Consider the following 57671-nt stretch of genomic DNA (forward strand, 5'->3'; position numbering starts at 1 on the left):
CCGGGTCCGCGCGTGCGCGGTCCCGGCCCGGTGGATCACTGCCCGCCGGTGAGCTTCTCGCGCAGGGCGGCCAGAGCCTCGTCGGACGCGAGCGTGCCCGCGGCCTCGGGGGCCTCCGAGGTGTAGGAGGACGAGACCGAGCCGGCGCCGCTGGAGGACGACGGCGCGGAGGACGCAGCGGCCGCGGGGACACCCTCGGCCTCGGCGCGGGCCTCGGCCTCGGCGGCCTCGGCGACCAGGCGGCGGTGCGCCTCCCAGCGCTCGTGGGCGAGGGCGTACTGCGCCTCCCACTCCTCGCGCTGCGCCTCGTACCCCTCGAGCCACTCGTTGGTCTCGGGGTCGAAGCCCTCGGGGTACTTGTAGTTGCCCTGCTCGTCGTAGTCGGCGGCCATCCCGTACAGCGACGGGTCGAACTCCTCGCCGGCGGCGGCGAGGGACTCGGTGGCCTGCTTCAGCGACAGGGAGATCCGGCGACGCTCCAGGTCGATGTCGATGACCTTGACGAAGATGTCGCTGTTGACCTGGACGACCTGCTCGGGCACCTCGACGTGGCGCTCGGCCAGCTCGGAGATGTGCACCAGGCCCTCGATGCCGTCGTCGACGCGCACGAACGCGCCGAACGGGACCAGCTTGGTGACCTTGCCCGGCACGACCTGGCCGATGGCGTGGGTGCGGGCGAACTGCTGCCACGGGTCTTCCTGGGTGGCCTTCAGCGACAGGGACACGCGCTCGCGGTCCATGTCCACGTCGAGCACCTCGACCGTGACCTCCTGGCCGACCTCGACGACCTCGGAGGGGTGGTCGATGTGCTTCCAGGACAGCTCGGAGACGTGCACGAGGCCGTCCACGCCGCCCAGGTCGACGAACGCACCGAAGTTGACGATGGAGGAGACCACGCCGGAGCGGACCTGGCCCTTCTGCAGGGTCTGCAGGAAGGTCTGGCGCACCTCGGACTGGGTCTGCTCGAGCCAGGCGCGGCGGGACAGGACCACGTTGTTGCGGTTCTTGTCCAGTTCGATGATCTTGGCTTCGATCGTCTTGCCCACGTAGGGCTGCAGGTCGCGCACGCGGCGCATCTCGACCAGGGACGCCGGCAGGAACCCGCGGAGGCCGATGTCGAGGATGAGACCACCCTTGACGACCTCGATGACGGTGCCCTCGACGACCTCGTCGGCCTCCTTCTTGGCCTCGATCGTGCCCCAGGCGCGCTCGTACTGGGCGCGCTTCTTGGACAGGATCAGGCGGCCTTCCTTGTCCTCCTTCTGGAGGACCAGGGCCTCGACCTCGTCGCCGACGCCGACGACCTCGTTGGGGTCGACGTCGTGCTTGATCGAGAGCTCGCGCGAGGGGATGACACCCTCGGTCTTGTAACCGATGTCGAGGAGGACCTCGTCACGGTCGACCTTCACGATGGTGCCGGAGACGATGTCACCGTCGTTGAAGTACTTGATGGTCGCATCGACCGCGGCCAGGAACTCCTCAGCCGACCCGATGTCGTTGATCGCGATCTGAGGGGTACCGCTCACCGGAGCGGTCGTCGTGGTCGTCATGGAGGTAGGGGCTCCGTCAGGGACAGTCGTAGGGTCACGCCCGGGGGCTCCCGGCCGTCACGGGCGCGCACCTCGGGACGTGTCGTGGAACCGGGGGCGGACGCTCGCCGTTCAAGCCTACCGGCGCCGCTGCGCACAGGCAAAGCACGCCGTCGCGCCCGCGAGCGCCCCTGCCAGGATGGGCGGGTGAGCGGTGCGGTGGGCGCGGTGGGCGAAGGGTTCGGCGAGGGCGCCGGCGTGGAGGCCGAGGGCGGTCCCGCGGTGCAGCGGCGGGCCGTGGGGGCGTTGGAGACGGTGGCGGCGCAGCGGCGCTGGTGGGACGCGGAGGCGGTGGGCTACCGGGCCGAGCACGGGGCGTTCCTGGGGGACGCCCGTCCCGGTTCCGACCTCGTCTGGGGGCCGGAGGGCCTGCGCGAGGAGGAGGCCGGCCTGCTGGGGGACGTGCGGGGGCTGCGCGTGCTGGAGGTGGGTGCGGGCGCGGCGCAGTGCGCGCGGTGGCTGGCCGGGCGGGGTGCGCTGGTGGTGGCGAGCGACCTGTCCGCGGGGATGCTGGCCGAGGGGGTGGTGGCTGACGCCGAGGTGGGCGCGTGCACGCCGCTGGTGCAGTGCGACGCGCGGGTGCTTCCGTTCGCGGACGCGGCCTTCGACGTGGTCTTCACCTCGTACGGGGCGCTGCCGTTCGTGGCGGACGCCGACCGCGTGTTGACGGAGGTTGCGCGGGTGCTGCGGCCGGGTGGGCGGTTCGTGGCGAGCGTGCCGCACCCGGTGCGGTGGGCGCTGCCGGACGTGCCGGGTCCGGAGGGTCTGCGGGTGCACCACTCCTACTTCGACCGGCGCCCGTACGTGGAGACGGGCACGGACGGCGCTGGGCGCACGCGGGTGACGTACGCGGAGCACCACCGCACGGTGGGTGACTGGGTGCGGTTGGTGCGGGGCGCGGGGCTGGTGCTGGAGGACCTGGTGGAGCCGGAGTGGTCCTCCGGGGACGCGGTGTGGGGCGGGTGGAGCCGGCTGCGCGGGGAGCTGGTGCCGGGGACGCTGGTGCTGGTGTGCTCGCGGTCGGGGCGGCCGCGGCGGGCGGGTCGCGCTGGGTCGGAGCACAGCGACTCCTAGGGTGGCTCACGCGAAGCACCCACCGCCCGCGCGCCGCGCGCACGGGCCTCGAGACGGGACTCCCCCATGTCGACGCTCTCCCGCTGGTCCGTCGCGGCCGGCACCGGCCTGGTCCTGGCGCTGGGGTGCGTGGCGCCCGCGGCGTCGGCGGCTGCCTCCCCCGTCCCTCGCGCGTCCTCCGCCGCTGCCCCCGCCGGCGCCGTGTCCGCCGCGGAACCGGTGCGCGCGGTGGCGGACGTGCGGCTGCCGGTGGGCTGGCAGGCTCGCCGGGAGTCGGCGGCGGCGCGCACGGGGGTGCAGTCCCCCGTTTCCGCGGTGGTCGGCCGGGCGATCGACCCGGGCGAGCACGACTGCTCGCCGACGGCGCTGAGCGTGTACGCGGAGGGCCTGCTGGCCGGGCTGGACCCGCAGGAGCTGCGGTTCGTCGCGGACAGCGGTGTGCTGGACTTCCCGACGTACGACGCGCTGCTGTTCGGCACCGACGGGGACCCGGCGTACGCGCTGACCTCGTCCAGCCGCTCGGAGCTGGAGCGGACCTTCCGCTCCGCGCAGCGCTTCTGGGACGTGCCGAGCGCGGACGTCCAGCTGATGGCGATGCACGGGTCGGTGCTGCGGGACCCGGCGCGCCTGGCGCGGTTGCTGACGGTCCTCTACGGGCTGCCCGCGGCGGAGGCGCGGGAGTACTCCGCGCAGGTCGTCGCGGCGGTGGAGTCCGTCCCGGAGCTCGCCGGTGGCGAGAACCCGGTCTTCACCCTCAACGCCTACGCGTTCAGCGCACAGGGCGCGACGGACCCGCTGGTGGCCTCGCTGCCGGACAAGATCGTCTTCGGTGACGGGATCCTGGCGTTCATGTCCTCGATCGGGTTGTCGGACGTGGGTCCGCGGGCGGTGCTGGCGCACGAGTTCGCGCACCACGTGCAGTACGAGGACGATCTGTTCGACTCACCGTTGACGGGGCCGGAGGCGACGCGGCGCACGGAGCTGATGGCGGACGCGTTCGCGACGTACTTCGCCACGCACAAGCGGGGCGCGGCGCTGAACGCGAAGCGGGTGGTGCAGGCGCAGCGCTCCTTCGCCGAGGTGGGTGACTGCTCGTTCACCAGCCCCGGCCACCACGGCACCCCGAACCAGCGTGAGCGTGCGGCGCAGTGGGGCGCGGACCTGGCGGCATCGCAGCGCGAGCAGGGGCACGTCCTGCCGTCGCTGCAGGTGGCGGAGCGGTTCGAGGCGGCACTGGCGGAACTGGTGGCGCCGGACGCGCGCTGAGCCGCTGGAGCCCTGAGACGCGGCCGGGGCCACTCGCGGGTGGCCCCGGCCGCGTCGCGTCAATGACCGGCGTCGTGCCAGGAGGTACCCACGCCGACGGAGACGTCGAGGGGCACGGCGAGGTCGGCGGCACCGGCCATGGTGGTGCGCACCAGTCGCTCCAGCGGCTCGCGTTCTCCGGGGGCGACCTCGAGGACGAGTTCGTCGTGCACCTGCAGCAGCAGGCGCGAGCGCAGGCCGGCCTCGCGCAGGCCGCGGTCCAGGTCGAGCATGGCGACCTTGATGATGTCGGCCGCCGAGCCCTGGATGGGGGCGTTGAGCGCCATGCGCTCGGCCATCTCACGGCGCTGGCGGTTGTCGCTGGTCAGGTCCGGCAGGTAGCGGCGCCGGCCCATGATGGTCTCGGTGTAGCCGACGCGGCGGGCTTCGTCGACGACGCCGTGCAGGTAGTCGCGCACTCCGCCGAAGCGCTCGAAGTAGTCCTCCATGAGGCCACGGGCCTCTTCGGTGGAGATCTTCAGCTGGTTGGACAGGCCGAACGCGGACAGCCCGTAGGCCAGCCCGTAGGACATGGCCTTGATCTTGGCGCGCATGTCGGGGGTGACGTCGGCGGGGTCGACGCCGAAGACGCGGCTGCCGACGAAGCGGTGCAGGTCCTCGCCGGAGGTGAAGGCGGCGATGAGGCCTTCGTCGGCGGACAGGTGGGCCATGATCCGCATCTCGATCTGGGAGTAGTCCGCGGTGAGCAGGCTCTCCCAGGGTGTGCCGTCCTGGTCGCGGCCGACGACGAAGGCCGCACGGATGCGGCGGCCCTCGTCGGTGCGGATGGGGATGTTCTGCAGGTTGGGGTCGGTGGAGCTGAGCCGGCCGGTGGCGGCGATCATCTGCTGGAAGGTGGTGTGCACGCGACCGTCCTCGGCGACGGACTTGCGCAGGCCCTCGACGGTCTGGCGCAGGCGGGAGGCGTCGCGGTGCTCCAGCAGGTGCTGCAGGAACGGGTGCTCGGTCTTGACGTAGAGGGCGGCGAGGGCGTCGGCGTCGGTGGTGTAGCCCGTCTTGGTGCGCTTGGTCTTGGGCATGGCGAGCTGCTCGAACAGCACGGTCTGCAGCTGCTTGGGTGAGCCGAGGTTGATCTCGGTCCCGATGACCTCGTGCGCCTGGGTCTGGGCGTGGGTGACGCGGTCGGCGAAGTGCTGCTCGAGGTCGCTGAGCAGGTGGTCGTCGACGGCGATGCCGACGCGTTCGGCACGGGCGAGGACGTCGACGAGGGGCAGTTCGACCTCCTGCAGCAGGCGGGTGCCGCCGCGGGCCTCGAGCTCGGCGGCGAGCACGTCGGCGAGCTCGGAGATCGCCAGGGCGCGCACCATGCCCTCCTGGGCGCGGGCGTGCTGGTCGCCGCCGACGGGGCCTTCGCCGGCGTCGAGGGTGAGCTGCTCGTCGGTGCCCTCGGCGACGGTGGCGTCGGTGGGGCCCTCGGCGCGCAGTTCGCGCTTGAGGTGGCGCACGGACAGGTCGGCGAGGTCGTAGCTGCGCTGGTCCGGGCGGCACAGGTAGGCGGCCAGGGCGGTGTCCATGACGATGCCGGCGAGGGTCCAGCCGCGGGCGGCCAGGGCGTGGCTGGGGCCCTTGACGTCGTGGGTGACCTTGGGGGCTTCGGGGTCGGCGAGCCAGTCGGCCAAGGCGCGCTCGTCGGCGTCGGCGAGGGCGGTGGGGTCGATCCAGGCGGCGACGCCGTCGGCGCCGGCGAGCGCCAGGGCGGTGACGTCTCCGGTGCCACGGCTCCAGGTGCCGGTGACGTGCAGGCCGGTGCGCCGCTGGGCGTGCTCGGCGAGCCAGTCGGCGACCTCGCCGTCGAGGAGGACGGCGCCGTCGAGGCCGAAGCCGGCTTCGGCTTCGGGTTCGGCGCTCTCGAGGGTGGCGAAGAGGCGGTCGCGCAGGACGCGGAACTCGAGGCCGTCGAAGACGGTGTGGACCTGTTCGCGGTCCCAGGTGCGGCGCACGAGGTCGTCGGGGCGCACGGGCAGGTCCAGGTCGCGCACGAGGGCGTTGAGGCGGCGGTTGCGGATGACGCCGTCGAGGTGGGCGCGCAGGTTCTCGCCCGCCTTGCCCTTGATGCGGTCGGCGTCGGCGATGACGCCGTCGAGGCCGTCGTGGGCGGTGATCCACTTGGCGGCGGTCTTGGGGCCGACGCCGGGCACGCCGGGCAGGTTGTCGCTGGTCTCCCCCACCAGGGCGGCCAGGTCGGGGTAGCGCTCGGGGGGGACGCCGTAGCGTTCCTGGACGACGTCGGGGGTCATGCGCAGCAGGTCGGAGACGCCCTTGCGGGGGTACAGGACGGTGACCTCGGGGCGCACCAGCTGCAGGGCGTCGCGGTCGCCGGTGGAGATGAGGACGTCGTAGCCGGCGCTGACGGCTTGTTCGGTGAGGGTGGCGATGACGTCGTCGGCCTCGTAGCCGTCCATCTCGACGACGGGGACGCGCAGGGCGGCGAGGACTTCCTTGACCAGTTCGACCTGACCGCGGAACTCGTCGGGGCTCTTGAGGCGGGTGGCCTTGTAGTCGGCGTAGGCCTGCGTGCGGAAGGTGGTGCGGGAGACGTCGAAGGCGACGGCGAGGTGGGTGGGTTCCTCGTCGCGCAGGACGTTGATGAGCATGGAGGTGAACCCGTAGACCGCGTTGGTGGGCTGGCCGGTGCTGGTGGCGAAGTTGTCCACGGGCAGGGCGTAGAAGGCGCGGTAGGCCAGGGAGTGGCCGTCGACCAGGAGCAGGCGGGGGCGGGTCTGCTCCGTTCCGGTGCCGCTGCTGGCGCCGCTGCTGGGGCGGGTGGGGCGGGTGGCCCGGCGGGTGGTCGGCGCGGGGGGTGGGGTCACGTCGGTCAGGGTAGTCAGGGGCTCGGACGCGCGGTGGGCGAGCGGGGTGGCTGGGGGGTCAGGCCACGGGGGCGGGGCCGGGGACCTCGCCCGGGATGGGCAGCGGGGTGCCGGTCGACGGGGTGCTGCGGGTGAGCGGGGTGCGGGGTGCGGGCGGGGGGGTGTCGCGGGCCAGGCGGGCGCGCAGGGACCGGCGGCGGGCCACGACGCCGGACCGGCGGTCCCCGCGCCCGTCGGTGCCGTCCACGGCCAGGCGGCGGCGCAGCAGGGTCAGGGGGGCGGCGCGGCGCACGACGACGGGGGCGAAGCCCAGGCGCGCCAGGTAGCGGGTGTAGTCGCGGTCACCCGGCAGCGCGGTGCAGGCCAGTTGCTCCGCGCCCTGGGCCTCGGCCAGCAGGAGGGCGCGGCGCAGCAGGGCGCGGCCCACGCCGCGGCGGCGCTGCTCGGGCACGACGTGCAGGTGTTCCACGCTGGGGCCGGCGCAGCCGCCCAGCGGCAGCAGCGGGGTGGAGGTCAGCAGCGCGTACCCGACCGGCTCACCGGCCACGCTGGCGATCAGGACCCGCACGGTGCCCTCGGCCAGGGCGCGCTGCAGGCGGGCGCGCACGCCGTCGGTGGAGGCGCGCAGCTGCCCGGAGTCGAAGCGGGCCGAGGCGTACAGGCGCATCAGGGTGTCCACGTCGCTGAGCGCGGCTTCGCGCACCAGCACGGCAGGTTTCGGCACGTCGTCCTCCTCGAACGGACCGGGCCCCCGCTTCCGGTCGCCGCGATCGCGGCTGAGGGGACATTAGGGCTTGCGGGGGTGCAGCGGAAGGTCGGGTGGCGCGCGGCGGGCCGGGGGTGGGTGCGCTCTCACCCGTGCGGGTCAGCGGGGTGCGTGGACGCCGACGCCCCGGCACGCAGGGTGCGCCGGGGCGTCAGCGGTGGGGCGCTGGGCGCCCGGGGGCCGGAGGCCGGATCAGGAACCGTCGCCGGCGTTGATGACGGTGGTGGCGACCTCGCGCATCGTCAGGCGCTTGTCCATGGAGGTCTTCTGGATCCAGCGGAACGCCTCGGGCTCGCTCATGCCGAACTGGGTCTGCAACTTGGACTTGGCGCGGTCGACCAGCTTGCGGGTCTCGAAGCGGTCGGCGAGGTCGGCGACCTCGTCCTCCAGGGCCATGATCTGCTGGTGGCGGCTGACGGCGATCTCGACCGCGGGCAGCAGGTCGGCGGAGGTGAACGGCTTGACCACGTACGCCATCGCGCCGGCGTCGCGGGCCCGCTCGACGAGCTCGGCCTGGGAGAAGGCGGTCAGCAGCACCACCGGGGCGATGCGGGCCTTGACGATGCGCTCGGCCGCGGAGATGCCGTCCAGGACGGGCATCTTGATGTCCATGACGACCAGGTCGGGCTTGTGCTCCTCGGCCAGGACGACCGCCTGCTCGCCGTCACCGGCCTCGCCCACGACGTCGTAGCCGGCCTCCCGCAGCATCTCCACGATGTCGAGACGGATGATCGCCTCGTCCTCCGCGACGACCACCCGGCGAGCGGTCGTGGGCGGGGTCGCGGCGGTGTCGGAAGTGTTGGTCACGCCCTCATCCTAGAGGGCGGCCGGCGGCGCGCCGGAGCCCCGTCACCCGCCGGGGCGGGCGCGGCGGCCGGTAGGGTGGCCCGGTCGCCTCTCGGGGTCCTGCGGGTCCTGCGGGGGTGGTGGCCGGCCCCGGTAGCCCAACCGGCAGAGGCAATCGACTCAAACTCGATCCAGTGTGGGTTCGAATCCCACCCGGGGCACTGCGCTCGACGCGTCCACGCGGTCCACCCGCACGGGCGGGGCGGGCACGCACGAGGGGGGACGGACCAGCTGGTCCGTCCCCCCTCGTGCGTGCGGTGGTGCGTCGGCCGCTCAGGCGTAGGCCGAGGAGACCCCCGCCGTGGCGTCGCCGATGCGGTGCACGCGCACGGCGTTGGTGGAACCGACGATGCCCGGGGGGGCACCGGCCACGATGACCACCAGGTCGCCTTCCGCGCAGCGGCCCATCTCCCGCAGGCGCTGGTCCAGGGCCTTGACCATCTCGTCGGTGGTGCTGATGAACGGCGAGTGGTGCGCCTCGATGCCCCAGCTGAGGGCCAGGCGGCGGCGGGTGGCGTGCTCGGGGGTGAAGGCGAGCAGCGGGATCGGCGAGCGCAGCCGCGACAGGCGCCGGGCGGAGTCGCCGGACTGGGTGAAGGTCACCAGCAGCGCGGCGTCGAGCTGCTTGCCGATTTCGGAGGCGGCCAGCGTGATCGCGCCGCCCTTGGTGTGCGGGGTGGTGCCCAGCGGCACGATGCGCTCGGCGCCGTGGGTCTCGGTGTTCTCGATGATGCGGGCCATGGTGCGCACGGCCTCGTAGGGGAAGGCGCCCACGCTGGTCTCGCCGGAGAGCATGAGGGCGTCGGCGCCGTCCAGGACGGCGTTGGCGCAGTCGGAGGCCTCCGCGCGGGTGGGGCGCGGGCTGGTGATCATCGACTCGAGCATCTGGGTGGCGACGATGACGGGCTTGGCCTGGCGGCGGGCCAGTTCGATGGCGCGCTTCTGGACCAGCGGGACCTCTTCCAGGGGCAGCTCGACGCCCAGGTCCCCCCGGGCGACCATGATGCCGTCGAAGGCCGCCACGACCTCGCGCAGGTTCTGCACGGCCTGGGGCTTCTCGACCTTGGCGATGACCGGGACGGTCACGCCCTCCTCGTCCATGATGCGGTGCACGTCGGCGGCGTCGGCGGCCGAGCGCACGAAGGACAGCGCCACCATGTCCACGCCCAGGCGCAGCGCGAAGCGCAGGTCGTCGATGTCCTTCTCGGACATGGCCGGGACGCTGACGGCCACACCGGGCAGGTTGATGCCCTTGTTGTTGCTGACCGGGCCGGGAACGGCCACGCGGGTGACCACGCGCGGGCCCTCGACGGCGGTGACGTCCAGTCCGACCTTGCCGTCGTCGATGAGGATGCGGTCGCCCACGGACACGTCGCCGGTCAGGCCCCCGTAGGTGGTGGAGCACACCTCCTTGGTGCCCACGACGTCCTCGGTGGTGATGGTGAAGACGTCACCCACCGCCAGTTCGTGGGGACCGTCGGCGAACCTCCCCAGCCGGATCTTGGGGCCCTGCAGGTCGGCGAGGACGCCGACCGAGCGGCCGGTGGCCTCGGCCGCGGCGCGCACCCCCTCGAAGTTGGCCCGGTGGTCGTCGTGGGAGCCGTGGCTCAGGTTCATCCGGGCGACGTCCATCCCGGCGTCCACCAGGGCCCGCAACCGCTCGGTGCCGGCCACGGCGGGCCCGAGGGTGCAGACGATCTTCGCTCTGCGCATGCTGCGAGCCTATGCCGCCTGCCCCGGTGCGTGCGCCGCGGGGCGTGCTGGGTGCCCGGCGGCGGCCGCGCCGCTGCCGGGGTTTCACGCCCCGGTCACGTGCCGGTCACCGCGCCCGCCGGTGCGCTCCCCCGCCGCTGCGCACCCCGGCGTGCGCGGCGGTGGCCGTGCGCCATGCTGGCTGCCATGACGACGGGAGCCGGAACGGGCCGTGACGACGTGGTGCTGGGCACCGCGGTGGACCTGGAGATCGACGAGCTGATCGAGGAGGGCGTGGCCGACCTAGAGCACGAGTACGCGGTGTACGTGCGTCTGCACGCCGACGCGGACTGGCCCGCGGGCGCGCTGCGTGAGCTGGTGGCCGCGCTGCGCACCGCGCACCCGCGCATCGAGTCCGTCGACGTGCCCGAGCACGACGTGGTCATCAGCGTCGACGGCGACGGCCTGGACGCCGAGAGCGCCGCGCAGCGGGCGCTGGAGAAGGTCGAGGAGGCCGCCGCCGCGCGGGGCTTGGCCGGGCACGCCGCGGACGTCACCGTGATCAGCGACTCGGCGGTGTGGGTGTACGACCGGGAGACCGTCGCCGGCTGGTGACGCACCGGGTGCGCCCCACCCCGGTGCGGGTCCGACCCGCGGGTCCGACCCGCGGGCTCGACTCGCGTGCCGGGGCCGTGCCGCGGCAGGATCGCCACCGGGTCGAGCCGGGGCCCGAGCGTCGGCAGCGGGAGGGACCAGGTGGCGCGAGCCGAGCACCCCGGGGTCGAGACGGTCGTGCCGCGGACCTGGGCGGAGCTTCAGGACCTGCTGTTCTCCGAACCGTGGCCGCAGCGGGCGGGCCGCTACCACTCCACCGTGGTGCACCGCGGCCTGGTCTGCGCCGGGTACGGGTTGCTGACGTCGCTGCAGCGGCTGGGACGCCTGGAGCGCGAGACGGACCTGCTGCGAAACTTCCGCAAGTACTCCCGGGTGCCGTTCGGTCGCCAGGAGAGCGACTGGGAGTGGTTGACGCTGGCGCAGCACCACGGGCTGCCCACCCGCATCCTGGACTGGACGTACTCACCGCTGGTCGCGCTGCACTTCGCCACCGCCGACGTGCAGCGCCACGACGAGGACGGCGCGGTGTGGAGCGTGGACTTCGTGGCCGCTCACGAACGGCTGCCCGAGCAGGTGCGCTCGGCGCTGCGGGAGTGGGGTGGTGCGGCGTTCACGGTGGAGCTGCTGGGTCAGGTGGCGCCCACGCTGACGGCGTTCGACGCGCTCGACCCCGAACCGTTCATGGTGTTCTTCGAACCCCCGTCGCTGGACGAGCGGATCGTCAACCAGTACGCCAGCTTCTCGGTGCTGTCCTCGCGGCGCGAGCGGCCAGACGCGTGGCTGACGCGGGCCGAGCCGCCGCTGGTGCGCAAGGTGGTGGTGCCGGCCGCGCTGAAGCCGCTGGTGCGTGAACGCCTGGACCAGGCGAACATCACCGAGCGGGTGCTCTTCCCCGGGTTGGACGGGCTGAGCCGGTGGCTGACGCGCTACTACTCCAGCCCGCCGCGCTGCTGAGCGCGGCGGGCCGGAGCAGGTGGGCGCACGTCCGCTGGGCGGGGCGGCGCCGAGAGCGTCCGTTCAGGCCGTCAGCGGGGCGGCGTCGGCGCGGATGGGCGCGGGCAGGGCCGTGTCACCCATGAGGTGCTCGTCGACGGCGGCGGCGCAGGCGCGCCCCTCGGCGATGGCCCACACGATCAGCGACTGCCCGCGTCCGGCGTCGCCGGCCACGAACACGCCAGGGGTGGCGGTGGCGTACCCGGGGGTGCGGGTGAAGCGGGTGCGCTGGTCCGGGGTGAGCCCGAGCTGCTCGACCAGCCCGCCGTGCTCGGGGCCGGTGAACCCGATGGCCAGCAGCACCAGCTGGGCGGGCAGGTCCTGCTCGGTGCCGGCCACCGGCGTCCAGGCGCCGTCGACCTTCTCGACCTCCACGATGCGCAGCGCCTTCACGTGGCCCTGCTCGTCGCCGATGAGGGCCTGCGTGCTGGCGGAGAACTTCCGCTGACCGCCCTCCTCGTGGGAGGAGGAGACGCTGAACACCTTGGGCACGGTGGGCCACGGTTCGCTCTCGGGCCGCTCCCCCGGCGCCTTGGGGTAGATGTCCAGCTGGGTCACCGAGCGCGCGCCCTGCCGCAGGGCGGTGCCGTAGCAGTCCGAGCCGGTGTCGCCGCCGCCGATGATGACCACGTCCAGGCCGGCGGCGTCGATGTAGTCCGCCGGGCGGGGCTCACCGACCGCGGTGCGGTTGGTGGGCGGCAGGTACTGCATGGCCTGGTGGACGCCCGCCAGCTCGCGGCCGGCGATGTCCACGTCGCGCCACTGCGTGGCGCCGGTGGCGACCACGACGGCGTCGTAACGCTCGCGCAGCTGCTCACCGGTGATGTCGGTGCCGATGTCCACCCCCGGGCGGAAGCGGGTGCCCTCGGCCTCCATCTGCGCCAGGCGCCGGTCCAGGACGGAGCGTTCCATCTTGAACTCGGGGATGCCGTAGCGCATGAGCCCGCCGATCTTGTCGTCGCGCTCGTAGACGGCGACGGTGTGCCCGGCGCGGGTCAGCTGCTGGGCAGCGGCCAGTCCCGCGGGCCCGGAGCCGACCACGGCGACCGTCTTGCCGGTCAGCCGCTCCGGCGGGCGCGGCTCCAGCCAGCCGTTGTCGGCGGCCGTCTCGGCGATCATCACCTCGACCTGCTTGATGGTCACCGGCGGCTGGTTGATGCCCAGCACGCAGGCGGACTCGCACGGCGCCGGGCACAGCTTCCCGGTGAACTCCGGGAAGTTGTTCGTGGCGTGCAGGCGCTCGATGGCCTCGTGCATGTCGCCGCGGCTGACCAGGTCGTTCCACTCGGGGATGAGGTTCCCCAGCGGGCAGGCGTTGTGGCAGAAGGGGATGCCGCAGTCCATGCAGCGACCGGCCTGGCGCTGCAGCTGCTCCTGGCTCTGCCTCTCGTAGACCTCGCGCCAGTCCATCAGGCGCAGCGGCACCGGGCGGCGCGGCGGCAGCTCGCGCTCGCGGACCTTCAGGAAACCCCGGGGATCAACCATGAGATGCCTCCATGATGCGGGTCAGCACGGCCTCCGAGTCCGGCTCCAGGCCGTCGCTGACGGCCTGGGCGCGCACCTGCAGGACGCGGCGGTAGTCCCGCGGGACGATCGTCGAGAAGCGCTGCCGCGCGGTTCCCCAGTCGCTGAGGAGCTTGGCGGCGACGGTGGAGTCGGTGTGCTCGCGGTGGGCCACCAGCAGGTCGTGCACGCGGGCGGCGGCTTCGTCGTCGAGGGGCTCCACGTCCACCATGTCGCGGTTGACGCGGCCCTCCTTGAGGTCCAGCACGTGCGCCAGGCCGCCGGACATGCCCGCGGCGACGTTGCGGCCGGTGCGGCCCACGATGACGACCTCACCGCCGGTCATGTACTCCAGCGCGTGATCACCCACGCCCTCCACCACGGCGGTGGCACCGGAGTTGCGCACGCAGAAGCGCTCGCCGACCTCCCCGCGCAGGAAGATCGAGCCGGAGGTCGCGCCGTAGCCGATGACGTTGCCCGCGACGATGTCGCGCTCGCGCGAACCGCTGGCGCGGTCCGGGCGCACCACGACGGTGCCGCCCGAGAGGCCCTTGCCGACGTAGTCGTTGGTGTCGCCGAACAGCCGCAGGGTGACACCGCGCGGCAGGAACGCGCCCAGCGACTGCCCCGCCGAACCGGTCAGGGTGATGTCGATGGTGCCCTCGGGCAGGCCGGCCGCGCCCCAGGCCTTGGTGACCTCGTGGCCCAGCAGGGTGCCGATGGTGCGGTTGACGTTGCGCACGGGCAGCTCGATCCGCACGGGGGTGCCGTCGCGCAGGGCGGCGCTGGCGCGCTCGATCAGCACGTGGTCCAGCGCCTTCTCCAGCGCGTGGTCCTGCGTCTGCGTCTGGTGCAGCGCGGTGCCCTCCGGCAGCGCCGGGGCGTGCAGGATCGGCGCCAGGTCCAGCCCGGCGGCCTTCCAGTGCGACACGGCGCGGCGGGTGTCCAGGACCTCCACGTGCCCCACGGCCTCGTCCAGGGAGCGGAAGCCGAGCTGGGCGAGGTACTCGCGCACCTCCTGGGCCAGGTACTCGAAGAACGTCACCAGGTACTCGGCCTTGCCGGTGAACCGCGAGCGCAGCTCGGGGTTCTGGGTGGCCACCCCGACCGGGCAGGTGTCCAGCTGGCACACGCGCATCATGATGCAGCCGGAGACGACCAGCGGGGCGGTGGCGAACCCGAACTCCTCGGCGCCCAGCAGGGCGGCGATGACGACGTCGCGGCCGGTCTTCAGCTGCCCGTCGACCTGCACGGAGATGCGGTCGCGCAGGCCGTTGACGACGAGCGTCTGCTGGGTCTCGGCCAGACCCAGCTCCCAGGGGCCGCCGGCGTGCTTGAGGCTGGTCAGCGGTGCCGCGCCGGTGCCGCCGTCGTGGCCGGAGATCAGCACGACGTCGGCCTTGGCCTTGGACACGCCGGTGGCGACCGTGCCGACGCCGACCTCGGAGACGAGCTTGACGTGCACGCGCGCCGAGGGGTTGGAGTTCTTCAGGTCGTGGATGAGCTGGGCGAGGTCCTCGATGGAGTAGATGTCGTGGTGCGGCGGCGGGGAGATGAGCCCGACGCCGGGCGTGGAGTGCCGGGTCTTGGCGATGTTCGGGTACACCTTGTGACCGGGCAACTGCCCGCCCTCGCCGGGCTTGGCGCCCTGGGCGACCTTGATCTGCAGGTCGGTGGCGTGGGTGAGGTACATGCTGGTCACGCCGAAGCGGCCCGAAGCGATCTGCTTGATGGCGGAGTTGCGCTCGGGGTCCAGCAGGCGCTCGTCGTCCTCGCCGCCCTCGCCGGTGTTGGACTTCGCGCCCAGGCGGTTCATCGCCACGGCCAGGACCTCGTGGGCCTCCTTGCTGATGGAGCCGTAGCTCATCGCGCCGGTGGAGAACCGCTTGACGATCTCGCTGACCGGCTCGACCTCGTCCACGGGGACGGGTTCGCGCACGCCCTTCTTCAGCTGCAGCAGCCCGCGCAGGGTCATCAGGCGCTCGGCCTGCTCGTCCACGCGGCGGGTGTAGCTGCGGAACAGCTCCTCGTTGCGCTGGCGGGTGGAGTGCTGCAGCTGGAAGACGGTCTCGGGGTCGAACAGGTGCGGTTCGCCCTCGCGGCGCCACTGGTACTCGCCGCCGGTCTCCAGGCGGCGGTGGGCGCGCTCCTGGCCCTCCACGGGGTAGGCGATGCGGTGGCGCTTGGCGACCTCCTCGGCGAGCACGTCGAGGCCGACCCCGCCCAGGCGGGAGGTGGTGGCGGTGAAGTACTCGTCGACGAGGGTCTGGGACAGGCCCAGTGCCTCGAAGACCTGCGCGCCGCGGTAGGAGGCGACGGTGGAGATGCCCATCTTGGACATGACCTTCAGCACGCCCTTGCCGAGGGCCTTGATGAGGTTCTTGACCGCGGTGGCCGGGTCCACGTCGGCGATGACGCCGTTGCGGGCGAGGTCCTCGACGGTCTCCATCGCCAGGTAGGGGTTGATGGCGGCGGCGCCGTAGCCCACGAGCAGGGCGACGTGGTGGACCTCGCGCACGTCGCCGGCCTCCACGACCAGGCCGACCTGGGTGCGCAGCTTCTGGCGCACCAGGTGGTGGTGCACGGCGCTGGTCAGCAGCAGCGAGGGGATGGGGGCCAGCTCCGCGGTGGAGTCACGGTCGGACAGGACCACGAAGACGGCACCGTCGGCGATGGCGCGCGAGACCTCCGCGCGGATCTCCTCGATGCGCCGGGCCAGCTCCGCGCCGCCGCCGGCGACCCGGTACAGGCCCTTGACGGTGTGGGTGGTGCGGCCCGGGTTGCGGCGGTCCTTGTCGATGTGGACGATCTTGGCGAGCTCGTCGTTGTCGATGACCGGGAAGGGCAGCACCAGCTGGTGGCAGTGCGCCGGTGACTCGGCCAGGAAGTTCTGGTGCGGGCCGGCGATGGTGATCAGCGAGGTGACGAGCTCCTCGCGGATGGCGTCCAGCGGCGGGTTGGTGACCTGCGCGAACAGCTGGGTGAAGTAGTCGAACAGCAGCCGCGGGCGCTCGGAGAGCACCGCCAGGGGCGTGTCGGAGCCCATGGAGCCGATCGGCTCGGCGCCGGCGCGGGCCATGGGCGCCAGGATGAGCCGCAGCTCCTCCTCGGTGTAGCCGAAGGTCTGCTGGCGGCGGGCCACCGAGGCGTGGGTGTGCACGACGTGCTCGCGCGGGGGCAGGTCGCCCAGGTGCACGACGTTCTTGAGCCACTCGGCGTACGGCTGGGCGCCGGCGAGCTCGGCCTTGATCTCCTCGTCGTCGACGATGCGACCGCGGGCGGTGTCGACCAGGAACATCTTCCCGGGCGCCACGCGGCCGCGGGCGACCACCGAGGCGGGGTCCAGGTCCAGGACGCCGACCTCGCTGGCGAGGACGACAAGGCCGTCGTCGGTGACCCAGTAGCGCGAGGGCCGCAGGCCGTTGCGGTCCAGGACGCAGCCGATGACGGTGCCGTCGGTGAAGGTGAGGTTGGCCGGGCCGTCCCACGGCTCGGAGAACATCGAGTGGAACTCGTAGAAGGCCCGGCGGGCCGGGTCCATCTCGGTGTTGTTCTCCCACGCCTCGGGGATCATCATCAGCACCGCGTGCGGCAGGGAGCGCCCGGCCAGGTGCAGCAGCTCCAGGACCTCGTCGAAGGAGGCGGAGTCCGAGCCCTCGGTGGCGCACACCGGGCCCAGGCGCTGCACGTCGCCGGGGATGAGCGGGGTGCTCATCTGCGACTCGCGCGCGGCCATCCAGTTGCGGTTGCCCTTGACGGTGTTGATCTCGCCGTTGTGGGCGATGGTGCGGAAGGGGTGCGCCAGCGGCCACGAGGGGAAGGTGTTGGTCGAGAAGCGGGAGTGGACCAGGCCCAGCTCGCTGGTGAAGCGGCGGTCGGACAGGTCGGGGAAGAACGGCTCCAGCTGACCGGTGGTCAGCATGCCCTTGTAGACCATGGTGCGCGCCGACAGGGAGGGGAAGTAGACGCCCAGCTCGCGCTCGGCGCGCTTGCGCAGCGGGTAGACGCGCCGGTCCAGGTCGATGCCTGCCTCGCCGGAGGGGCCGGCCACGAACAGCTGCGCGAAGTGGGGCATGCAGGCGCGGGCCTGGGCGCCGACGAGGTCGGCGGTGACGGGCACGTCGCGCCAGCCGAGGACCCGCAGGCCCTCCTCGGCGGCGAGCTGCTCGATGCGCGCGACGGCCTCGGCCCGCTCGGCGGTGTCCACGGGCAGGAACGCGTTGCCGGCGGCGTAGGTGCCCTTCGCCGGCAGCTCGATGCCCAGCTCCGCGGTGACGGCGCGCAGGAATTCGTCGGGGACCTGGGTGAGGATCCCGGCGCCGTCGCCGGTGTTGGTCTCCGCGCCCACCGCGCCGCGGTGGTCGAGGTTGCGCAGCGCGGTCAGGGCGTGCTCGACGATGTCGTGGCCGGGTTCGCCGCGCATGGTGGCGACGAAGGCGACGCCGCAGGCGTCCTTCTCGTTGCTGCGGTCGTACAGGCCGGCGTCCGGCGGCAGCGCCGAGAAGGGCAGCGGGCGGACGGGCTGTGCGGGGGCGTGTCCAGCGGTGTGCCCGGCGGTGTGCGCGGTGAGCTGCGCGAGGGGTTGCGACATGCGGTGCACCGTCCTCGGAGAGAGGTCCGTCAGGACCTCGATGGACAGGGGGTCTCTCGACGGGTCTCCTCGAGCGTGGCCCCGCACCGCCCTGACGGGCGTGAGCGGGGTCAAGGGCGCGCACCTGGTGGGCGCGCACCCCTGGACGGGGGACGGCGCTGGCCCCGCGTTCACCTCACTGTAACGCCCAGGAGCTCGTGCTCATTCGCACGAGAGCATCACCGGATCGTCACGACCTGGGGTGGTCCTGGTCACGTGAGGACGGCTGCGAGGACTCGGTCACGGTCGGTTTACCGGCCTGCTGCTCGGCGTCACCAGCGGGAGGAGTGGCCGCCGGGGACTGCGGCGAGGGTACCCGCTCCAGCGGTTCGTCCCGACCACTGCCGTCGCGCTCGCCGCGGTGGCGGCGCCTGGAGATCACGCAGGCGGCCAGCGCCACCAGCAGGACCACGGCCGAGACCCACTGGTTCACCCGCAGGCCGGCGATCTCGTTGGCCTCGTCGATGCGCAGCGCCTCGGTCACCGAGCGCCCCGCGGTGTAGAGCACGACGTACAGGGCGAAGGCCTGCCCGTGCCGCAGCCGCCAGCGCCGGTCGGCCAGGACGATCACGGCGGCAGACAGCAGGCACCACAGCGACTCGTACAGGAACGTGGGGTGGAAGGTGCCCAGCACGACCGGCTCACCGTCGGCGCCGGTCACCGCGCGGCCGGTGGCCTCGTCCCAGTCGTGGATCGTCAGCGCCCACGGCAGGTCGGTGGCCCGGCCGTACAGCTCGTTGTTGAACCAGTTGCCCCAGCGGCCCAGGGCCTGGGCGACGAGCAGGCCGGGGGCGACGGCGTCGGCGAAGGGCGCCAGGCGGTACCCGGCGCGACGGCAGGCGATCCAGGCGCCCAGCGCCCCGGCGGCCACCGCGCCCCAGATGCCCAGGCCGCCCTCCCACACGTACAGCGCCCGCACCGGGTCCCCGCCCGGGCCGAAGTACGCCTCCGGCGAGGTGATCACGTGGTAGATGCGGGCGCCGACGACCCCCAGGGGCACCGCCCACACCGCGACGTCCAGGGGGAAGTCGGCACGCCCGCCCTTGGCGCGCCAGCGGCGGCCGGTGATCCACAGGCCCGCGACGATGCCGGCCAGGATGCACAGCGCGTAGGCACGCAGGGGCACCGGGCCCAGGTACCACACGCTCTGCGTGGGGCTGGGCAGTGCGGCGCTCACGCCGCTCCGCAACGCCGCCGCGGTCACGGCGCGTCCGTCGCGGTGGCCTGGGCGACCTGCTCGCGCAGGTAGTCGCCGGCGCCGGCGTCCAGCAGCCGCCCGGCCTCGAGCGTGCGGGTCGAGCCGTCGGCGGGGGTGATGGTGACCGTGGGGGTCCCCTCGACACCGGCCTCGGCCATGGACTGCTGCACGCGGCGCACGTAGCCGAGGTAGACGTCGTCCTCGACGGCCTGCTGCCAGGCGTCCAGGTCGCTGACCCCGGCGGCCTCGGCGGCGGCGCGCAGCTGCTCGTCGGTGTAGCCGTCGCCCTCGCCGCCGTCGTTGCCCTCGAAGCCGGGCTGGCGGGCGAAGACCTCCTCGGTGTACTGCGCGAAGCGGCCCTGGGCGTCGGCGGCCGCGGCGCCCTCGGCCGAGCGGGTGGAGGAGTCGTTGCCGAGGTTCTCGTCCAAGAAGCTGAGGGTGTGCACGACGACGCGCGCCTGCCCGGAGGCGGCCAGCTCTAGGGCGGCCGCACCTGCGGCCGCCTCGAAGCGTGCGCAGTACGGGCACTGGTAGTCCAGCCAGACGTCGAGCGTGGGCGCACCCGCGGCCGGCTGGCCCGCCAGCAGGTAGCCGCCGTCCGGGCCGGTGGCCGAGGGCGGGGTGGCGCCGGCGGTGTCGTCGTCCCGGCGCTCGCGGGCGACGAGGACCGTGATGGTGGCCACCAGCACGAGCACGACCACGACGGCCGAGCTGACGAGGACCACGCGGCGACGGCGCTGGCGGGCCAGCTCCCGCTGGCGCAGCGCTGCCGCCTTGGCGCGGCGGGCCTCGGCGACGTCCTCCGCCTGCCCGGCACGGGCGGGGTGGCCGCCCGGTCGCTTCTTGCTGCTCAACGCTGATCTCCTCGCAGGTGCCCGGGCGGGCTGACGGATCCGGTCGGACGAACGCCGGGTCGGGTCGGGTGGCGCGCTCAGGCGCGACGCACGCCGCGGGCCAGGTCCTCGGCGAGCTCGCCCACGGCGCGGGCACCCTCGGCCGGTGAGCCGGCATCCAGCAGGCGTGAGACGAACGCCGAGCCGACGATGACGCCGTCGGCGTAGGTGGCGACCTGAGCCGCCTGCTCACGCGTGGACACGCCCAGACCCACGCACACGCGTTGGGCGCCGGCAGCGCGGGTGCGCTCGACCAGCCGGGCCGCGCCGGCGCCCACGGTCGTGCGCGCCCCGGTCACCCCCATGGTGGAGGCGGCGTAGACGAACCCGCGGCAGGCCGCGGACGTGGAGGCCAGGCGGGCGTCGGTGGAGCTGGGGGCGACGAGGAAGACGCGCTCGAGGCCGTGCTCGTCGGAGGCGGCGATCCACGCGGCGGCCTCGTCGGGGATGAGGTCGGGGGTGATGAGCCCGGCCGCGCCGGCCGAGGCCAGGTCGGCGGCGAAGCGATCGACGCCGTAGCGGTCCACCGGGGGCCAGTACGTCATGACCAGCACCGCCGCACCGGTGGCGGCAACCTCCTCCACGGCGCGCAGCACGTCCGCGGGGCGGGTGCGGGCGCGCAGGGCGGTGTCCACGGCCCGCTGGATGGTGGGCCCGTCCATCGTCGGGTCGGAGTAGGGCAGCCCCAGCTCCACGACGTCCGCTCCCCCGGCCACCGCCGCCTTGGCCGCGGCGATGCTGCCGTCCACGTCGGGGAAGCCGACCGGCAGGTACGCCACCAGGGCCGCACGGTCCTCCGCCTTCGCGCGGTCCACGGCCGCCGCGGAGGTGCCCGGGCGCGCCGCACCCCCGCCCGCGCTCGTGCCGCTCGCGTCCGTGCCCACGCTCGTGGTGCTCACCAGCCCGACCCCTCGGTGTCCTGCGGCGCGTCGGCGACGCGCTCGGCTTCCGACGCGACCAGGTCGGCGTCGCTGACGAGCCCGAACCAGCGGGCGGCGGTGTCGACGTCCTTGTCCCCGCGGCCGGAGAGGTTCACCAGCAGCACCGCCCGCGGACCCAGCTCGCGGCCCACGCGCAGGGCGCCGGCCAGGGCGTGAGCGCTCTCGATGGCCGGGATGATGCCCTCGGTGCGGCACAGCAGCCTGAACGCGTCCATGGCCTCGGCGTCGGTGACGGGGCGGTACTGCGCTCGGCCGGAGGCACCCAGCCAGGAGTGCTCCGGGCCCACGCCCGGGTAGTCCAGGCCGGCGGAGATGGAGTGCGACTCCACCGTCTGGCCGTCCTCGTCCTGCAGGACGAACTGGCGCGCGCCCTGGAACACGCCGGGCGAGCCGCCGGTGATCGAGGCGGCGTGGCGGTCGGTGTCGACGCCGTCGCCGCCGGCCTCGAAGCCGAACAGGCGCACGGCGGGGTCGTCGAGGAAGGCGTGGAAGATCCCGATGGCGTTGGAGCCGCCACCCACGCAGGCGCACACCGCGTCCGGGAGCCGGCCGGTCAGCTCCAGCACCTGCGCGCGCGCCTCGAGGCCGATGACGCGCTGGAAGTCGCGCACCAGGACGGGGAAGGGGTGCGGGCCGGCGACGGTGCCGAAGACGTAGTGGGTGGTGTCCACCGAGGCCACCCAGTCCCGGAACGCCTCGTTGACGGCGTCCTTGAGGGTGCGGCTGCCGGCGGTGACGGGCACGACCTCGGCGCCCAGCAGACGCATGCGGGCGACGTTGAGGGCCTGGCGGCGGGTGTCCTCCTCGCCCATGTAGATCGTGCACTCCAGGCCCATGAGGGCCGCGGCGGTGGCGGTGGCCACCCCGTGCTGGCCGGCGCCGGTTTCGGCGATGACGCGCCGCTTGCCCATGCGCCTGGTCAGCAGGGCCTGGCCCAGCACGTTGTTGATCTTGTGCGAGCCGGTGTGGTTGAGGTCCTCGCGCTTGAGCAGCACGGTGGCGCCGCCGGCGTGCTCGGCGAAACGGGGCACGGACGTGACGATGCTGGGCCGGCCGGAGTAGGTGCGGTGCAGCTCGGCGAGCTCGGCCAGGAACGCCTCGTCGGCCATCGCCGCGGTGTGGGCCGCCTCGATCTCGTCGAGGGCCGCCACGAGCGCCTCGGGCACGAACCGCCCGCCGAAGGCGCCGAAGTAGGGGCCGCGCTCGGCGGACAGGCTCTCGGTGGGGACGGTGCCCGTGGGAGTGGTGCCGGTGCTCACGGGCGCACCGCCTGCACGGCGGGGTGGGCCCCGGCGGCCACCAGGTCGGCCACGGCGCGGCGCGGGTCGTCGCCGCGCACGAGGGTCTCGCCCACCAGGACGGCGTCGGCCCCGGCGCGGGCGAACTCCACGACGTCGTGCGGGCCCTGGACGCCGGACTCGGCGATCTTGACCACGCCGGCGGGGATGAGGGGGGCCAGCTCGGCGAAGGTGGAGTTGCTGACCCGCAAGGTCTTCAGGTCCCGGTTGTTGACCCCGACGACGCGGGCGTCGGCGGCCACGGCCCGCTCGACCTCCTCGGCGGTGTGCACCTCCACCAGCGCGGTCATGCCCAGGGAGTGGGTGCGCTCGACGAGGGAGACCAGGGCCTCCTGCTCCAGCGCGGCCACGATGAGCAGGACGACGTCCGCGCCCCAGGCCCGCGCCTCCCACAGCTGGTAGGAGCCCACGACGAAGTCCTTGCGCAGCACCGGCACGTCCACCGCGCAGCGCACCGCGCGGAGGTCGTCCAGGCTGCCGCCGAAGCGGCGCTGCTCGGTGAGCACGCTGATGACGGTCGCCCCGCCCAGTTCGTACTGGCGGGCCAGCTCGGCCGGGTCGGGGATCTGCGCCAGGTGGCCCTTGGAGGGGCTGGCCCGCTTGACCTCGGCGATGACCTTCACGCCGCGCTGCTCGCTGTCGCGGGGACGCAGCATGGCCGCGGCGTCCTTGGCGGGCACCTGCCGGTGCGCTCGCTCCTTCAGCTCGGCCAGCGGCGTGCGCTCCTGCCGCTGGGCCAGGTCTTCGCGCACTCCGGCGAGGATGTCGTCGAGGACGGTCACGCTGTGCAGGGTAGTCCCCGCGTCCGCCGGGCCGGCGCCGGTGGGGGTCCGGCGGGCGCGGGGTCAGCGCGGCGGACGGTCCCGGCGGGTCATCGGCAGGTCAGTGGCGAGCCCGGCCGACGCCGACGGCGTGGCCGGAGGCGCTCTTCACGCCGTGCCCGGCCTTGGACAGGGCGTAGCCCACCACCAGCGAGGCCAGGATGGTCACGCCGCCGACGATGCCCCACACCAGGCTGGTGAAGACCACGGCCAGGCACAGGACGAGGAAGCCCACCAGGGCGGTGGCGACCCCGGCCCACGCCGCGACGCTGTGGCCGTGGCCGTGCTCCTGGACGACGTCGCCGTGCGTGGTCTCGGGCTGCTGGCTGGTCACGGTGGTGCTCCTCGGAGGTCGTGGCGCTGGGGTTCCCACCGTACCGGCCCGGAACCACCGCTCACCTGGTCGGGTCGTCCCCGCGGGAGAGCGAGTCCCAGGCCGCGGCGGGCTCCGCCGGGGACGCTCCCGCGGGGGTCCGGCTCGCCGGCTCCGCGGCCGCGGCGTCGCGCTCGTGACGGGCGGAGGTGCTCCACGAGCGCCCGCGAAGCACCGCCGCGGCACCGGCAGCGGCGCACACGGCCCCGCCGGCGGCGCACACCAGCGGCCACGGCCGCGTGCGCACCTGCTGCACCTGCGGGTCGCTGCGGCCGCTGACCAGGCGCGCGGGGGCCGCCAGCGCGCCCTCGGGGGAGGTCCAGACGTCGACACCGGCCGCGGCGACGCCGGCACCGGCCAGCACCAGCACCAGTGCCGCCAGCGCCCGCGCCGCGCGCCGGCCCAGCGAGCAGGCCACCACGGCGGCCAGGGCGACCAGCGCCAGCGCCGTGGCGGTGGGCGCCGCCGCGCGGCCGGCGGCGGCGACCTCGCGCAGCCCGGCGGCCGTGCTCACCGCCCCCCGCACCCAGGTGGGCGCCCCCGCTGCCAGGGCCAGGACGGCGCCGGCCGCGGCGACCGTCAGCACCAGTGCCCGCTCGCGGCCGCGGCGGCGCGCTGCGGGCACGCCCGTGCCGTTCGGGTGCGCGCTCACGAGGAGCTCCCGCCGGCAGCCGGGGGCTCGCTCGGCCCGGTCGGCCCGGTGGCCCGGAAGAGCTCGGTGGCCTGGAAGCAGGTGTGGTCGCCGGTGTGGCAGGCGGCGCCCACCTGGTCGACCTCCACCAGCAGCGCGTCCCCGTCGCAGTCCAGCGAGACCCGCTTGACCCACTGCACGTGCCCGGAGGTGTCGCCCTTGCGCCACAGGCTGCGACGGCTGCGCGACCAGTAGGTGGCCCGACCGGTGCTCAGGGTGTGCGCCAGCGCGGCATCGTCCATCCAGGCCACCATGAGCACCTCCCGGGTGTCGTGCTGCTGCACGACCGCGCACACCAGGCCGGCCGCATCGCGCTTGAGCCGGGCAGCCACGGACGGGTCCAGGACGACGGCGGGCGGCTGCGCCGCGGGGGGCACGGCGGGCACGGTGGTGGCTTCGGGGGTTGCGGCGGGGGGCTCGACGGGCACGGGCCTCATGGTCGCACCGGCCTGTGCGAGCATCGCGACGTGCCCGGACCCGATGCCGCCCGAGAACGCGACGGACTGTGCGACGACGCCCTGCGCGCCGGCCCGCGAGCGCCCACGTTGTGCGAGGGCTGGGCGGTGCGTGACCTGCTGGTGCACCTGGCGGTGCGCGACGGGCGCCCGGACGTGCTGGCGGGCGGGGTGCTGGGGGGTGCGTTGCCTGGGCTGGGTGCGCACGCCGAGCGGGTGCAGGGGCGCTGGCTGCAGGAGCCGTTCGAGGCGCTGGTGCAGCGGGTGCGCTCGGGTCCGCCGCCGGTGAGCCCGGCGCGCTGGCGGCCGGTGGGGCAGCTGGTCAACGGGGTGGAGTTCTTCGTGCACCGCGAGGACGTGCGGCGGGCGCGGGAGGGCTGGCGGCCGAGGGTGCTGGAGCGCGGGGAGTCCGAGGGGTTGTGGCGGGCGGTGCGGCTGGTGGCGCGGGCGTCGTACCGGCGTGCCGGGGTGGGTGTGGTGCTGGTGACCCCGGGTGGGCCGCGGGCGGTGGTGCGCGGGGGCCCGCTGGCGGTGAGCCTGCGTGGTGAGCCGCAGGAGCTGCTGCTGCACGCGTTCGGTCGGCGCTCGCACGCGCTGGTGGAGGTGGAGGGGTCCGTGCAGGCGCTGGAGGCGTTCGCGCGGGCGTACCCGGGGGGCGCCTGAGGCAGCGGCGCCGGTCCTGCGTGCGCTGACCCGCCCCGGCGGTCCGTCGGGCTGGCGCCCGTGGGCGGCTGCCCGCCGCGGCGGGTCAGCGCACGGGGGCGCCGGTGGCGCGCAGGGCGTCCTTGACCTGGCCGACGGTGAGCTGCTGGAAGTGGAAGACGCTGGCGGCCAGCACGGCGTCGGCGCCGGCGGCGACGGCCGGGGGGAAGTGCTCCACGGCTCCTGCGCCCCCGCTGGCGACGAGGGGCACGCCGACGCGGGCGCGCACGGCGGTGAGCATCTGCAGGTCGAAGCCGGCGCCGGTGCCGTCGGCGTCCATGGAGTTCAGCAGGATCTCGCCGGCGCCGAGCTCGGCGGCGCGGGCGGCCCACTCCACGGCGTCCAGGCCGGTGCCGCGCCGGCCGCCGTGGGTGGTGACCTCGTAGCCGGAGGGGGTCGCAGGGGTGCCGGGCGGGGTGCGGCGGGCGTCCACGGACAGGACGAGGACCTGGGCGCCGAAGCGCTCGGCGATCTCGGTGATGAGCTCGGGGCGGGCGATGGCGGCGGTGTTGACGCCGACCTTGTCGGCGCCGGCGCGCAGGAGGCGCTCGACGTCGGCGACGGATCGCACGCCGCCGCCGACGGTGAGGGGGATGAAGACCTGCTCAGCGGTGCGGGCGACGACCTCGTAGGTGGTCTCGCGCGAGCCGGAGGAGGCGGTGACGTCGAGGAAGGTGAGCTCGTCGGCGCCTTCGGCGTCGTAGCGGCGGGCCAGTTCGACCGGGTCGCCGGCGTCGCGCAGGTCGGCGAAGTTGACGCCCTTGACGACGCGGCCGGCGTCGACGTCGAGGCAGGGGATCACACGCACGGCGACGCTCACGCCAGGAGGGTAGTGGGCGCGAGCTGGTGGGTGCTCTCCCGGCCGGTGCGGGGTGGTCCGTGCGGGGGCCGCGCGGGGGTGGGGCGCCGGTAGCGTCGAGCGCGTGAGCGACCTGGAGACCGGGGCCCTGCCGCTGCGCAGCGTCGATCCCGACGACGCCGGGGCGGTGGCGGCCTGGCGCCGGGTGCCGCGCGTGGCGTTCCTGGAGCCGGCACCGGCGCCGGCCGAGGAGGAGCGGTGGGTGCGCGAGGCCGCGGAGCGGGTGGCCGGGCAGCGCCTGTCGGGGGTGGTGGACGCCGGCCGGTGGGTGGCGACGTACCGCTCGTTCGACACGGAGCTGACCGTGCCGGGGTCCGGCCCGGTGCCGGTGAACGCGGTGTCGTCGGTAGCGGTGCTGCCCACGCACCGGCGGCGTGGGCTGCTGCGGCGGATGATCGGCGCCGACCTGCAGCGGGCGCGCGAGCAGGGTCACGCGCTGGCGGCGCTGATCGCGGCCGAGGCGCCGATCTACGGGCGTTTCGGCTTCGGGGCGGCCTCGGGGGCGGTGAGCCTGTCGGTGGACGCGCAGGGGTGCCGCTTCCGAGCGGACGCCCCGCGCGGGTCCGGGCGCCTGGAGCTGGTGCAGGCGTCGGCTGCGTGGCCGGAGCTGGCGGCGGTGCACGACGCCTCGCGGCGGGCGCGGCCGGGTGGGCTGGCGCGCGAGGAGACGTGGTGGCGGCAGTGGACGCGCCCGGGCGGGTTGCGGGCGCTGGGCCCGAGCGCGCACGTGGTGCTGCACCGCGACGCGGCGGGGGTGGCGGACGGGTACGCGGCCTACGAGGTCGCCGAGGACTGGGCCGGTCGCGTCTCGCGCTGCTCGGCCCGGGTGCTGGACCTGCACGCGGCCTCCCCGGGCGCCTACCGGGACCTGTGGGAGTTCGTGCTGTCGCTGGACTGGGTGCGCACGGTGACGACGAAGGACCGCCCGGTGGACGAGCTGCTGCCGCTGCTGCTGCAGGACCCGCGGGCGGTGCAGCGCGGTGCGGTGGACGACTTCCTGTGGGTGCGGCCGCTGGACGCCGCGGGGGCGCTGGCGACGAGGCGCTACCTGGGATGCGGCACGCTGGTGCTGCGGGTGGTGGACCCCGGGGGGCCGGCGGGGGCGACGGTGCTGCTGCACGTGGACGCCGAGCGCTGTGGTGAGGACGGGTGGACGTGCGCGGAGGTGACCGCGACGTCGCGCGAGCCGGACGTGGTGCTGGGCGCTGCGGAGCTGGGGGCGCTGCTGCTGGGCGGTACCTCGGCGGTGGCGCTCGCGAGCGCGGGGCGCTTGGCGGGCCCGGCGGCGGCGGTGTGGCGGTTGCAGTCGCTGCTGGCCACGCCGCAGGAGCCGTGGTGCCCGACGTGGTTCTAGGGACGAGGGCCGGGCGTGGGCCGGCGGGTGGCCCGGTGGGCGGTGGGGCGGGCGGCTCGGCGGGGGCGCTCGTGCTGGGCACCGGCGCGGTGGTGCGGCTGCTGGCCGCCCGGGTCGCGGCGGCGCCGGCACCGGTCGCGGTTCCCCGCCTGGTGTTGCTGGACGGGCGCTCGGGCAGCGGCAAGACGGACCTGGCGGGAGCGCTGGCGGCGCGGCTGGGTGCGGCGGTGGTGCACATGGACGACCTCTACCCCGGCTGGGACGGCCTGGCCGCGGCGGTCGGCCTGCTGGAGCGGGAGGTGCTGCTGCCCCTGCGCGCCGGGCGGTCACCGGCACCGCCGCGCTGGGACTGGGCGGCGGGGCGGTGGGGGCCGCGGGTCCCGGTGCCCACCGCCCCCGTGGTGGTGGTCGAGGGGGTGGGAGCGGGCTGCACCGCGGTGCGACCGGAGCTGCTGGTGTGGGTGGAGGCCGCGGAGGGGGTGCGCCGGCGTCGGGCCCTGGCACGGGACGGCGACGTGTTCACCCCGCACTGGGAGCGGTGGGCGGAGCAGGAGGAGGCCTTGTTCGCGGGGTGCGACGTGCGCGCCGGGGCGCACGTCGTCCTGGACAGCGGCCCGGGCGGCGACCTCGACGGGGGCGCGGGCGGGGCGCCGCGCTGGGGGGTGCTGCGTGGGCGGGTGCCCTAGCTGCGGGGGGCGCGCGGTGCCCGGGACTCCACGAGACGGGCCAGGCGCCGCGCCTCGGCGCGGGCGTGCTCACCGTCGGAGCGCTGCACCGCCATGACGGCCAGCTCCTGGCCGTCATCGGTGTCCAGCAGGAGCCAGGGGTCGTCGCCGCCGAAGCGCACGGCGACCACGGCGCCCCACTCGACCCGGTGGGTGAACACGACGTTGCGCACCACCAGCGCCTCGGCGGTGGGCACCGCCCGCACGCTCACCACGCGCACCAGACCTCCGCACAGCAGCAGCCCGAAGAGCAGGGTGAGGGCGCTGTCGGCGAGGGTCCAGTCCGTGGTGGGGGCCAGCGTCAGGCCGACGGCGATGGCGGCCAGGACGACGCCCAGCACGGCTGCGACGGGCAGGCCCACGGCTCGGGCGCGCCGGGGCCGGAACGGGGCGTCGTCCGCTGCTCGCGCCCTGGAGCCGGTGCGGCCGGGGACCGCGTCGTCGTTCACAGCCGGCAGGCGTGGATGCTGGTGACGAGGATGGCGCGCGCGCCCAGGTCGTAGAGGTCGTCCATGACCTGGTTGGTGGCCGACTTGCGCACCATGGCGCGCACCGCGACCCAGTCGGGCTGCGCCAGCGGGGAGACGGTGGGCGACTCCAGGCCGGGGGTGACGGTGATGGCGCGCTCGACGAGGTCCTTGGGGCAGTCGTAGTCGACCATCACGTACTGGCGGGCCACGAGCACGCCCTGCAGGCGGCGCACCAGGACGTCGACTGCCGGGTCGGCCGGGGCGTCGCTGGAGCGCACGAGCACGGCCTCGGAACGCATGACGGGATCGCCGAAGACCTCCAGGCCGGCGGCGCGCAGCGTGGTGCCGGTCTCGACGACGTCGGCGACGACGTCGGCGATGCCGAGCGCCACGGCGGTCTCCACGGCGCCGTCGAGGTGGACGACGTCGGCGGACACGCCGTGCTGGGCGAGGTGCTCGCCGACCAGGCCGGAGTAGCTGGTGGCGATGCGCCGGCCCTGCAGGTCGGCGACCGAGGACGCGGTGCCGGGGCGCCCGGCGAAGCGGAAGGTGCTGCGGGCGAAGCCCAGCTGCAGGACCTCGTCGGCCGGGGCGCGCGAGTCCAGCAGCAGGTCGCGGCCGGTGATGCCGACGTCCAGGGTGCCGGAGCCCACGTACAGGGCGATGTCGCGCGGGCGCAGGAAGACGAACTGAGCGTTGTTGTCCGGGTCGTCCAGCAGCAGCTCCTTGGCCTCGCGGCGCTGGTTGTACCCGGCCTCGCGCAGCATGGCGCTGGCGGCCTCGGACAGCGAGCCCTTGTTGGGCACGGCGATGCGCAGCACGGACCTCTCCTCTCCTGCGCTCACGGGCCGGGCGCTCACGGGCCGGGCGCTCACGGGCCGGGCGCTCAGGGACTGCGCGCTCACAGGTGCGCGTACACGTCGTCGAGCGTGAGCCCGCGGGCGATCATGAGCACCTGCAGGTGGTAGAGCAGCTGCGAGACCTCCTCCGCGGTGCGCTCGGCGGACTCGTGCTCGGCGGCCATCCACACCTCGGCCGCCTCCTCGACGACCTTCTTGCCGATGGCGTGCACGCCCGCGTCCAGCTCGAGCACGGTGCCCGACCCCGCCGGGCGGGTGCGGGCCTTGTCCGTCAGCTCGGCGAACAGGCCGTCGAAGGTCTTCACGTGGCGGGAGTCTAGGCGGTGCGCGCGCCCCGCCCGCGCCCGCCCCGGGGTGGGCGCGGCGCGGGGCGGGCGCGGTGGCGGTGGGCGCTCAGGAGGTCGTCGAGGTGACCCCGCGCAGGGCGACGACGGTCTCCAGGGCCGCCAGGACGGCTTCGCGGCCCTTGTCCTCGCGCGAGCCGCGCAGGCCGGCGCGGTGAAGGGCCTGGGACTCGTTGTCGACGGTGAGCACGCCGAAGCCGACGGGCACGCCGGTGCTGACCGCGACCTGGGTCAGGCCGGCGGTGGCCGCGTCGCACACGTACTCGAAGTGCGGGGTGCCGCCACGGATGACCACGCCCAGGGCCACGACGGCGTCGTGGCCGGCGCGGGCCAGGCGCGCGGCCGCCACCGGCAGCTCGAACGCGCCGGGCACGCGCACCTCGGTGACCTCGGTGACGTGCGAGTCGGCCAGGGCCCGGCGTGCGCCGGCCAGCAGCCCCTCCATCACCTCCGCGTGCCAGCGGGCGGCGACCAGGGCCACCTTCAGGCCGCTGCCGTCCACCTCGATCTCGGGGCTGCCGTCTCCGCTCACTGCCGTCCTCCTGTCCGGGGGTCCTGCTCGGGGTCCTGCTCGGGGTCCTGCTCGGGGTCCTGCCGGGGGTCGTGCCGGGGGTCGTGCCCGGCCGGGGACGCCGCGCCCGCGCGCAGGTGCGCGCGCAGGTCGGCGATGCTCAGCACCGGCAGCTCGTGCCGTCGGCCCAGCTCGGTGATCTGCTCCCAGCGTGACATCGAGCCGTCGTCCTCGACGAGTTCGGCGATGACGGCCACGGGGGGCAGGCCGGCCAGCCGGCACAGGTCGACGGCGGCCTCGGTGTGCCCGGGGCGCTCCAGCACCCCGCCGGGGCGCGCGCGCAGGGGGAACACGTGCCCGGGGCGCAGCAGGTCGGCCGGCCGGGCGGCCGGGTCGGCCAGGACCCGCGCGGTGCGGGCGCGATCGGCGGCGGAGATGCCGGTGGTGATCCCGGCGGCGGCGTCGCAGCTGACGGTGTAGTCGGTGCGCAGCGAGTCCTCGTTGCGCTCGACCATCCGCGGCAGGCCCAGGGCCTCGGCGCGCTCGGCGGGCATGGGGGCGCACAGCATCCCGGAGGTGTGGCGCACGGTCCAGCCGATCCACTCCGGGGTGGCCAGCGCCGCGGAGAGGATCGCGTCGCCCTCGTTCTCGCGGTCGGCGTCGTCGGTGACCAGGACGGGCCTGCCGGCGCGCAGGGCCCGCAGCGCGGCGTCCACGGCGGCGGCCGCGGCGGTGGTCCCGGGCGACGCCCCGGGCTCCCCCGCGCGCACGTCGGGGGCGGCGCTCACCGCTGCTCCCCCGCGCCGGCGCGCGCCACGAGGCCGGCGGTGATGCGCTCGACGTACTTGGCGAGCACGTCCACCTCGAGGTTGACCGGGGCGCCCACGGCCCGGTCCCCCAGGGTGGTCAGCTGCAGGGTGGTGGGGATCAAGGACACCTCGAACCAGGGCGCGGCGTCGTCGACGGCGCTGACCGCGGAGACGGTCAGCGAGGTGCCGTCGACGGTGATGGAGCCCTTCTCCACCACGTAGCGGGCCAGGTCCGGGGCGATGCCGATGCGCACCACCTCCCACGCCTCGCCGGGGGTGCGGGCGAGCACGGTGCCGGTGCCGTCGACGTGGCCCTGCACGACGTGGCCGCCGAAGCGGGCCGAGGCGGCCATGGCCCGCTCGAGGTTGACGCGGCGGCCGGGGGCGACGCCGCGCAGGGAGCTGCGCGCGAGGGTCTCGGCCATGACGTCGACGGTGAACACGGCCGGCTCGGGCTGGTCCACCACCGTCAGGCACACCCCGTCCACGGCGATGGACGCGCCGTGCACGGCGTCGGAGGTCACCAGCGGGCCGCGCACGCTCAGCCTGGCGGAGTCCGCGCCGCGTTCCACGGCGACGACCTCGCCGACCTCCTCAACGATCCCGGTGAACACGGGCTGCCTCCTCGACGACGGGCGGGTGGGACGGGTCGGGGTCGCGCTCGCCGGCGGGGCGGGCACGGGGACGGGCGGTGAGGCGCACGTCGTCGCCGAGGCGGGCCACCGCGTCCTCGCCGGGCGCCAGGTCCAGGCGCAGCGCGCCGGCGATGCCGCTGACGCCCAGGTCGGCCACGGCGGCCGGCCCGGCGCCCAGCAGCGCCGGGGCCAGGTAGGCCACGACCTCGTCGACGAGGCCGGCGCGGGCGAAGGCGGCCGCGAGCGCCGGGCCCCCCTCCAGCAGGACGGTGCGCACCTCGCGCTCGGCGAGGGTGGTCAGGACCCGGTGCGGGTCGCGGGTGCGCAGGTGCAGCAGCTCGGCGCGCCCGTCGCGCAGTCGTGCGTCGGCGGGCAGCTCGCGCAGGCCGGCGACCACGCGCAGCGGCTGCGGGCCGGTCGCGTCGGTGCCGTCGGGGCGGCGCACGGTCAGGGCGGGGTCGTCGGCCAGGGCGGTGCCGGTGCCGACCAGGACGGCGTCGTGCTCGGCGCGCAGGCGGTGCACGTCGGCGCGAGCGGGTGCGGAGGTGATCCACCGGCTGGTGCCGTCGGCGGCGGCGGAGCGCCCGTCGAGGGTGGCGGCGAACTTCCACGTCACCCAGGGGCGGCCGCGGCCGACGGCGGTGGCCCAGCGCTCGTTGAGGGATCGGGCCCGCTGGGCGAGCACACCGGTCTCGACGTCGACGCCGGCGGCGCGCAGCAGCTGCGCTCCCCCGGCGGCGGTGGGGTTGGGGTCGGTGTCGGCGATGACGACGCGGTGCACGCCGGCGGCGACGAGGGCCTGCGCGCAGGGGCCGGTGCGGCCGGTGTGGGTGCACGGTTCGAGGGTGACCACGGCGGTCCAGCCGGCGGCGCTGCCGCCGCGGGCCGCGAGGTCGGCCAGTGCGGCGGCCTCGGCGTGGGGGGTGCCGGCGCCGCGGTGGTGGCCCTCGGCGCCGGTGCGGCCCTGCGGGTCGAGCAGGACGCAGCCGACGCGGGGGTTGGGGCCGGTGGCGGGGCCGAGGGCGGCCAGCTGCAGGGCGCGGTGCATGGCGGCCTCCTCGGCCGCGCGCCGGTCCCCCGGCTGTGCGGGGGGCCGCACGGGGGGCTGCGTGGGGGGCACCGCGTTCCTCGCTCTCGCACCGTGGGGCGGTCCGAGGGGACGCGGAGGCCGTCGGCGGGGCGCGGGCGCTCCACCGACCCGGGTCGTGCGGGCCTGCGGGCGCGCCGGGCGGCGGGTGCCGTCGGGCGCGTGAGCGCGGCCGCGCGACCCGCGTGCTGCCTCCCGTCCGGACTCTCACCGTCGGTCCCGGGGTTCCACCGGGTCGGCCCCGTCACCTGCCGGTGGGGGGCTCGCGGACTGTCACCGCCGGTTCGGAATTGCACCGACCCCGGAGCACGCGTGTCGTTCGGTTCAACTTCTGCTGCTGTGCTGCTGTTCCGGGCGGCCCCGGTGGGGGCCGCCCGGTCGCGTCAGTGTGCCACGGGGCTCCGCGCGGGCGGCGCGGTGCCCTCGGGCGGGGCGTGTCCCCCGGCGGTGGGGTGCGTCAGTGCGCGCAGGCCGCTGCGGCCAGGCGTCGCAGCTCGTCCACGGCGCCGGCGGCGTCCTCGGCGCCGTAGACGGCGGAGCCGGCGACGAAGACGTCGGCTCCGGCTTCGGCGGCGCGCTCGATGGTGGCCGCGGACACGCCGCCGTCGACCTGCAGGCGCACGTCCAGGCCGGAGGCGCCGATGGCGGCGCGGGCGCGCCGGATCTTCGGCAGGGTGACGTCGAGGAAGGACTGCCCGCCGAAGCCGGGCTCGACGGTCATGACCAGGAGCATGTCGAACTCGCCCAGCAGGTCCACGAACGGCTCCAGCGGGGTGGCCGGGCGCAGGGCGATGCCGGCGCGGGCGCCGGCGGAGCGCAGCTGACGGGCCAGCCGCACCGGTGCGGTGGCGGCCTCGGCGTGGAAGGTGACGCCCTGGGCGCCGGCCTCGGCGTAGGCGGGCGCCCACCGGTCGGGGGCCTCGATCATCAGGTGGCAGTCCAGCGGCACCGGGGAGACCTTGCGCAGCGCCTCGACCACGGGCAGGCCCAGGGTGAGGTTGGGCACGAAGTGCCCGTCCATGACGTCGACGTGGGCGGCGTCGGCGGTGGAGATGCGCTCCAGCTCCGCGGCGAGGTTGGCGAAGTCGGCGGACAGGATGCTGGGGTTGACCTGGATCGTCACGTCGCGACCCTAGCGGCGCCCGCGCGGCCCGGCCGGTGGGGCGGGTGCGCGGGCGCCGGGGCCGCTCAGGCGCTCTCGGGCCGGCCCAGGGCGCTGCCCTGCACGGCGGCGTCCTGCTCGCCGGGGGCGGTCAGGACGAGGAACAACCCGGCGTAGGGGCCCAGCCACACGCCGAAGCTGCGCAGGTCGTCGACCCAGCCGATCTCGCCGCCGGTGGAGGCGTCGACCACGGCGTGGCGCGGTTCGAACGCCTCCGAGCGCACGGTGCCCTCGATGGTCTCGCCGGTGAAGTTCAGCACCGTGACCTGCAGGGGCGCGTCGGTGCGGGTCGGGTCGCCGTCGTCGAGGCGGTGGACCATGACGAGCATGCCGGGGTGCGCCACGGGCGGGACGTCGATCTGGGTGGCGGCCGCGATGCCGTGGCGGGCGCGGGTGGCCAGCACGTCGCGCAGGCCGGCGACGAAGGACGTCTCGGACTCCAGCTGCGCCGGCAGGGAGCCGTACAGGGCGCGTCCGCGCGGCATCCCGGAGGCGGAGGTGGTGGCCTCCGGCGCGACGTCCATGAGGTCGTGGGCGCCGCGGTGCACCCAGCGGGTGTCGCCGCCCTCGATCAGGTCGCGCACCTGCTCGGCAGGCACCGGCAGGGTGCCGGTGAGGTCCCAGCCGGAGAGGGCGAAGACGCCCGGCTGCCAGGCGTTGAACATCGCCAGCAGCAGGTGGGCGCGGCGGATGCCCTCCACGTGGCTGTCGTCGACGTCCTCCAGGGTGCGCAGGCCCTGGGTGGCGGCGATGACCGACGCGGTGGTGCAGGCGATGCCGTTGGTGGTGAAGACGTGGTTGTAGTCGGCGGCCTCGCCGGTCAGGTGCGCCAGCAGGTCCGCGCGGACCGTCTCGGCCAGTTCCGCGCCGGTGGTCTCGCGCCCGCGGAAGGGGTAGGTGTCGGCGGCGTGCAGGGTCGCCCAGTGCACCAGCTCGTAGGTGAGCTCGTCGTGGTTCTGCAGGGCGTGCACGAGGCTGACGGGTTCGACGCCGGTCTCCAGCGAGGTGCGCAGCGTCAGGCGCAGGAACTCGGTGTCCCCGGTGGCCAGGGCGTGGTGGTAGGCGGGGCGGTTGACGAAGTCGTAGGACAGGTCCGCGCCGACGCGGCCGGTGTCGCGGATGTCCTCCATCGTCAGGTTCAGCTCCTGGAAGGTGAAACCGCCGACCTTGCGGACCATCCCGGCGATGACGTGGTTGGCCGCGTGCGAGAGGGGGTGCCCCTCGGACCAGGCGGGCAGGCCCTCGGCCGACTTCTCCACGCCGAGGAAGCCGTTGGCGTCCAGGCGCAGCGCACCGGTGCCCAGGTCGCCCAGGGAGTGCAGGGCGTCGCCGATGACCAGGCGCATGCCGGCGAAGGTGGGGTCGAGCCAGTTGATGGACGGCTGGCCCTGCTTGAAGTAGTGCAGGTACACCCAGCGGCGCACCTTGCCGTCCACGCCGGTGACGGGGGTGGTGGCCGACCAGTTGGTCTCCTTCACGCCCGGCGCGTAGAAGATGACCCGCTGCAGGGCGCCGATGATGTAGCCGTGCTCGGCCAGCTGCGCCTCGGCGTCGGCGTCGAGGTTGACGGCGTCGCGGCCGGCGGGCACCTCGGGCAGCAGGTGCCAGTCCTCCTCGGGGATCTCCACCATGTGGTAGATGCCGGGGTACTCGCGGTACGCCATCTCGGCCAGGCGGAAGTCGGCGCCCTTGCCGGTGTGGCCGGGCACGATGTCGTCGATGACGCTGCCGCCGTGGTGGTCGGCGACCTCGCACAGCTCGCGGAACTCGTCCTCGGTGCCGAACAGGGGGTCGATGTGGGTGCTGATGCGGTCGAAGTGCCCGTCGACGCTGGGGGTCTCGGTCCACCCGGTCAGGCCACCGGCGCGCTTGACGGGGCCGGTGTGCACCGCGTCGATGCCGATGCGCTGGAACGCCTGCCACAGCGCGTCGCTGCCCAGCGACCCCAGGAAGGACTCCCCCGGCGCGGTGATCAGGGAGATCGGGTAGGCGGTGAACCACACCGAGGCGGTGGCCAGGGCGCGGCGGGCGTCCGGGCGCGCGTACGGGTTGCGCCACATCGCCGGCTGGCCCGACAGCTGCCGGGAGAGCACGTCGGCGTCGGCGAGCATCGACTGCCCCACCAGCCACTGCACGTAGGCGGGGTTGGAGCCGTCGGCGGCGCGCGGGTCGCTGATGCGGCGCCCGCCCGCCTGGCGCAGCTGGGCGCGCGGGCGCAGGCGCCGCGGGCGCGCGGGGTAGCGCTGCTCGTCGTAGGTGATCTCGACACCCTCCGCACCGTCGTGCTCACCGGCGTGCGCGCGGGCGAGCTCACCGGCGAGATCGTCGGTGCGCTCGCCGGCGCTCCGAGCGGCGTGGTCGCCCGCCCGGCCGTCGGCGGCCGGGGCGTGGGGGGTCTGGGTGTCGGTTTCGGGCGGCACGGGCTTCCTCCTGCTGGTGCGGTCGGGGTCCCACGCTGCCCACGCCGGGCACGTCGCGCACCTCGAACCGCGGCGCGTGCCCGCCGGGACCGCTCGGGCGCTCGTCCTCAGGGCTGCGGGGAGGCGAACGGGTGGCCCGTGGGGTGCGCGGGCTCGGGGTGGGCGACGTCCGAGGGGCGCAGCTGCGCCACGTCGGGGACCCCGGCCTGGCGCAGGGTGGTGACCAGGTCCGCGCGCAGCCGCTCCAGCACGGCGCTCACGCCCGCCTGCCCGTCGGCGGCCAGCCCCCACATCACCGGCCGGCCCACGTGCACCGCGCGCGCCCCCATCGCCAGCGCAGCCACCACGTGCGAGCCCTCGCGCACGCCGGAGTCCACGTGCACCTCCACCTCGGCGCCGACCTCGGCGACGACCTCGGGCAGGGCGCGGGCGCTGGTGACGGAGGTGCCCAAGCGGCGCCCGCCGTGGGTGGACACGATGACCGCGTCGGCGCCGGCGTCCACGCAGCGGCGCGCGTCGCGGGCCGTCAGCACGCCCTTGACGGCCACCGGCAGGCCGGTGAGCTCGCGCAGCCAGCCGATGGCGTCGGGGGTCAGGTCCTCCGCCGAGCGCAGCGCGTGCGGGCCGGCGGCGGCGCGCTCGGCGTCGGTGAGGTTGACCACCCGCGCCTTGCGGTGCGTGTCGGGCCACTCGGTGGGCTCCACGCCGGGCAGCGCCGGTGCCAGGGCGGTGGTGTCCACCGTCAGCACCAGGGCCGAGGCGCCGGCGGCGGCGGCGCGCTCGACGAGCAGCCGCGTCAGGGAGCGGTCCTGCATGACGTAGACCTGGTACCACCACGGCGCGCCGGTGGCGGCGACGTCGGCGAAGGCCACGCCGGTGTTGGTGGAGACGCCCAGGACGGTGTCGGCCCCGGCGACGGCGCGGCCGGTGAGCACCTCCCCCTCGGGGCGGGCGGCGACCTGCTGCGCCATGGGCGCGACGAGCACGGGGAAGGACACCGGGGTGCCCAGCACGGTGGTGGCGGTGCTCACGCGGCTGGTGTCGCGCAGCACGGACGGGCGCAGCCGCAGGGCCTCCCACGCCGCGATGCCCTCGCGCCGGCACTGCCCGTCCCCGGCGGCGGTGGCGAAGTACTCCGCGACGTAGTCGGGCAGCTGCTCGTCGGCGCGGCGGTGGAATTCCTCGACCCAGGTCACGGGGTCATCCTGCCGCCGGCGCACGCACCGGCGGCAGGGGGCGCGCTCGCGCGCCGGTCGGCGTCAGCTCGTGCGGCGCAGCAGTGCCACGTGCATGGCGTCGGTGCCGTGGGTGTGTGGCCACAGCTGCACGGCGGTGCCCGCGGCGGCGTGCTCGACGCCGGGGGCCACGCGCGCCAGCACCGCGGGGGTGTCCAGGCGTTCCAGGCCCACGCCGCGCTTGGCCGCGGCCTTGACGGCGTCGTCGACGACCAGGCGGGTCTCGGCCAGCACCGGCGAGCAGGTGGCGTACGCGACCACGCCGCCGGGGCGCAGCGCGTCGACCGCCGAGCCCAGCAGCGCCCGCTGCAGCGGGCCCAGGGTGCCGAGGTCGGCCGGGGTGCGCCGCCAGCGCGCCTCGGGGCGGCGGCGCAGGGCGCCCAGGCCGGTGCAGGGTGCGTCGACCAGGACGCGGTCGTAGGCGCCGGGTTCGTCGGCGCCGACCTCGCGACCGTCGCCCACGCGCACCTGCACGGGTCCCAGCGGGCCGGCGGGCACCGCCGCCAGCGCCTGGCGCACCAGCTGGGCGCGGTGGGGGGCGACCTCCACCGCGGTCAGGTGCGCCCCGCGCAGCGCGGCGGTGGCCGCCAGCAGTGCGGCCTTGCCGCCGGGGCCGGCGCACAGGTCCAGCCAGCGCTCGTCGCGGCCGTCGACCTCGGCGGCGGCCAGGACCTGGGCGACGAGCTGGCTGCCCTCGTCCTGCACGCGGGCGCGTCCCTCGCGCACGGCCGGCAGCAGGCCGGGGTCGCCGCGCTCCAGCAGGGCGGCGGTGGGCGAGAAGCGCCCGGGGCGCACCGTCAGGGCGCGGTCGTCGCTGAGCAGGTCCGCGGGGGTGGCCAGGCCGGGCAGCGCGCTCAGCGCCACCGCGGCCGGGGTGTTGTCGGCGGCCAGCAGCTCGGCGAGCTCGGCGACGTCGTGGCCGTGGGCGCGCAGCGCCTCGCGCAGGGAGCGCACCACCCACTGCGGGTGCGAGGTGCGCACCGACAGGCCCTCGTCGGTGTCGGCGGGGCCGGCGACCTGCTCCAGCCACTCGCCCAGCTCGCGGCCGACGGCGCTGCGCAGGACGGCGTTGACCAGGCCGGCCGGGCCGGCGCCCAGCTCGCCGCGCGCCAGGGCCACGGTGGTGGCCACCGCGGCGTGGTCGGGCACCCGCATGGCCAGCAGCTGGTGCGCCCCCATGCGCAGCGCGTCCAGGACGCCGGGGTCCAGGTCGCTGAAGGGGCGGTCCACGACCGTGGCCAGCAGCGCGTCGTAGGTGCCGCGCCCGCGCAGCACCCCGTAGGCCAGCTCGGTGGCGAAGGCCGCGTCGCGCCCGCCCAGGCGGCGGTGGCGCAGCAGCTGCGGCAGCACCAGGTTGGCGTAGGCGTCCTCCTCGTCCACGGCTCGCAGCACCGCGAAGGCCACGCGGCGGGCCTCGTCGACGCGGGTGTAGCGGTCGGGCTTGACGCCGCGGCGGGGCGTCTGCTCCCCACCGGGGCCGCGGGCCGGTCCGCGCGAGCCGCGCTGGGACGGTGGCTGGGACGAGCGCCGGGGCTCGCCGGGTCCGGACCTCACTGCAGCTCCTCGTCCCCGGGCCGCACGCCGCGCGCCCAGTCCACCGCGGGCATGGCCCGCTTGCCGGCCGGCTGGACCTGTCCCAGCTCGACCGCTCCCGTGCCGGTGCCCACCAGCACCCGGCGCTTGTCCACGAGCACGCGACCGGGCCCGGGCGCGTCGCCCTCCACGGGCAGCACCGGGCCCAGCTTCAGGCGCTCGCCGCGGAAGGTGGTCCACGCGCCCGGCTCGGGGGTGCAGCCGCGCACGCGGCGGTCCACGACCTCGGCCGGGGCGCTCCAGTCCACGCGGGCCTCCTCCACGGTGATCTTCGGTGCCAGGCTGACGCCGTCGGCTGGCTGGGGCACCGCGGTGGCGGTGCCCGCCTCCAGCGCGTCGAGGGTGCTCACCAACAGCTGCGCCCCGCGCACGGCCAGTCGCTGCAGCAGGTCCCCGGCGGTGTCGCGGGCGCCGACGGGCTCGGTCAGCGAGCTCAGGACGGGGCCGGTGTCCAGGCCCTCCTCCAGCTCGAAGACGCACGCGCCGGTGAGGGCGTCGCCGGCGGCGACGGCGCGCTGCACGGGGGCGGCGCCGCGCCAGGCGGGCAGCAGGGAGAAGTGCAGGTTCAGCCAGCCCTGCCGCGGCACGTCCAGCGCGGCGCGCGGCACCAGGGCGCCGTAGGCGACCACGGGGCAGGCGTCGGGGGCCAGCGCGGCCAGCTCCTCGAGGAAGTCGGGCTCGCGCGGGGTGGCCGGCTGCAGCAGGGGCAGTCCGGCCTCGCGGGCGCGCTGGGCCACCGGTGAGGCGGCGGAGCGACGGCCGCGGCCGGCGCGGGCGTCGGGGCGGGTCACGACGGCGGTGACCTCGTGGGGGGAGGCCAGCAGCGCCTCCAGGGAGGGCAGCGCCACCTCGGGGGTGCCGGCGAAGACCAGGCGCACTACCGGGCCTGCCCGAAGGTGGCGTGCGGGGAGACCTTGACCTGCGGGACGGGCTGGCCGAGCCACTCGGCCTCGCGCACGGCCTTCAGGGCCAGCTTGCGCTGTGCCTTGTCGAGGCGGTCGATGAACAGCACCCCGTCCAGGTGGTCGGTCTCGTGCTGGATGGCGCGGGCCTTGAACTCCGAGCCGGTGATCGTGACCGGTTCGCCGTGCACGTCGTACCCCTTGGCGACCACGTGCAGGGCGCGGCGGGTGTCGGCGACGATGCCGGGGAAGGACAGGCAGCCCTCGTCGCCGTCCTGGCACTCCTCGGAGAGGTCGAGCACGGGGTTGACCAGGTGCCCCAGCTCACCGTCGGCGTGGTAGGTGAACACGCGCAGGCCCACGCCCAGCTGCGGTGCGGCCAGCCCGGCGCCGGGTGCGGCGAGCATGGTGTCCTCCAGGTCCTTGACGAGCTTGCGCAGCTCCTTGTCGAAGGTCGTGACCTCCTCGGCGCGCTGACGCAGGACCGGGTCGCCGAACAGGCGGATCGGCTGGACTGCCACGGGGCTCCTCGCGGGCTGGGGTGTGCTGGGGTGTGCTGGGGTGTGCTGGGGTGTGCTGGGGTGTGCTGGGGGTTCGGGACGCCGCGGCGGACGCGGGCGACCCGGAGAGTCTAGGTGCCGTCGGCGACACCTCCGGGCGCGGCGGCGCGGGCGGTGCGGGGCGGGGGTGGGAGCCGGGCGGGGCGGCGGCATCATCGTCGGCGATGACCGCGCTGCGCACGCCCACCCCGGCCCCTCGACCGCCCGCACCCCGCGCACCGACGTCCACCGGCCGTGCGCTGGTGGTGCTCGCCGGGGCGGTCTCGGCGCTGCTGTGCGCCTCGATCGGGCTGGGGCACTTCCACCGCGGCGAGGCGACGAACTACGACCTGGGCATCTTCAGCCAGTCGGCGGCCTCGTGGGCGCAGCTGCAGCTGCCCACCTCCGGGGTGCTGGGCGGCACGCCGCTGCTGGGGGACCACTTCTCCCCCGCCACGGCCGTCTTCGGCCCGGTGTGGGCGCTCTGGCCCGACCCGCGCTCGCTGGTGCTGGCGCAGGCGCTGCTGCTGGGGCTGGGCACGGCGCTGGTGGCGCGCTGCGCGGTGCGGCACCTGCCGCTGCCGGCCGCGGCGGCCGTGGCGGCGGGGACGGCGGTGGCGCACGGGTCGCTGGCGGCGGCGCGCTTCGACGTGCACGAGGTGTGCCTGGCGGTGCCGCTGCTGGCGCTGTGCGGCACCGCGCTGCTGGAGCACCGGCACCGGGCGGCGGCGCTGTGGTCGCTGCCGCTGCTGCTGGTCAAGGAGGACATGGGCGCCACCGTGGCCGTGGTGGCGGCGCTGCTGTGGCTGCGCGGGCGGCGCCGGGCCGGTCTGGCGCTGGCGGCGGCGGCGGTGGCCGGGGTGGCGCTGGCGTTCGCGACGATGCTGCTGGTCGATCCGGCGCACGACCTGAGCCGGCTGGCGGCCTTCGGCGGCAGCGCGCGCACCGCGGCGGCGCCCGAGCCGGTGCCCACCGGTGAGGCGCTGCGGCTGCGGGCGGCGCTGGTGCTCGCCACCGCGGCCGGCGGCGGGCTGCTGTGGATCGCCTCGCCGGTGGCGCTGCTGGCGGTGCCGACGCTGGCGTGGCGGCTGGCGTCCGTCACGCCGTCGTACTGGTCGCCGGGGCTGCACTACGGGGCGGTGCTGGTGCCGGTGGCGGCGGTGGCGCTGGTGGACGTGCTGCGCCGGGTGCGCGCTCGCCGGCCGCGGGCGGTGGCGCCGCTGGCGGTCCTGGCGGCCCTGGCCGGCGCGGTGACCACGGCGTGGGTGCTACCGGTGGGGTCGCTGTCGATGCCGTGGCAGACGGCCACCTGGCGGCCCGGGCCGCACGTGCAGCAGGTGCGGGCGGCGACCGCGGAACTGCCGGACGGTTCGCGGCTGGCGGCGGACAACACCTCCGGCCCGTACCTGCTGGGGGACGCCGGCGGCGGGCACCACGTGGTGGGCTGGTCCGTGGACACCCCGCTGGAGCGGCTGCCGGGCGTGGTGGTGCTGGACGCCTCCCGCGCCTCGACGGGCGTCTCGCGCGCGGGGAAGCTGGCGTGGCTGGAGGAGGTCGCCGCGCTGCCGGGGGTGCGGGTGCAGCGCACCGGCGACACGGCCGTGGTCCACCTGCCGGGACGGGGCTGAGGCCCGTGCCCGGCGCCGGCCGTCGTCGCGGGCGGCGCCGGGCACGCAGCGGCGCCGGGGGCGGTGCGCTCAGCCCAGCGCGGTGAGCGCGGAGGTGGCGGTGTACCGCAGGACCCGCTCCGCGTGCTCACCGACCCGGCTGCTGCCCGGGCGCTGCTCGAGCCGGTCGAGGAAGCGGTGCAGCTCACGCCCGGCCTGCTCCGCGCGGCCGCGCTCGAGGTGCCGCTGCGCGTTGCGCGCGTGCGCCCGCAGGACCTTCGCCACCGGTCCGGTGACCTCGCCGGCGGCGGACAGCTCCGCCAGGCGGGCACCGAGCACCTCGGGGGTGGGTGCCAGCACGTCCGGGGCGGGGACCTGCGTGAAGTCGGTGTCGGAGGCGAGGTAGAAGCCGGGGTGCGTCGGCTGGTTGTAGCCGGTCTGCTGCCGGGCGACCTCGTCGCGGTACTGCGGGTCGTGCAGCAGGGTTCGCACCGCGCGGTCGGTCACCTCGGTGCTGAGGAAGATGCGCAGCGCCGTGCTGTCGGTGGTGCGCAGCACCAGTTCCTCGCGCCAGTCGCCGAGGACGTCGGCGACCAGGGCCGGGTTGCCCTTGGTGCCGTTGTTCGTGCGGGTGCCGGTCGCGGTGAGCAGGACGCCGCGGTCACGGTCGACCACGACGGGGGTGGCGTCGCCGGATCCCTCGACGATCTGGGTGGTGCCGTCGGCGGCCCAGCGGATCGACTGGTTGGTGCCGGGCGTGGTGGGGGCCAGCTGCTCGCCCCGGGCGCTGAGCAGGCCGGAGCCGTCCGTGCCGTTCGGCATCGACGCCCAGACCTCGATGCCGCGGGTGCCGGGGTCGACGTCGCCGATCATGCCGCGGCCGGTGTCGCGGCCGGAGTAGGTGCCGAAGATCGTCTCGCCGGTGGCGGCGTCGCGCAGCGCGTTGCCGTACGGGGCCCAGGTGCCGCCCTCGTGCACGGTGAAGATCTCCAGGCCCGGGCGGTCGGGGTCGATGTCGGTGACGTGCATGGCGTCGCCGTGGCCCAGCCGGGCGCTCGCGCCGGGGTCCGCCGAGCCCTCGGGCATCGTGTCGAACGAGGAGTACAGCAGGGAGCCGTCGTCGTCGATGGTGGCGGAGCCGTAGACGATCTCGTGCCTGCCGTCGCCGTCGACGTCGGCGGCGCTCAGGGAGTGGAACCCCTGCGTGGTGAGGGTCCCGTACACCGGGTCGGTGCCGTCGCGCCCGTGGGGGCTGTCGTCGAACGGGTTGGTCATGGGGGTGAAACCGCTGTCGACGGACCAGCGCCGCGTCAGCCGTTCACCGTCCCAGTCGTAGGCGACCAGGGCCGTGCGCGTGTAGTAGCCGCGGGCGAAGACCGCCGAGGGGTGCTCGCCGTCGAGGTGGGCGACGCCGGCGAGGAACCGGTCGACGCGGTTGCCCGGCTCGATGCGGGACATGGCGTAGTCGCCCCACATCAGGCCGTCGTCGGTGCGGCCGGGTTCGTACGCGACGGTCTGCAGCTCCTCGCCGGTGCCGGCGTCGAAGACGGTGAGGTACTCGGGCCCGGTCAGGACGAAACCCTCGAACCGCCGCAACGCGTTGCGGGAGGAGCGGGCGGATGCGTAGACGTCGATGAAGTGGTCCGCCAGGGCCGCGGCGTCCTCCTGCGAAAGGGGGTACGAGTACCTCGGTTCCAGACCCAGAGCCTCCTCGACCGTGGCCGGCCAGCGACCGGCGACGACCTCGGGGTGGGCGTGCCAGCCGCGCAGCACCCCGATGAAGTGCTCGCGGTACTGCGCGGCGCTGAGCCGGTAGTCGTCGGCGTGGGTCACACCCGCCGCCACGTCCTCGGGCAGCAACGTGATCGGCCGGGTGCCGGCCGCCTTCCCGTCGACGTAGCGGGTGCTGGAGGTGCCCGGGGCGGTCTTGAGCATCAGCTCGGCGCGGCCGTCGCCGTCGAAGTCCTGCACCAGGAACTGGGTGTAGTGGGCGCCGGCGCGGATGTTCACGCCGAGGTCGACACGGGCCAGGAGGGTGCCGTCCAGCTCGTACGTGTCGAGGTAGGCGTTGCCGGTGTAGCCGGCCTGGGAGACGTCCTTGGAGTTCGAGGGGTCCCACTTCACGACGAGCTCGAGCTGCCCGTCGCCGTCGACGTCCGCGGCGCTGACGTCGTTGGCGGAGTAGGTGTACTGCTCCCCCGCCGGGGTGGTGCCGCCGGCCGGTCTGCGCAGCGCCACGTCCAGGGACGCCCCGCCCCACGGGGTCGCCTCCCCCACCGAGCCGGCCTCGCGGCCGTCGACGACGGGCACCACGCGGTAGCGCGAGCCCGCGCCGCCGGCGGTGTCCAGCCAGTTCGTGCTGCCGGTGACGGTCGTCACGAGCGCGCCGTCGCGGTAGACGCGGAAGCCCGGGCCGGCCTCGCCGCTCACCGTGGCGCCGGTGACCTCGTGCCCCAGCAGCCGCCACGACAGGAACACGCCGCGATCGGTGGCCGCCGCGACCAGGCCGCGGTCGAGCCACTCGAGCTGGACACCGGCGCGGGCACCCGTCTCGTCGGGTGCGGGGTTCGCGCCGGCGGTGCCGGTGGCGGAACCCACCAGCAGGGCGGCGCCGACGCCGCACAGGAGCGCGCGGCCGGTGGTCGCACGTGGGAGAAGCCTCATCGCCCGTCCTTCGTCCGTGGGTGGGCCCGGTCCACGCGACGCCGTCGTCGCGAAACGATTCAGCGGCGTACGGCCCTCCCGCTGCGATCGACCGTACGAGGACGCGCGGCGCCCTGGCAAGCGCTTGCCCGGACGGTTCGCGCTCCTCGGGCGGTGAGCGGACCCGCCGCCCGGCCGGGTCCGGCTCCCCGCGCGCGGGCCGGGGCGGGTGGGCACCATGGGCCGGTGCTGCAGTCCGTGGAGATCGTCGCCGGTGCCGCGATCGTCGTCCTCGTCTTCGTCGACGCCCTGCTGACCACGCTGTCCGTGAGCACGGGGGCCGGGCCGGTGACGGGCCGGGTGACAGGGGTGCTGTGGTGCCTCCTGCTGTGGCGCCACCCCCGGGACGAGGAGGGCACGGCACTGAGGCTGGCCGGGGCGCTGCTGCTGACGACGACGGCGTTGGTGTGGGTGCTGCTGCTGTGGGCGGGGTGGTCGCTGCTGTTCCTCGGCAGCGGCGCGGTGGTGAACTCCACGACCGGCCGGGCGGCGGGGGTGCTCGACACGGTCTACTTCGCCGGGTTCTCCACCGCCACCCTGGGCGTGGGTGACTACGCCGCCGACCAGGCGGGCTGGCGGCTGATGGCCACGATCGCGGGGTTCAGCGGATTCCTGCTGATCACCCTGGCCATCACGTACCTGCTCTCGGTGGTGCAGGCCGTCGTCGCCGCCCGGGCCCTGGCGGTGCACGTCTTCGCCCTGGGGGCGCACCCCGTGCAGGTGGTGGCGCGCGGATGGACCGGTGGGGGGTTCAGCTCCGCCTTCGTCCAGCACCTCGTCAGCCTCAGCAGCGAGGTGGCCCGGGTGGGCGAGCAGCACCTGGCCTACCCGGTGCTGCACTACTTCCACACCGGCAACGCCAGGACGTCGGCATCACGGGCCATCGCGACGCTGGACGAGGCGATGCTGATCCTCGACGCCGGCGTCGCCGCGGGTGCGCGCCCGGACGACAGCGCCGTGGCACCGGTGCGCGAGGCGATCAGCCGCTACGTGGAGACCGCCTCCTCCACCTCGGCGACGGCACCGGCCCCGGACGCGCCGGCCGTCCCCTCGCTGCACGAGCTGGTGCGGGCCGGGGTCCCTCTCGTCGACGGCAGCACGTTCGCGCGGCAGGCCGGTTCGCAGGCCGATCGCCGGGCCGGGTTGCGCCGGCTGGTGAACAACACCGGCTGGAGCTGGCCGCAGGCGGGGTGAGTGCCGCTGGGGCCGGGCCGGTGACCTCGCGCGGTGCGGGCGCCCCCGCCGGTGACGGGGCCGGCGAGGACGCCCGAGCGGGTGGCGCCCCGGGAGGGGCGCACGGGCTCAGGCAGGGGGCAGCAGCCGGTAGCCGGCCTCGCCGACGGCGGCGGTCACCACGGCCCGGTCGAGGACGCGGCCGGCGGTCACGGTCACCGTCGAGGTGCCACCGGGCACGAGGTCGACCTGCACGTCGTGGACGTCGGCCAGGCCGGTGAGCTCGTCGCGCACGGCGCCGACGCAGTGCCCGCAGGTCATGCCGGTGACGGCGTAGGTGCTGCTGACGGCGCCACCGGCGGTCGCGGCCGCTGCCGGGGCGGGGGCAGCGGCGGTGGCCGGGCCGCAGCAGGCGCAACCGGAGGAGGCCGGTGCGGCGCCCCGGCCGGTGGTCAGCTCGATGCTCTGGATCACGGTTCTTCCCCTGCGGCGTCTCGGGCGCCGCGCACCTGCTCGTGCGCGTTCGCGGGGGCCCGTCCAGGTACCCCCTGGGGGTACGAAGCGCCGGGTGGGACGCCGTCGTTCCCGCAGCGCGCACGGGGTTGGCGCACGGGGTTGACGCACGAGGTGGTGGAGGCGAGGCCGGGTCGACGGGAGGGGCTCGCCGAGGTCGCTCCGCGCGTGGACGGACCGGGATCCGGCCGGCTCAGGCGGTGAAGGTCCAGTGCCACGGCTCGCGGGGCACGTTCTCGCTGAAGCCGTGCTCCTCGGCGTGGGTGCGCATCCAGTTCAGGGCCTCGGTGTCCAGGTCCAGGTCCAGGCTCAGGCCCCAGCCGTGCTCGCTGGTGCCGGGCCTGGCCGCCAGGCCGCCCTGGGAGTACAGGCCCTTGCGCTGGGCCAGCTCGACCTGCTGCTCGTAGGAGCGGTAGGAGTCCGTGGCCTTGATCGTGACGCCGTCGCGGGCCGCGGCCGCGCGCAGCTGCTGATACGCCTGGGCCGCCGGGGCCCACAGCTTGTGCGAACCCTGCCCGATGCTGCTCAACGCGGCGGCGGGGACCTTCCCGTTGCCGTACTTGACCAGCTCCAGCGGCACCCCGTCGGCGTTGCGCAGGCCGGCCGTCGACGGGGCGCCCGCACCCGCCGAGGCCGTGCCCGGCGCGGGGCCGGCGCCGGTGAGCAGGCCACCGGTCGTGGACCGCGCGGCGATGCTCTGCGACAGCGTCGAGGCGAACGCCGACCCCGTGGCGCCACCGGTGCCGGTCCCGGGCGCGGTGCTGGAGAATGTCGTGGTCGCGGGCGCCGGGGGCTGCAGGGAGCCGATGAGCGCCTGGATCTCCGCGATGCGGGACGTGACGCCGCTGATGCCGTCCACCACCCACCACCTCCCGTGCCGCCGGCGGCCCGGTCGGCCGCCCCCTGAACAGCTCGACCGGGCAGGACGCCGCCTTGAGCCCACCGGTGTCGGTGGCGGCGCAGCGGCTGCGGACGCACCGCGCGGTGCCGACCGGGTTCCAGCCCGGCCCGGGCGCGCCTCAGCCGATCTGCTGGGGATCCACCCGCACCCGCACGACCGGCAGCTTGCGGGCGCTGCGCCCCGCGGTGACGGACTTCAAGGCGCGCGCCAGGTCGGCCGAGGCGGCGCGGGGCACCCGCACCACGGTGCGCACCGCCGGCGCGGTGCCCGGCCGCTCCGGCAGCGGGATGGGCCCCAGCACGCGAGCGCCGGCCGGGTCCGCCAGCGCGGCCACGGTGGCACCCACGGCGTCGGCGACGTCGGCGGCGGTGCCGATGAGGCCGGCGAAACGGGCTGCCGGCGGCAGGTCCAGCTCGGCGCGCTGGGCCAGTTCGCGCTCGGCGAAGCCCGCCGGGTCCCAGCGCACCAGGGCCTGCACGGCGGCGGCCTGCGGGTCGGCGACCACGACCACGACACCGCCTGCGCCGGCGCCGCGCACCAGCGCCGCAGCGCCGGCCCAGCGGCGCAGCGCCTCCTCCTGGGCACGCAGGTCGGGGCGGTTCAGCAGCGCCCAGCCGTCCAGCAGCAGCGCGGCCGCGTAGCCGCCGGGGGCGACGGGCTCGGCGCCCGGGGTGGCGATGACCAGGGACGACTCGGCGGGCACCTCGTCGAGCACGCGCGAGCCGCCGGAGGTGCGCACGTCCACGCCGGGGAAGGCGCGCCCGAGCTCCTCGGCGGTGCGGCGGGCGCCGGTGACCACCGCGCGCAGGCGCCCGTCGCCGCAGGCGGGGCAGGTCCAGTCGGTGGCCGGGCGCCCGCACCAGCGGCAGGACGCGGGCTGGTCGTCGGCGGTGATGGCCAGCGGCCCGTGGCAGGCGGTGCACCGGGCCGGTTCGCGGCAGGTCCGGCAGGCCAGGGTGGGCACGTACCCCGTGCGCGGGACCTGCACCAGGACCGGGCCGCGGCGCACCGCCTCGCGCAGGACCCGCCAGCCGTCGCTGGGCAGGCGGGCGGCAGCGGCCAGCGGGTCCTGCGCGTCGGGGCCGCTGGTGCCGGCCACCGCGATGCGCGGCGCGCTGGCGCGCACGCCCTCGCGCGGAGCGGTGACCGCGCGGGCCCAGCCGCTCTCCAGCAGCACTTGCGTCTCGGCGGTGCGGGTGCGCCCGGCGAACAGGGCCGCGCAGCCGCCGGCGCCGGCGCGCGCGACGGCGACCTCGCGCACGTGCGGGTAGGGGGCGCGCTGCTCGGCGTGGGAGTCGTCGCCGTCCTCCAGCACGGCGAGCAGGCCCAGGTTCGGCAGAGGGGCGAAGACGGCGGCGCGGGTGCCGGCCACCACGCGGGCGCGCCCGGTCAGGGCCTGCAGGAAGGCGCCGTAGCGGGCGGCGGGCCCGGCCTCGGCCTCCAGCAGGACGTGCGCGCCGACGGGCAGGCGCCGGGTCAGGGCGGCGTCCAGCCGCACCAGGTCGCGGTGGTCGGGCACCACCAGCAGTGCGGTGCGCCCGGAGGCCAGGGTGGCGCGGGCGGCCACGGCCAGCGCCTCGAAGGCGTCGGTGCCCGGCGCCAGGGTGGCCACCGCGCGCGGGTCGCCGCCGCCGGCGACGTGGGCCAGGAACGCGCGCCCGGCGGTGTGCCGTTCCCAGCCGGCCAGGTCCTCGCCGGCCGTCACCGGGTCGGGCACCGGCTCGTGGTGCACCGGCTCGGCGCGCAGCAGCGCCTCCTCGGCGCCGGCGTGCCGGCCGGGCACCGCCAGGCGCACGACGTCGGCCAGGGTGCCTGCGTAGTGGTCGGCGACCTGCTCGCACAGGGTGAGGACCTGGGGGCTGAGCACGGGCAGGCCGGAGACCACGCGCCGCAGCCGCGCCAGCTTGCCGGGGTGCTCGCTGGCGGCCGAGCGCGACAGTACCCAGCCCTCCGCGTCGCTGCCGGCGAAGGGCACCCGGACCAGCCGGCCCGGTTCGGCGGTGTGCTCCATCGAGGCGGGCACGAGGTAGTCGAAGGGGCGGTCCAGGTGCGGCAGGGGCACCTGGACCAGCACCCGCGCCACCGGGTCCGTGCCTGCGACGCCCTCGAGTTGCGCGGCGCGGCGCGGCGCGCGCTTGCGGGGGCGCTCGACCGGGGCCTGCGGGGTCTCCTCCGCGGTCCCCGGATCGGCCGGAGCGGGGCTCGCCGCCCCGGCCACGGCACCGGCGGCCTCGGCGCCGTCCCCGCTCAGCTGCCCGCTCAGCTGCCCGCGGCGGCGCGCAGCGCGTCGACGCGATCGGTGCGCTCCCAGGTGAACCCCGCGAGCTCGCGGCCGAAGTGGCCGTACGCCGCGGTCGGGGAGTAGACGGGCTGCAGCAGGTCCAGGTCGCGCACGATGGCGGCCGGGCGCAGGTCGAACACCTCGCGGATGGCTGCCTGGATGCGGCCCAGGCCCACCTGCTCGGTGCCGAAGGTCTCCACGTACAGGCCCACCGGGTGCGCCTTGCCGATGGCGTAGGCGACCTGCACCTCGCAGCGACGCGCCAGCCCGGCGGCCACGACGTTCTTGGCGACCCAGCGCATGGCGTAGGCGGCGGAGCGGTCCACCTTGGAGGGGTCCTTGCCGCTGAAGGCGCCGCCGCCGTGGCGGGCCATGCCGCCGTAGGTGTCCACGATGATCTTGCGCCCGGTCAGGCCGGCGTCGCCCATGGGGCCGCCGATCTCGAAGCGGCCGGTGGGGTTGACCAGCAGCCGGATGTCGGAGGTGTCCAGCTCGAGACCCTCCAGCACCGGCTCGATGACGTGCCGGCGCACGTCCGGGGTGAGGGTCTTGACCAGGTCCACACCCGGCTCGTGCTGGGTGGACAGCACCACGGTGTCCAGCGTGACGGGCCGGTCGCCGTCGTAGCCGATGGTCACCTGGGTCTTGCCGTCGGGGCGCAGGTAGGGCACCTCGCCCTTCTTGCGGACCTCGGACAGGCGCTGGGCGAGCCGGTGCGCCAGGTGGATCGGCAGCGGCATCAGCTCGGGGGTGTCGTCGCAGGCGTAGCCGAACATCAGGCCCTGGTCGCCGGCGCCCTGCAGGTCGAGCGGGTCGGCGCCGGCGGCGTCGCCGTAGCCGTCCTGGCGGTTCTCCCACGCCTCGTCCACGCCCTGGGCGATGTCCGGGGACTGCGAGCCGATGGAGACCTCCACCCCGCAGGTGCGCCCGTCGAAGCCCTTGGCCGAGGAGTCGTAGCCGATGCCCAGCAGTGTCTGGCGCACGATGGTGGGGATGTCGGCGTAGGCCGAGGTGGTGACCTCCCCCGCCACGTGCACCAGGCCGGTGGTGACCATCGTCTCCACCGCGACCCGGCTGCGCGGGTCCTGCGCCAGCAGGGCGTCGAGGACGCCGTCGGAGATCTGGTCGCAGATCTTGTCGGGGTGTCCCTCGGTGACCGACTCGGAGGTGAACAGGCGCAGCGGGGTGGTCACGGGGCTCCAGTCTCGGGGATCTCGGGGACCTGGGAGGTGGTCGCGGGGGTGATCACGGGCGTGGTCGCGGTCAGCATAGGCACCACCGCGTCCCACACGGCGTCGGCGACGACGTCCTTGCTGGTCTCGGCCACGGTGCGCTCCGAGCCGTCGGCGCCCAGCAGCACGACGGCGTTGGTGGGTGCGGCGAACCCCTTGGTCTCGCCGACCTCGTTGAGCACCAGCAGGTCGCAGCCCTTGCGGGCCAGCTTGGCGCGGCCGTGCTCCAGGACGGTGCCGGACTCGTCGCCGGTCTCGGCGGCGAAACCCACCAGGACGCACCGGTGCGACCCCGCCGGTGCCGCGACGCGCTCGGCGACCAGCCCGGCCAGGACGTCGGGGTTGCGCTCGAGGACCACGACGGGGTCGCGCGCGGGGTCCTCGCTCTTCTTGATCTTGGTGCCGGCGCGGGTGGCGGGCCGGAAGTCGGCCACCGCGGCGGCCATGACGACCGCGTCGGCACCGGCGGCGGCCGCGTGGACGGCCTGCTGCAGCTCGACGGCGGTGCCCACCGGGACCACGTGCACGCCTGCCGGGGCGGGCACCTCCAGGTGCGCGGCCACCAGGGTCACGCGCGCACCGCGGGCAGCGGCAGCTGCGGCCAGCGCCACGCCCTGGCGCCCGGAGGAGCGGTTGCCCAGGAAGCGCACGGGGTCCAGCGGCTCACGGGTGCCACCGGCGGAGACGACCACGCGCCGACCGGCCAGGTCGCCCCGGCGAGCGCCGGAACCCAGCAGGCGGCGGCAGGCGGCGGCGATCTCGGGCGGCTCGGGCAGGCGGCCGGGGCCGGTGTCGGCGCCGGTCAGGCGACCGGAGGCCGGCTCCAGGACGGTGACGCCGCGTGAGCGCAGCAGCGCGACGTTGTCCTGCACCGCGGGGTGCTGCCACATCTCGGTGTGCATCGCCGGCGCCAGCAGCACCGGGCAGGTGGCGGTCAGCAGCACGTTGGTCAGCAGGTCGTCGGCCAGTCCGTGCGCAGCGCGCGCCAGCAGGTCGGCGGTGGCGGGGGCCACGACGACGAGGTCGGCGTGCCGGCCCAGGCGCACGTGCGGGACCTCCGCGGCGCCGGTCCACACGTCGGTGGCGACCGGGTGCCCGGACAGCGCCTCCCAGGTGGCGCGGCCCACGAACCGCTCGGCGGCGGCGGTGGGCACGACGGTGACGTCGTGGCCGGACTCGGTGAGCTCGCGCAGCAGCATCGCGGCCTTGTAGGCCGCGATGCCACCGGCGACCCCCAGCACGACCCGGGGGCCGCGGGCGGGGCTCACTGCTCGGTGGGCTCCGAGGTCAGCAGGCCCTCGTTGATCTCGCGCATGGCCACCGACAGGGCCTTCTCCTGCACGTGGGTCTCCACCAGCGGGCCGACGTACTCCAGCAGGCCCTCGCCGAGCTGGGAGTAGTACGCGTTGATCTGCCGGGCGCGCTTGGCGGCGTAGATGACCAGCGCGTACTTGGAGTCGGCGGCCGTCAGCAGGTCGTCGATGGGCGGGTTGGTGATGCCCTCGGGCGACGCGACGGTTCCAGCCACGGTGACTCTCCTCGGTTCGGGGGACGTGCCCGTCGGGCGACGGGCAGACCGACCCATCCTACGAGCTCCGCAGCCCCATCCACTGCACGAGCTCGTCGGTGGCGCGCTGCACGTCGTCGTTGTAGATCGTCACGTCGAACTCCGGCTCGGCGGCCAGCTCCACGCGCGCGGTGGCCAGGCGTCGCTCGCGCTCCTCGGCGCTCTCGGTGCCGCGTCCCACCAGGCGGCGCACCAGCTCCTCCCAGCTGGGCGGGGCCAGGAAGACGAAGCGAGCCTCGGGCATCGCCTCGCGCACCTGCCGGGCACCGGCCAGGTCGATCTCCAGCAGTGCCGGGCGCCCTGCGGCCAGGACCTGCTGCACGGGCCCGCGCGGGGTGCCGTAGCGGTGCCGGCCGTGCACGCGGGCCCACTCCAGCAGCTCGCCGCGCTCGACGTAGCCGTCGAAGGTCTGCTCGGAGACGAAGTGGTAGTGCACCCCGTCGACCTCGCCGGGTCGCTGGGGACGGGTGGTGGCCGACACGGAGATCCACACGTCGGGGTAGCGCCGGCGCAGGTCGGCCGAGACGGTGCCCTTGCCCACGGCGGTGGGACCGGCCAGCACGGTCAGGCGCGCCGGTCCCTGCGCCGGGGCGTGCTGCTCGGCGCGGGGGGCGTGCCGGGGGTCCTGCCGGGGGTCCTGCTGGGGATCGGTCACGGTCGGGACGCGCTCCCGTTCGCGTTCGCCGCGGCCCGCTCCGCGGGCGCGGCGCGCCGGGAGTCCCCCGTGTCACCGGCGTCCCCGGTGCCCGCGCCTCCGAAGCGCTCCACGAGGGCGGCGATCTGGTGCGCGCCCAGCCCGCGCACCCGCCGCGACTCCGAGATACCGATCTCGGCCATGATCTGGCGGGCGCGGACCTTGCCGACGTTGGGCAGGGACTCCAGCAGCGCGGAGACCTTCATCTTGCCCAGCACCTCGTTGTCCTGCCCCTCGCGCACGACGTCCTCCAGGCTGCCGCCGGCGTACTTCAGGCGGTTCTTCACCTCCGCGCGCTCGCGTCGGGCGGCGGCCGCCTTCTCCAGAGCGGCGGCGCGCTGTTCGGCGGTCAGGGGAGGCAGGGCCACGGTGTCACCTCGGGTCGTCCGGCTGGGGCTGGCCCGCTGGTCAGCAGGCGGGTCGACGCAGCTGGTCAGGGCGTTCGCGGCAACCTAGCGACACCCCGGCCGCGCCAGCAACGGCGGGGTGCCCCCGCACCGCCGCCCGCGTGGGGAGCCGCCCGGCGGTGATCTCCTCGACCCCCGGCAGGCGACCCGCCGGGCGGCGGGGGCCTTCTCCCCCGCAGCGCCCGGGCGGGGTCGCCGGGCAGGGCGCGGCCCCGGTGTCCCGCGTGGCGGGCCGGTCGTCACCGCGGGTCGTCACCGCGGGTCGTCACCGCGGGTCGTCACCGCGGGTCGTCACCGCGGGTCGTCACCGCCGGGTCGTCACCGCCGGGTCGTCACCGGTCTCGGACCCGCGGACCACGCAGCGGTGGCAGCACGCGAGCCGCCCTCGGAGGTGGTCCGGTCCGTGGCCCCGGTCCGGGGTTCCGGGGTTCCGGGGTTCCGGGGTTCAGGCGAAGGCGGCGTGCCCGGTGATCGCCCGCCCGACGATGAGGGTGTTCATCTCCCGGGTGCCCTCGTAGGAGTAGATCGCCTCGGCGTCGGCGAAGTACCGCGCCACGCCGTGCTCGGGCACGATGCCGTTGCCACCCAGGACCTCGCGGCAGCGCGCGACGGTCTCACGCATGCGGGTGGTGGTGTAGGCCTTCGCCAGCGCCGAGTGCGCGTCGTGCTGGCGGCCGGCGTCGAGCAGGCGGGAGACCTGCACGCACAGGGCCAGGGAGGCGGTGATGTCGCCGAGGCTGCGCACGAGCAGGTCCTGCACGAGCTGGCGGGCGGCGATGGGCCTGCCGAACTGCTCCCGGCGCTGCGCGTAGTCCAGGGCGGCCTCGTAGGCGCCCATCGCGACGCCGACGGCCTGCCAGGCGACCTCGGCGCGGGTCAGGCGCAGCACGGTGGCGGTGTCCTTGAAGGAGTGGGCGTTCTGCAGGCGCTGCTCCTCGGGCACCCGCACGCCGTCCAGGACGACGTCGGCGTTCTGGACGGTGCGCAGCGCGATCTTGTCCTCGATCTTCGTGGCGGTGAAGCCGGGGGTGTCCCCGGGCACGAGGAAGCCCTTGACCTGGTCGTCGGCGACGTCGCGGGCCCAGACGACCACGACGTCGGCGAAGGTGGCGTTGCCGATCCAGCGCTTGGCGCCGTCCAGGACCCAGGTGCCGCCCTCGCGGCGGGCGGTGGTGGTCAGGCCGCGGGCCGCGTCGGACCCGGATCCGGGTTCGGTCAGGCCGAAGGCGCCGACGACCTCGCCGCGGGCCATGGCCGGCAGCCAGCGCTCGCGCTGGGCGGGCGAGCCGGTGACGGCGATGGACCCCATGGCCAGGCCGTTGGTGACGCCGACGAAGGTGGCGATGGAGGCGTCCACGCGCGAGAGCTCCATGGCGACCCAGCCGCGGTGCACGGCGGAGTTCTCGAAGCGGCGCGTCTCGGGCCAGGCGGCGCCGTAGCAGCCCAGCTCGGCCAGGGGCTTGACCACCTCGGCGGGGAACTCCGCTCGCACCCAGCAGGCGTCGGCGACGGGCCGCACGCTCGTCTCCAGGTACTCGCGCAGCGCGAGCACGGACTCCTTCTCGCGGGTCGTGAGGGCCTCGTCCTGGAAGGCGTAGAAGTCGCTGGCGAGCAGGTCGGTCACGGGGCTCTCCGTCACTGGTGGGAGTGGCGCGTCGCTGCGCCACGCGCGCCCAGTCTGCAACACTCGGCCATGTGTTGCACGCACCGGGGGTCCAGGGTCTGCCGCTGGGTCGGCGCGGAGCGCTCCTGGTGCCCACCCCGCTCTCGCGCCGGCTGGCCGCCGGCGGCAGCGGGGACGCCGTGCACGCCTTCCGCCGGGCGCGGCGCGGCTTCATCGCCGGCGAGCGCCTGGACGTCAGCGCCCTGGCCGCTCAGCTGGGCGTGGACCGCACCTCGCTGTTCCGCTGGCTGGGCAACCGCGACGCGCTGCTGTCGGAGCTGCTGTGGTCGCTGGCGGAGCCGACCCTGGACCGCATCGACGCGGCCGTGCCCGAGCGCGGCGGGCAGCGCGTGGTGGCGGTGCTGACGGCGTTCACCGACGCGCTGATCTCGGCGCCGTACTTCCGCGCGTTCCTGCACCGCGAGCCGGTGCGGGCGCTGCGGCTGCTGACGACGGCGGCCGGCGACGTGCAGCGCCGGCTGGTGGCGACGGTGGAGTCGCTGCTGGCCGAGGAGGAGGCCGCCGGCCGGCTGGCGCCGCCGCTGCCGGCGCACGACCTGGCGTACCTGCTGGTGCGGGTGGCGGAGTCGTTCACCTTCGCCGACCTCATCACCGGGGAGCGCCCGGACACCACGCGGGCGGCGGCGGCGCTGGCGCACGTGATGCGCACCGACCTGGCGTGAGCGTGGGCGCGCCGGGCCTGGCGGTGCGCGCCGCCAGGCGCCACCATCGGAGGCAGCAGCGCCGCGAGGGTCGCGGCGGGCGCCGGGAGGTGGTCGGGGTGCTGGTCCGCGAGGCGATGACGGTCCCGGTGGTGACGGTCCTGGACGACGACGAGGTGGCGCACGCGGCGCGCACGCTCCTGCACCACCGCGTCTCCTCGGTGCCGGTGCTGGACGCCGACGGGCACCTGGTGGGGATGGTCAGCGAGAGCGACCTGCTGCGCGACCGCCTGGGCAGCGACCCGCGCAGCCACGAGATGGACCGCGACGGCGACAGCGGCGACGGCGGGACGCCGCCGCGCACGGTGGCGGAGGTGATGACGACGCGGCCGCTGACGGTGGAGCCGCGCGCGGACCTGGCCACGGCGGCCTCGTTGCTACTGGACCACGGCATCCACGCAGCGCCGGTGTGCGACGGGCGCCGACTCGTGGGGATCATCGCCCGGCGCGACGTGCTGCGCACGATCGCCCACCCCGACGAGGACGTGCGCGAGGCGGCCCTGGCACGACTGGCGGAGGACCTGCCCGGGCAGCCCTGGCGGGTCGAGGTGGAGGACGGCGTGCTGACCCTGGACGGGGTCCACGACCCCGGCCAGCGGCGCATCGCGGCGGTGCTGCTGCGCACGGTGCCCGGGGTGGTGCACGTTTCCGGCGTGGACACGCACGTGTCGATCGACCAGCCGGTGGGGCGCGCGCGCCCCTGAACGGGGCGTCGCGGACCGCTACTGGCCCGGTGGGTCCTTCCGGAGTTCCCACAGCCCGTACTGCACGACGTAGGAGTACTCGTCGTGGCGCCAGGCCGGGACGAACCGGTACGACCACGGCGACAACCCTGCGGCCGTCACCGCGTCCAGCTGCGCGGTGGCGTCGTAGCAGTGCATGTCGACCCCCGGCAGGCCGTCGTCGGAGAACGCGCGCCGGGAACGGCCGGGGGCCCGCACGGCGCGGTCCTCGACGACTCCCACCAGGAGTCGCGCCCCCGGCGCGCACGCCGCGGCGAGGTTCCGCAGCGTCGCGGTGAGGTCGCGACAGAACTCCAGGCACCCCACGGCGACGACGACGTCGAAGCGCTCCCAGCTGCCCGGGAGCGGATCGTGGAAGTCGTGCTGCTCGTACCGGCCCCCCGGCCGGGCGGCGCTCGCCACCTCGAGCATCCGTGGCGACAGGTCGATCCCCGTGACGGAGACGTCCGGGGCGAGGTTCCTCGTCAGGTGCCCCGGTCCACACCCGACGTCGAGCACCCTGCACTCAGGTGTGACGGTGCGCAGCAGGAAGTCGGCGACGAGGGGGCCGTAGTGCTCGAGGGAACGCCACCCCGGCACGTAGTGCGGGGCGAAGTCGTCGTAGTAGAGCTCGATGGCCTCGTTCTCCTCGGGCTGCGCCCCAGCGGGCCCTGAGTCGCCGTGCACGGGTCAGTCGCTCCCAGGTGTTCCGATGGTCCCTCGGGTCTGCGGGAAGGTCGAGGCTAACGGCTCCTCCCGCCGCGC

The 57671-nt window shown here is 75.5% G+C and carries 50 protein-coding genes, 1 tRNA gene, 1 pseudogene and 1 riboswitch; of the genes and pseudogenes, 12 read left to right on the plus strand and 40 right to left on the minus strand.

The window, feature by feature from the left end; genetic code table 11:
• Positions 1-35 precede the first annotated feature (35 nt).
• Positions 36-1550 (minus strand): 30S ribosomal protein S1, encoded by a 1515-nt coding sequence (gene rpsA, locus ACRYR8_RS05880; protein ID WP_432483165.1) that lies wholly within the window; start codon positions 1548-1550, stop codon positions 36-38.
• A 261-nt stretch (positions 1551-1811) separates the two neighbouring features.
• On the opposite strand from rpsA, the gene ACRYR8_RS05885 reads away from it, so the two are divergent.
• Positions 1812-2663 carry a class I SAM-dependent methyltransferase gene (locus ACRYR8_RS05885; protein ID WP_432483243.1) on the plus strand — a complete coding sequence of 284 codons (852 nt, stop codon included), beginning with the start codon at positions 1812-1814 and terminating at the stop codon, positions 2661-2663.
• A gap of 66 nt (positions 2664-2729) precedes the next feature.
• The gene (locus ACRYR8_RS05890) at positions 2730-3929 is read left to right on the plus strand and encodes a neutral zinc metallopeptidase (protein ID WP_432483167.1); all 1200 of its coding nucleotides are present in this window, start codon (positions 2730-2732) and stop codon (positions 3927-3929) included.
• Between the two features lie 59 nt (positions 3930-3988).
• On the opposite strand, the gene polA is transcribed toward ACRYR8_RS05890, so the two are convergent.
• The 3 genes from polA to ACRYR8_RS05905 all read right to left on the minus strand — a co-directional run bounded on the left by polA (position 3989) and on the right by ACRYR8_RS05905 (position 8372).
• The gene (gene polA / locus ACRYR8_RS05895) at positions 3989-6799 is read right to left on the minus strand and encodes a DNA polymerase I (protein WP_432483169.1); all 2811 of its coding nucleotides are present in this window, start codon (positions 6797-6799) and stop codon (positions 3989-3991) included.
• A gap of 58 nt (positions 6800-6857) precedes the next feature.
• Entirely contained in the window at positions 6858-7523 is a 666-nt protein-coding gene (locus ACRYR8_RS05900; protein WP_432483171.1) for a GNAT family N-acetyltransferase, read from the minus strand.
• A gap of 234 nt (positions 7524-7757) precedes the next feature.
• On the minus strand, positions 7758-8372 hold the full coding sequence (locus tag ACRYR8_RS05905; protein ID WP_432483173.1) for an ANTAR domain-containing response regulator: 615 nt from the start codon (positions 8370-8372) through the stop codon (positions 7758-7760).
• A gap of 126 nt (positions 8373-8498) precedes the next feature.
• Here ACRYR8_RS05905 and ACRYR8_RS05910 point away from each other — a divergent pair.
• Positions 8499-8572 (plus strand) — tRNA-Leu (locus ACRYR8_RS05910).
• A gap of 112 nt (positions 8573-8684) precedes the next feature.
• Here the strand turns inward: ACRYR8_RS05910 and pyk are convergent.
• Positions 8685-10124, minus strand: a complete 1440-nt coding sequence (pyk, locus tag ACRYR8_RS05915) for a pyruvate kinase (RefSeq protein WP_432483175.1) — start codon at positions 10122-10124, stop codon at positions 8685-8687.
• A gap of 186 nt (positions 10125-10310) precedes the next feature.
• Here pyk and ACRYR8_RS05920 point away from each other — a divergent pair, with 186 nt between their 5' ends.
• Entirely contained in the window at positions 10311-10718 is a 408-nt protein-coding gene (locus ACRYR8_RS05920) for a hypothetical protein (RefSeq protein WP_432483177.1), read from the plus strand.
• Between the two features lie 141 nt (positions 10719-10859).
• Positions 10860-11672, plus strand: a complete 813-nt coding sequence (locus ACRYR8_RS05925; RefSeq protein WP_432483179.1) for an FRG domain-containing protein — start codon at positions 10860-10862, stop codon at positions 11670-11672.
• 63 nt (positions 11673-11735) lie between these two features.
• On the opposite strand, the gene ACRYR8_RS05930 is transcribed toward ACRYR8_RS05925, so the two are convergent.
• The 10 genes from ACRYR8_RS05930 to hisI form a co-directional block, all read right to left on the minus strand.
• Positions 11736-13196, minus strand: a complete 1461-nt coding sequence (locus ACRYR8_RS05930) for a glutamate synthase subunit beta (RefSeq protein WP_432483181.1) — start codon at positions 13194-13196, stop codon at positions 11736-11738.
• Positions 13189-17805, minus strand: a complete 4617-nt coding sequence (gene gltB / locus ACRYR8_RS05935) for a glutamate synthase large subunit (protein ID WP_432483183.1) — start codon at positions 17803-17805, stop codon at positions 13189-13191. The genes ACRYR8_RS05930 and gltB overlap by 8 nt, the downstream gene beginning before the upstream one ends.
• 229 nt (positions 17806-18034) lie before the next feature.
• Positions 18035-19021, minus strand: a complete 987-nt coding sequence (lgt, locus tag ACRYR8_RS05940) for a prolipoprotein diacylglyceryl transferase (protein WP_432483187.1) — start codon at positions 19019-19021, stop codon at positions 18035-18037.
• A 23-nt stretch (positions 19022-19044) separates the two neighbouring features.
• The gene (locus ACRYR8_RS05945) at positions 19045-19896 is read right to left on the minus strand and encodes a DsbA family protein (protein ID WP_432483189.1); all 852 of its coding nucleotides are present in this window, start codon (positions 19894-19896) and stop codon (positions 19045-19047) included.
• A gap of 77 nt (positions 19897-19973) precedes the next feature.
• The gene (gene trpA, locus ACRYR8_RS05950; RefSeq protein WP_432483244.1) at positions 19974-20819 is read right to left on the minus strand and encodes a tryptophan synthase subunit alpha; all 846 of its coding nucleotides are present in this window, start codon (positions 20817-20819) and stop codon (positions 19974-19976) included.
• Between the two features lie 11 nt (positions 20820-20830).
• Complete coding sequence (trpB, locus tag ACRYR8_RS05955) at positions 20831-22090, minus strand: tryptophan synthase subunit beta (RefSeq protein ID WP_432483245.1); 1260 nt, start codon at positions 22088-22090, stop codon at positions 20831-20833.
• 41 nt (positions 22091-22131) lie between these two features.
• Positions 22132-22956, minus strand: a complete 825-nt coding sequence (gene trpC / locus ACRYR8_RS05960) for an indole-3-glycerol phosphate synthase TrpC (RefSeq protein WP_432483191.1) — start codon at positions 22954-22956, stop codon at positions 22132-22134.
• Between the two features lie 100 nt (positions 22957-23056).
• The gene (locus tag ACRYR8_RS05965) at positions 23057-23329 is read right to left on the minus strand and encodes an HGxxPAAW family protein (RefSeq protein WP_432483193.1); all 273 of its coding nucleotides are present in this window, start codon (positions 23327-23329) and stop codon (positions 23057-23059) included.
• A 61-nt stretch (positions 23330-23390) separates the two neighbouring features.
• Positions 23391-24020, minus strand: a complete 630-nt coding sequence (locus ACRYR8_RS05970) for a Trp biosynthesis-associated membrane protein (RefSeq protein ID WP_432483195.1) — start codon at positions 24018-24020, stop codon at positions 23391-23393.
• A complete protein-coding gene (hisI, locus tag ACRYR8_RS05975) occupies positions 24017-24445 on the minus strand; it encodes a phosphoribosyl-AMP cyclohydrolase (protein WP_432483246.1) in 429 nt (142 codons plus the stop codon). The genes ACRYR8_RS05970 and hisI overlap by 4 nt, the downstream gene beginning before the upstream one ends.
• Positions 24446-24526: 81 nt before the next feature.
• Between hisI and ACRYR8_RS05980 the strand changes: the two genes are divergently transcribed.
• On the plus strand, positions 24527-25177 hold the full coding sequence (locus tag ACRYR8_RS05980; protein ID WP_432483197.1) for a TIGR03085 family metal-binding protein: 651 nt from the start codon (positions 24527-24529) through the stop codon (positions 25175-25177).
• Between the two features lie 85 nt (positions 25178-25262).
• On the opposite strand, the gene hisF is transcribed toward ACRYR8_RS05980, so the two are convergent.
• Positions 25263-26036 (minus strand): imidazole glycerol phosphate synthase subunit HisF, encoded by a 774-nt coding sequence (hisF, locus tag ACRYR8_RS05985; protein ID WP_432483199.1) that lies wholly within the window; start codon positions 26034-26036, stop codon positions 25263-25265.
• Positions 26037-26139: 103 nt separating this feature from the next.
• On the opposite strand from hisF, the gene ACRYR8_RS05990 reads away from it, so the two are divergent.
• Both ACRYR8_RS05990 and ACRYR8_RS05995 read left to right on the plus strand, forming a co-directional pair.
• Positions 26140-27429: a GNAT family N-acetyltransferase gene (locus ACRYR8_RS05990; RefSeq protein ID WP_432483201.1), complete on the plus strand. Its 1290-nt coding sequence runs from the start codon at positions 26140-26142 to the stop codon at positions 27427-27429.
• A gap of 35 nt (positions 27430-27464) precedes the next feature.
• Positions 27465-28115: a nucleoside/nucleotide kinase family protein gene (locus ACRYR8_RS05995; protein ID WP_432483203.1), complete on the plus strand. Its 651-nt coding sequence runs from the start codon at positions 27465-27467 to the stop codon at positions 28113-28115.
• On the opposite strand, the gene ACRYR8_RS06000 is transcribed toward ACRYR8_RS05995, so the two are convergent.
• From ACRYR8_RS06000 to def, 13 genes and pseudogenes are all read right to left on the minus strand, one after another.
• Positions 28112-28603, minus strand: coding sequence for a PH domain-containing protein (locus ACRYR8_RS06000; protein ID WP_432483204.1), 492 nt, complete (start codon positions 28601-28603; stop codon positions 28112-28114). The two genes, ACRYR8_RS05995 and ACRYR8_RS06000, sit on opposite strands and share 4 nt — an antisense overlap.
• On the minus strand, positions 28600-29445 hold the full coding sequence (gene hisG, locus ACRYR8_RS06005; protein WP_432483247.1) for an ATP phosphoribosyltransferase: 846 nt from the start codon (positions 29443-29445) through the stop codon (positions 28600-28602). Before hisG ends, ACRYR8_RS06000 begins: the two co-directional genes overlap by 4 nt.
• An 80-nt stretch (positions 29446-29525) precedes the next feature.
• On the minus strand, positions 29526-29789 hold the full coding sequence (locus ACRYR8_RS06010) for a phosphoribosyl-ATP diphosphatase (RefSeq protein ID WP_166612831.1): 264 nt from the start codon (positions 29787-29789) through the stop codon (positions 29526-29528).
• An 88-nt stretch (positions 29790-29877) separates the two neighbouring features.
• Positions 29878-30360, minus strand: a complete 483-nt coding sequence (gene ribH, locus ACRYR8_RS06015; protein WP_432483205.1) for a 6,7-dimethyl-8-ribityllumazine synthase — start codon at positions 30358-30360, stop codon at positions 29878-29880.
• A 68-nt stretch (positions 30361-30428) separates the two neighbouring features.
• Positions 30429-31055 (minus strand): annotated as a pseudogene (gene ribB / locus ACRYR8_RS06020) (3,4-dihydroxy-2-butanone-4-phosphate synthase); the annotation flags it as partial.
• A gap of 68 nt (positions 31056-31123) precedes the next feature.
• Positions 31124-31762, minus strand: coding sequence for a riboflavin synthase (locus ACRYR8_RS06025; protein ID WP_432483206.1), 639 nt, complete (start codon positions 31760-31762; stop codon positions 31124-31126).
• Positions 31743-32831, minus strand: a complete 1089-nt coding sequence (ribD, locus tag ACRYR8_RS06030) for a bifunctional diaminohydroxyphosphoribosylaminopyrimidine deaminase/5-amino-6-(5-phosphoribosylamino)uracil reductase RibD (RefSeq protein ID WP_432483207.1) — start codon at positions 32829-32831, stop codon at positions 31743-31745. Before ribD ends, ACRYR8_RS06025 begins: the two co-directional genes overlap by 20 nt.
• Before the next feature lie 220 nt (positions 32832-33051).
• Positions 33052-33184, minus strand: a riboswitch (FMN riboswitch).
• A 143-nt stretch (positions 33185-33327) separates the two neighbouring features.
• Positions 33328-33993 (minus strand): ribulose-phosphate 3-epimerase, encoded by a 666-nt coding sequence (gene rpe, locus ACRYR8_RS06035; RefSeq protein ID WP_432483208.1) that lies wholly within the window; start codon positions 33991-33993, stop codon positions 33328-33330.
• A gap of 65 nt (positions 33994-34058) precedes the next feature.
• Positions 34059-36293: a maltose alpha-D-glucosyltransferase gene (treS, locus tag ACRYR8_RS06040; protein WP_432483248.1), complete on the minus strand. Its 2235-nt coding sequence runs from the start codon at positions 36291-36293 to the stop codon at positions 34059-34061.
• A 266-nt stretch (positions 36294-36559) separates the two neighbouring features.
• Positions 36560-37648: an alpha-hydroxy acid oxidase gene (locus ACRYR8_RS06045; RefSeq protein WP_432483209.1), complete on the minus strand. Its 1089-nt coding sequence runs from the start codon at positions 37646-37648 to the stop codon at positions 36560-36562.
• A 63-nt stretch (positions 37649-37711) separates the two neighbouring features.
• The gene (locus ACRYR8_RS06050) at positions 37712-39241 is read right to left on the minus strand and encodes an RsmB/NOP family class I SAM-dependent RNA methyltransferase (protein WP_432483210.1); all 1530 of its coding nucleotides are present in this window, start codon (positions 39239-39241) and stop codon (positions 37712-37714) included.
• Complete coding sequence (fmt, locus tag ACRYR8_RS06055) at positions 39238-40158, minus strand: methionyl-tRNA formyltransferase (RefSeq protein ID WP_432483212.1); 921 nt, start codon at positions 40156-40158, stop codon at positions 39238-39240. The genes ACRYR8_RS06050 and fmt overlap by 4 nt, the downstream gene beginning before the upstream one ends.
• Positions 40158-40703, minus strand: a complete 546-nt coding sequence (gene def / locus ACRYR8_RS06060) for a peptide deformylase (RefSeq protein WP_432483213.1) — start codon at positions 40701-40703, stop codon at positions 40158-40160. The genes fmt and def overlap by 1 nt, the downstream gene beginning before the upstream one ends.
• A gap of 203 nt (positions 40704-40906) precedes the next feature.
• Between def and ACRYR8_RS06065 the strand changes: the two genes are divergently transcribed.
• Positions 40907-42349: a DUF2079 domain-containing protein gene (locus tag ACRYR8_RS06065; RefSeq protein ID WP_432483214.1), complete on the plus strand. Its 1443-nt coding sequence runs from the start codon at positions 40907-40909 to the stop codon at positions 42347-42349.
• 69 nt (positions 42350-42418) lie between these two features.
• On the opposite strand, the gene ACRYR8_RS06070 is transcribed toward ACRYR8_RS06065, so the two are convergent.
• Positions 42419-44992: a rhamnogalacturonan lyase gene (locus ACRYR8_RS06070; RefSeq protein WP_432483215.1), complete on the minus strand. Its 2574-nt coding sequence runs from the start codon at positions 44990-44992 to the stop codon at positions 42419-42421.
• Between the two features lie 225 nt (positions 44993-45217).
• On the opposite strand from ACRYR8_RS06070, the gene ACRYR8_RS06075 reads away from it, so the two are divergent.
• Positions 45218-46225, plus strand: a complete 1008-nt coding sequence (locus ACRYR8_RS06075) for an ion channel (protein ID WP_432483216.1) — start codon at positions 45218-45220, stop codon at positions 46223-46225.
• Between the two features lie 108 nt (positions 46226-46333).
• Here the strand turns inward: ACRYR8_RS06075 and ACRYR8_RS06080 are convergent, their stop codons facing one another.
• From ACRYR8_RS06080 to ACRYR8_RS06120, 9 genes are all read right to left on the minus strand, one after another.
• Entirely contained in the window at positions 46334-46678 is a 345-nt protein-coding gene (locus ACRYR8_RS06080) for a heavy-metal-associated domain-containing protein (RefSeq protein WP_432483217.1), read from the minus strand.
• 232 nt (positions 46679-46910) lie between these two features.
• Positions 46911-47576: a M15 family metallopeptidase gene (locus ACRYR8_RS06085; protein ID WP_432483218.1), complete on the minus strand. Its 666-nt coding sequence runs from the start codon at positions 47574-47576 to the stop codon at positions 46911-46913.
• 160 nt (positions 47577-47736) lie between these two features.
• Complete coding sequence (locus tag ACRYR8_RS06090; protein WP_432483249.1) at positions 47737-49869, minus strand: primosomal protein N'; 2133 nt, start codon at positions 49867-49869, stop codon at positions 47737-47739.
• 8 nt (positions 49870-49877) lie between these two features.
• The gene (gene metK / locus ACRYR8_RS06095; RefSeq protein ID WP_432483219.1) at positions 49878-51092 is read right to left on the minus strand and encodes a methionine adenosyltransferase; all 1215 of its coding nucleotides are present in this window, start codon (positions 51090-51092) and stop codon (positions 49878-49880) included.
• A complete protein-coding gene (coaBC, locus tag ACRYR8_RS06100; RefSeq protein WP_432483220.1) occupies positions 51089-52399 on the minus strand; it encodes a bifunctional phosphopantothenoylcysteine decarboxylase/phosphopantothenate--cysteine ligase CoaBC in 1311 nt (436 codons plus the stop codon). Before coaBC ends, metK begins: the two co-directional genes overlap by 4 nt.
• Entirely contained in the window at positions 52396-52659 is a 264-nt protein-coding gene (gene rpoZ / locus ACRYR8_RS06105) for a DNA-directed RNA polymerase subunit omega (RefSeq protein WP_432483221.1), read from the minus strand. Before rpoZ ends, coaBC begins: the two co-directional genes overlap by 4 nt.
• A 58-nt stretch (positions 52660-52717) precedes the next feature.
• Positions 52718-53266 carry a guanylate kinase gene (gene gmk / locus ACRYR8_RS06110; protein WP_432483250.1) on the minus strand — a complete coding sequence of 183 codons (549 nt, stop codon included), beginning with the start codon at positions 53264-53266 and terminating at the stop codon, positions 52718-52720.
• A gap of 83 nt (positions 53267-53349) precedes the next feature.
• Complete coding sequence (gene mihF, locus ACRYR8_RS06115) at positions 53350-53760, minus strand: integration host factor, actinobacterial type (protein WP_432483222.1); 411 nt, start codon at positions 53758-53760, stop codon at positions 53350-53352.
• 484 nt (positions 53761-54244) lie between these two features.
• Entirely contained in the window at positions 54245-55423 is a 1179-nt protein-coding gene (locus tag ACRYR8_RS06120; RefSeq protein WP_432483223.1) for an acyl-CoA dehydrogenase family protein, read from the minus strand.
• Positions 55424-55551: 128 nt separating this feature from the next.
• Here ACRYR8_RS06120 and ACRYR8_RS06125 point away from each other — a divergent pair, with 128 nt between their 5' ends.
• Positions 55552-56145, plus strand: a complete 594-nt coding sequence (locus ACRYR8_RS06125) for a QsdR family transcriptional regulator (protein WP_432483224.1) — start codon at positions 55552-55554, stop codon at positions 56143-56145.
• Entirely contained in the window at positions 56142-56888 is a 747-nt protein-coding gene (locus ACRYR8_RS06130; RefSeq protein ID WP_432483225.1) for a CBS domain-containing protein, read from the plus strand. The genes ACRYR8_RS06125 and ACRYR8_RS06130 overlap by 4 nt, the downstream gene beginning before the upstream one ends.
• An 18-nt stretch (positions 56889-56906) precedes the next feature.
• On the opposite strand, the gene ACRYR8_RS06135 is transcribed toward ACRYR8_RS06130, so the two are convergent.
• Positions 56907-57593: a class I SAM-dependent methyltransferase gene (locus ACRYR8_RS06135; protein ID WP_432483226.1), complete on the minus strand. Its 687-nt coding sequence runs from the start codon at positions 57591-57593 to the stop codon at positions 56907-56909.
• Between the last annotated feature and the right edge of the window lie 78 nt (positions 57594-57671).

The organism is Kineococcus esterisolvens (assembly GCF_050871405.1).
Classification (GTDB): Bacteria; Actinomycetota; Actinomycetes; order Actinomycetales; family Kineococcaceae; genus Kineococcus.

What these genes read in the sequence shown, in the direction of transcription:
- pyk (WP_432483175.1), bottom strand. Translation starts at nt 10,124, where the DNA reads ATGCGCAGAGCGAAGATCGTCTGCACCCTCGGGCCCGCCGTGGCCGGC.
- gltB (WP_432483183.1), bottom strand. Translation starts at nt 17,805, where the DNA reads ATGTCGCAACCCCTCGCGCAGCTCACCGCGCACACCGCCGGGCACACC.
- rpsA (WP_432483165.1), bottom strand. Translation starts at nt 1,550, where the DNA reads ATGACGACCACGACGACCGCTCCGGTGAGCGGTACCCCTCAGATCGCG.
- ACRYR8_RS06065 (WP_432483214.1), top strand. Translation starts at nt 40,907, where the DNA reads ATGACCGCGCTGCGCACGCCCACCCCGGCCCCTCGACCGCCCGCACCC.
- ACRYR8_RS05920 (WP_432483177.1), top strand. Translation starts at nt 10,311, where the DNA reads ATGACGACGGGAGCCGGAACGGGCCGTGACGACGTGGTGCTGGGCACC.
- ACRYR8_RS06070 (WP_432483215.1), bottom strand. Translation starts at nt 44,992, where the DNA reads ATGAGGCTTCTCCCACGTGCGACCACCGGCCGCGCGCTCCTGTGCGGC.
- ACRYR8_RS05930 (WP_432483181.1), bottom strand. Translation starts at nt 13,196, where the DNA reads ATGGTTGATCCCCGGGGTTTCCTGAAGGTCCGCGAGCGCGAGCTGCCG.
- ribD (WP_432483207.1), bottom strand. Translation starts at nt 32,831, where the DNA reads ATGCACCGCGCCCTGCAGCTGGCCGCCCTCGGCCCCGCCACCGGCCCC.
- ACRYR8_RS05890 (WP_432483167.1), top strand. Translation starts at nt 2,730, where the DNA reads ATGTCGACGCTCTCCCGCTGGTCCGTCGCGGCCGGCACCGGCCTGGTC.